Source organism: Paenibacillus sp. J22FR83, assembly GCF_059691955.1.
The window spans coordinates 1-57,671 of sequence record NZ_JCAUAM010000017.1; the positions used below are offsets into that span (position 1 = coordinate 1).

Sequence of the window (57,671 nt, forward strand, 5' to 3'; positions counted from 1 at the left end):
GCCATTGGATTTCGCCAATGTCTGTCTGCTAGCTACGGGGCGGCTTGGTCCTTACCCCGACCGAACTTTCATCGGTTAGATGTACCTAGCTTAGCTAGGCACGCAACTGTATAAATTCCATCTAACTCTCGGTCACTACATGAATTGTTTAAAAAAAGAGCTATCCTCACCCGTAGATTTCTCTACTTCCGAGGAAAGCTCTTCTCACAATGACTTCGTCGTGTCATTCGGCAATAAGCCTGTTAATTTGCTTCGCAGATAACTAAATAGGTGCATCGGACGCTGTTCCAAGAAGTACAGCACATCTTGATCCGGTGCCAACAGAATGCCTAGTTGATGATGATCTCCGGCGAAAATACCCCGCTTCAGGAAGCGTACCTCCCCTTGTTCATTCAACACCTCTAGTCGGCAGAATGCTGAGTTGAGTCCCATGGCCGCATGCAGATCGGTCTTCGTCTTTATTTTGTACCCATTGACCTTATGGATGATCTCACCAACGCCGATCCCTAGTTGCTCAGCTGGGCTGTTCGGAACAATGGAAAGTACCATAAGCCCCCGCTCCGAGTGGATGTAGAAAGGCGTCCGCTTCGCTTCCATCCATTGGTTGTAGAACAGCAGCCCTTCATGCAGGGCTATGCTAAGAATCGCAGCAAGCATCACCAGTGGCGTCCAGTAATGTGCGGCTACAGCTGCACCTAGCAGCACGAGCCCATAAACGTAGAGCAGCTTCGCGCTATAACGCGCTTGCCTCTTCGGCAGCTTCGAAACCGTCAGCTCCGTGAAGCCGATCATCGCTGGGAATGCGAGCATCGACCAGCCCCCACTCAAGTTCGAGGTGAACAACGTTTGCCACGGCAAGCCCAGTTCACTGCCCCCTGCCATTGGCACGAGAAGAAACAGCGGGACTGGCCAAAAGCCCTGCAGTTGCTGTGCCCCAATCATTTGCCCGCGTTTCCCTTCTAGGAAGAGCGGTGTCGCCATTCGCGCACCTTGGAAACCAACGAGCACGCCTTCCAACAGATGAAGCACACCTACAATGACCAACAGCGAAGGGATATCTGCACTTGCAATGGCAGCGAGAAGCGCATAGGACTCACGTAGACTGTCTGCATTAGGAAACCAAGAGAAGATAACTTGAACAATCCCTAGAATTCCTACTGCATATGCCAGACATAGGAATCGTATTCGACATATCATCAGTATGACGGTGATAATCCAGAGCACAAGCACGACATCCATTTGTATGTTGACTCCGACGAAAAGAAGCACAATAGACGCTCCCAGCCCACCTAACCAACCCCATAACACCACGCGCCATGTTTCGTTCAGCAAGGAGTGAAGACGCGTGTGAAACAGCTTGCGTTCTAGTTGGATTTGCTTTCTGTAATGCAACACTATAAAAACGATACCTATATAGTAGAAAGGATTCGTAAACAACTGCCCCACGGCGAGCAGCGCTCTGTCCAATAATTGAAACCACACATCCATACGAATCTAGGCTCCTTGAAAAAGAAATAGGAAGGCCGCCTAAGCAACCTTCCTACACTATTTCGACTGCCGAAGCTTATTTCCTGCCGCTCTGCACAATTTCCATTAACTAACGGTCATTATTTCCCAAGCTGCTTCTGAATTTGGAAGACGGCCGCTTTCAATTGCGAGTCATTCTTCGGATCACGAATTTGCTCTAAGATCGCTTTCTCGATCTTGGTTGCTGTATTCGTATCTACTTCACCCGTAACCGGTAAATCATTCGTCCGTTGGAACGCTTTAACTGCCAAAGCTGTCTTCTCGCTGAAATAGCCATCCGTCCGCTCCGGATTGAAGCCAATTCCAGCAAGCATCAACTGCAAATTCTTCACATCATCGCTGTTATTATCTTGTTTCAGCACATCTTTCTTCGTAAGAGGCGCTGCTTTGAAATACGCTGGTTGCTCGATCGGGATGTCTGGCGTAATGCCTTTCTTGTGAATCCAGTTGCCATTTGGCGTTAGCCATTTGTAGACCGTCATCTTAATGTTGCTGCCATCGCCCATTTCCTTCTCGAACGTCACTTGAACCGTTCCTTTACCGTAGGACGTTTCACCAACGATCTTACTGCCTACTGCTTCTTGGAATGCACCTGCAAGGATCTCCGATGCGCTGGCGCTTCCTTTATTAATCAACACCGTAACTGGATAATTCTTTCCTTTGCCCGTAGAAGGTGTTGGTTCACGCTTGCCGTCCCGATTCTCCACTTGAAGAATGGAAGCCCCACTCTTCACGAAGGGATTCACGATATCGACGACAACATTCAGTAAACCGCCCGGATCATTACGAACATCGATGACGAGTCCTTTCATCCCTTTGGCTTCTAAGTTTTTCAACTCTTCCGCAAAACGAACAGCCGTGTTCGAGGAGAACTGACGAATCTCAATTTTGCCGATCTGATCCTGCATCATTTCACCGTAGACGGTTTCAACATCAATATTGTCTCGAACCACGATGACTTGAACCGGATCCCCCGTTCCTTGGCGGAGTAAATCCAGCTTAGCTTGCGTGCCTTTAGGTCCGCGAATTTTCATGACAGCTTGATTCAAGGTAAGCCCGTCCAACTTGTCGCCATTCACAGACAGGACAACATCTTTGGATTGAATGCCTGCTTTCTCGGCAGGTGAACCTTTAATCGGTGATACAATGACGAATTTACCATCCTCTAGCGATACTTCGGCCCCGATGCCTTGGAAAGAAGACGTAATACTCTCATCGAATTGTTTCGCTTCCTTCTGATCCATATAAACGGAAAAAGGATCCTCTAATGATTCCAACATCCCATTAATAGCTCCGTTAACCAATTGATCATGATCAGGCTGTTTCAAATATTTGCTTTCAATGAGTTGAAACGTTGTTGCGATCTTGCTTAAATCCTTGCTCGAAAGACCTGACGAAGCAGATACTGAGGTAGCCGAACCTCCTGTTGATTGCTCCTTCTGCCCCCAAGTAAAGGAAGGATCTACGATCGTTAATGTGACAATACTACTTGCAAACATAGCTAACAAGACAAATACAATGACCGTACGACCTTTGAATTGCAAAACCGATTCACCGCCTTTTTCCTAAAACCGAATTTGAGTTGGCCTGATTGTAGTATATGACAAGCTCTACCCATTTTATGAAAAAACCTCTAAACGTAGGTATTCTAGGATAACCGACTGCGTCCAGAATGCCCCTTTTATCGCCAATAAGAAAGCCCGCTTCCGGGAGTACCCGAAAACTAAGCTTCCTTAGAGTAATCAAGCTTGTCCTATCGAAGATACGGTTTAGGATCGACAGGCACTTCATTTTTCCTTACTTCAAAATGCAAGTGATTGCCCGTTGATTGTCCCGTAGAGCCGACACCCGCTATTTTTTGGCCGCGCTTCACGACGTCCCCGACTTTCACATAAATACCGTCGTTCATAATGTGTCCATACAACGTCCAAAGGCCATTCCCATGGTCGACGATAACACAATTCCCGTACCCGTTCATCCACGAAGCATAAATAACAGATCCATTCTCCGCAGCAAGGATTGGTGTACCTTTGGCTGTCCCTAAATCGATACCTTTATGATTCTCTGCCCGCCCTGTAACAGGATTAATTCGAGCAATGAAATCAGAGGTCAATGGTGCCTGAACAGTCAACGGATAGCCAAGTTTACCACCCGCATAAGTAAATGGTGATTTTGCATTCTGTGCGGCCCGCTTCTTCGCTTGCAAATCCGCTTCTTGCTTCGCTAGCTGCGTAATCATTCTATCGCTTTCTTCCGAAATTTCCTCGAGCTCTCGCTCTTGCTTGGAAAGGGAAGCAATCTTCACTTCTTTCGCTTTTTCCTTCGCTTGCAGATCGTCACGCAGTGCATCCGCTTCCGCGTATAGCCCCTTCACGTTTTCTAGCTGCTTCTCTGTATCAGCCTTCTTCAGCCTGACGGTCTCTTTATCTTTCATATTCGACTCTAGTATTTCTTTGTCTTGATTCACAATAGATTTGAGCGCTTCGACCCGATTCAGGAAATCCGAGAAGCTCGTTGCGCTCAACACGACATCCATATAAGAAACGAAACCGTTCATATACATCAAGCGAACCCGTGATTTCAGCATATTATCGCGGCTCTCAACACGAGCCTCTGCTTCATCTAATTGCTTAGCGCTCTCTTCCAGCGCGTTCGTCACTTGATCGATTTGTTCATTGAGCTGTGTCAGCTTTTTGCTCGCCTCATTCACCTGGGTGACTAGCGCATTCATATCTTTCGTCGTCTGATCTTTCTCAGACTGAACTTTCGTGATTTGACTCTGTGCACTATTAGCCTTCTGCTGCGCTTCCGCCTTCTGCTTCTTAAGCTGCGTCAACTGCTGATCGATCTTGTCCGTTGCCGAAGCGGCATAACTGGCTGCATGAGGTATAGTCAGCGATATCGCCATACCTAATGTTAAAACGACAGGTAGAATCTTCTTCTTCAAGCACGTAGCCTCCCCATTATTAAGCGATTGATGCCCCATGTATGGTTTGAATCTCTTACGTTCTGCCTCTAGGAATCTAATCTATGAATCTTTGAAAATAAAAATATATAAATAAAAGCTAAAAAAGCCCGCTTTCAGAACCGAGAAGGTTGGATGAAAATGAGGGCAGGAGGAACGGAGTGTAGCGAGCTACATGAGTACCGGACTGCCCCATTTTCATTCAAGATTCGATGCCGAGTTTGCTTCATGAAATACTACGTTATCAAAGTGGACTTTATTAGCCTCCATTATACGCGGAGGAATTTGCGGACGGAGATGAGGGAACCCCATACCCCAATCACAATACCTAAGCCAATAAGAAGCAAAGTGAGCGTTGGTGCAATATTTTCAAATGGTGTTAATTGAATCATCAATAAGTTCAAATTCAAGGAGCTCAAGTTGAGCAACTTCCAATAACCAGCAAGAATAACGGCAGTTGGGAGAGCCGAACCAATCAGTCCAAGCAAGGCGCCTTCAATAAAAAACGGCCAACGAATAAAAGAGTTCGTCGCACCCACGAGCTTCATAATTGAAATCTCACGTTTTCTTGCCAGAATTGTAACTTTGATCGTATTCGCAATCAGGAATACGGCTGTAAAGGAAAGCAACACAACGATACCAATGCCAATCCAGCGGGCAATCTTCGTCACTTTAAATAACGCTTCCACGGTTCCTTTACCATAGTTAACTTTATAGATAGGTTTAGGATCCTTGCCAACGTTAAGCGCTGAGATCTGATCGGCTACAGCTGCCACATTCCGCGGGTCATCCACTTCGATCGTAAAGGCGTCGTTCAGCGGATTGTTATCCCCCTCGAAACCATCCAGGAGCGCTTTTCCGCTATCCCCTAACTTTTCGCGCAAGTAGACAAGTCCCTCTTCTTTCGAAACGAATTTTATCGTTTTCACTTCAGGAATGGCTTTGATTTGCGTTTCGAGCGCCGTGATTTGATCCTGAGCGGTATTTACCTCGAGGTACACGTTGATTTCAACTTGCTCCTCAATTTGCGTAGCAACATCATTCACATTCAAGGTGATAAGTACGAAAATGCCAAGAATAAACAGAGAAATCGCGATGGAGCTAATCGACGCGAACGTCATCCAACCATTTCGCACGACATTTTTCGTACCTTCTCGCAGATGTCGAGAAGCTGTACTAATCTTCATAGCCATATTCCCCCCGAAGTTGATCGCGAGCAATAAGGCCATTCTCAATCGCAATCACGCGCTTACGCATCGTATTTACGATTTCTTTGTTGTGTGTAGCCATAACAATGGTGGTACCGCGGAAATTAATTTCCTCCATCAATTTCATAATGCCCCATGATGTTTCAGGGTCCAAATTTCCTGTCGGTTCATCCGCGATAATGACGGAAGGGCTGTTTATTATTGCCCGGGCAATAGCAACGCGCTGCTGTTCGCCCCCGGATAACTGCGATGGAAGGGAGTTTGCCTTGTCCTTCAACTTCACGAGCTCAAGAACTTCCATGGTGCGTTTCTTGATTTGCTTCTTCGGCGCCTCAATAACCTCCATGGCAAAAGCTATATTTTCGAAAATCGATAATTTCGGAAGTAAACGATAGTCTTGGAAAATGACGCCGATATTTCGACGTACATAGGGGATTTTGCGTTGTTTGAGTTTCTCTAAGTTAAATCCATTAACGAAAATTTGACCTTTCGTTGGTCTTTCTTCTCTATACATCAACTTCATGAAAGTAGATTTACCTGCCCCTGATGGTCCAACCACATAGACGAACTCATTGCGGTCCACTTTTACATTAATACCTCTCAATGCATGGGTCCCGTTGGCATATGTTTTCCATACGTCCTGCATTTCGATCACAATATCACATCCTAATTATATAGATAGCCTATATCAATTCGACACAAAAGGTGAAAATCCTTCTAAATACACTTTGAAATTCTTGTGGAATACCGTCATTATACCATGCATTGTACAACTTTTAGCCGAATCAGGATTCTGTACTAAATTGGCACTGTTATCGATACATATAAAGAGACAGGCCGTATCACATTCGTATGTAAAGGAGTGGCTCTTCATGACACGCTCATTCAGAAACCCCATTCTCTATTTCTCGGTCGCTCTTGGTATGTTCGTGACGTGCGGCACCGCACTTTACTTATATGGATCTCAATCTACGTTTCCTGAAAATGTTACCATCGCTGGTTGGCGTGTGGGCGGGATGTCCTATGCGGCATTTCAGTCTGAATCTGAGCAGCGATTGAAACGATTAGCCGCTTTCCCTGTTCTTTTGCATACATCCTATCCAGAAATCGCAGCCAAAGAGTTACCGCTTGGGCAACTAGGCATAAGTTATGACAAGGGGCTCCTCTCACAAGCCCTCCATCAATTAACTAACGGCTCTCCCTTCTCACGTGCCAAAGCCCGCTGGACCCTGCGAAATGCGAATATTCCTCTGAATGTCTCGGTAGATCCAACTCAGCTAACGACCACTGTAAAGAATACGTGGAAAGAGTTATATTCGAAACAACCTGTTCCCGCCAAACGTGTCCTCCAATTTCAAGATCAAGTTGGATTCGAACCCGAGCGAAATGTACTGCGCATTGATACCGCACACTTGCAGGAGCAGCTACAAAGCATCGCCCCTAGCATGGGGACCCTAACACATACTGCACCGCTAGGGCTCTCGTTGCCTATTTATGAGTTAAGCCCTTCTGTCACTATGGCATCCTTAAAGGGGCAAGGTATTGATGGCAAAATCTCCGAATTCACGACCTCGTTCCCGCCATCGGGCGAAGGAAGGGTTCACAATATACGAGCAACCGCTACGTCCATTCAGGATTATGTGATGGCACCAGGTGACACCTTTGATTACAGTAAAATTATTGCAGAGACGGAAGCCAAATTCGGTTACAAAGAAGCGCCTGTTATTCTCAATGGCAGTCTAGTCCCAGGAATCGGTGGAGGCATATGTCAGGTATCCACGACACTCTATAATGCTGTCTTACGCAGCGGCCTTGAAATCATAGAACGGCGCAACCATTCTCTCCCAGTCAGTTACGTCCCTCTTGGACAGGATGCCACCTTCGCAAGTGGCTATATTAATTTCAAATTTCGTAACAATACGACTAGTTACGTCTGGATTCGTACGATAACGACAGATTCCAAGGTTACCGTCAAACTTTTTGGACATCAAACACCAACCGTTACTTATGACGTCGACTCCAACATCGTAGAAACGATTCAACCTCCCATCAAATATGTGAACAATCCGAGCTTGAAACCAGGATTAGAACGTCCTATCAGCGTAGGAAAGGTCGGCTACAAGGTTGAGACGTATCGAACCAAACGGGAAAACGGCACAATCGTGAGCAGAGAGTTAATCTCGAAAGATCAGTATTCACCTGTGCCAACAGTCATCGCGGCCAATCGTAAAGATGCCCCATCAGAGGACACCACGCCAAAGAAACCTATGGTGGAAGACGGCGTGAGTACGCTTGCTGTCCAATGATACACAAAAATTGTGATGAAATCATGAAGGTCATGTGACTGTAGTTACTACGTCATTATGACTTTTTTCTTTTATGATAAGACTATAGAAAGCGTATTGAAGGAGGCATAACGATGAGTAAAGTCGATTATTTCAAAGAATTAAACTATCGTCTGCGCGGACTTCCTGAGAAGGAGCGCCAAAATATACTAAAAGTGTACGAAGAACTATTTCAAAAAGCCGTTGAAAATGGCAAACATGAAGATGATGTTTCACAGTCTCTCGGATACCCGCGGGTACCAAACTGGGATGCACAGAAAGAAACGCCACCTGTTCAAGCGGAAGTTACTAAGCGTCCTATCGATGCTTTTGATCCTGAGGTGACACCAGCTGAGGATCTTCCTTATTCAAATGATGAGCTGGAAGAGGCAACTATCCCTTATGTGAAGCAGCCCGATCCGGCTATCGGACCGAAGATTCCCGTACAAGCCTCAGAGACCTGGGAGCCGCCTGCCTATACACAGCCGCCTCAACCGAATTACCCGCCTGTGTACCACGCACCTTATCCGCCTCCCTATCCGGCAACAAAGCCTGAAAGCGGGATTAAGGCGATTATTATCTCAATTATGCTCGGTTTCTTCAATTTAGTATTCGTTCTAGGTCCATGGGTTGGCGTCTGCTCGGCGTTGATTGGATTGTTTGTTTCCGGATTCGCACTCCTGATTACGCCTGTTATCGGTGTGCTTACTAGCCTAGCTGGAACGTCAGGGAGTGACTTCCAATTCATCTCCTTCACGCTTCTTGCCTGCTTTGGCCTAGGCATCATCATCACGACGCTTAGCACTTGGCTGCTCAAACAGTTTTTCAAGCTTAGCTGGAAGTACATCCAATTTAACGCCAAATTGATCAAGGGGGCTTAAGCCATGCAACGTAAAGTGAAATTTTTCTTAGTGACTGGCTTTATCTGCTTGGCAATAGGCCTTATTGGAGCAGCTGTGTCTTTCCAGTCCTTAGATTTAGAAACAGGTGCCGCGAACATAGATATCGAGAAGAAAATTGCCGCAGCGAATATTGACACTTTAATTATTGAAAATGATATCACAGGTGTAACCTTCATCCCTAGCAACACAGATGAAATTAGCGTTCATCTCGTAGGAGCAGCGCGATCGGAATCCACACAGAAATGCACCATCGAAGCCACAACGGAAGGCGCAAATACATGGCGTGTAGGTGTATGCACGAATATAAAAAACCACATTAACTTCGGCTTCGATCTTACTGAATTCAAAAGCTTGTTCAGCGGACAACGTCTACGTCTACGAACAGAGGTCAGTCTGCCCGATAAACTGTACAAAGCCATTACCGTTAGAACAGATACAGGCAGCATCAACTTCAAAGAAGTAAAAGCGGAGAAACTATCTGCTAGTACGGATACCGGATCGATTACGGTTGACCGCTACGAAGGAAAAGCAGTAAATCTACAAACCGACACAGGCAGCATTCATCTTAATGACGGGCAAGGCAATGTCAAACTCAAAACCGATACAGGTTCAATTACAGCCAAGCTGCGTGATCTTGGTGATACGGTTACTGCCGAGTCCGATACGGGATCCGTACGCATACAGCTAGATTCTGCACCTACAGATGCAACCTTCGATCTTAGCACAGATACAGGCAGCGCTACATTGGATGTGCCAGGTGTGAACCTTCAACAGCGGACCAGCCGTAATCAAGCCAAAGGCTCGATAGGCAACGGCAGCAAAATGGTAACGGTACGGACCGATACAGGTTATGTTGAGGTTAAGGGTAGATAGCACTAACCATCTCTATTTTTAAAAATCCACTTGCTTTTTCAGAGGCTGTCTCTTAGGTCGAAGTAGACCTGTAGAGATAGCTTCTTTTTGTGATTTGGGAGATATTTGTCGAAGAAGCAGGAATTAAGTCGCATATACCGAATATACAAAATTATACAGTTATCACCTATATTTATCCAAAGAAAAGAAAACTGTATAAGAAAAAAGAGAAGAGGGTCAATATTGAAAAAAAGTAGAGAAATTCGAGAAGAAGCAAGAAAAGCCTTAAAGGGGAATTGGTTTTCAGCCGTTGGGTTATATCTGATTACCATTCTCATCACAATCCCTTTTGGGATTGGCAGCAGTTTAACTGAAGACGGTGAGCATTTCGTATTATCTATCTTGTTTAGTTTGGGATCCATCCTTCTTTCCGTTGTTATCTCCACAATTGTATCAACGTACTTCCTTCATTTAGCTAGACAACAGAAACTTGGATACACCGACTCATTTTCATTTGCTTTTAGAAATTACTGGCCATTCTTTAAGTTAACTTTTCTAATGGGAATTAAAATACTGGCTTGGACACTGCTATTTATCATCCCGGGCATCATTGCTTCATTACGCTACTCGCAAGCGATATACATTAAGCTAGACCAGCCAGAACTATCTTCATCTAGCGCCATACGGCTTAGTTCGGAGATGATGAAAGGATACAAGTGGAAATATGTTTGCTTAGCCCTTAGTTTTATAGGCTGGGCATTACTCGTTCCATTTACTTTATTTATCGGAGCATTATGGCTTGGCACTTACTACAATACTGCGAGATCGGTATTCTACGACTTTCTGCAAGCAAACAGATCAACTAAAATAACGTTATAGAATAAACACAAACGACAAAGCTCCTCTCGAACATCCAATGGGTGACGGGAGGAGCTTTCTCACGATTTGCTATTCGATTTCAAGAAAATACTTCACCTAACGAAAAAGATAACATGGATTTATTTCACACAAATTGTAAAAATTTTGTCGAATTAAAGGAATTACAACAATCACCAAGAATACATACAAAATAATACAGAAAGTAGGTAAATTAACCATATGTTAAAAAATTTTCAGATGAACATTCAGATGAAGATTGTGACGACATCTCTGCTTCTACTACTCATCCCCATCCTCATCCTCGGCAGTATCTCCTATTATGTTTCTTACAATGTCACGAATTCCTTGATCGAAAAAGACTTGCGAAATGCCGTGCAAATGTCTATCCAACTGATTCAATCCCTCGATGATTCCGTTAAATCAGGGAACATCACCAAGGAAGAAGCACAAGAGAAAGTGAAAATATGGATGCTCGGCCCCAAAACGGATGGAAAGCGACCCATCAATCCAAAGATTGATTTAGGCAAGAATGGGTATTTCTTCGTTATGGATAACAAGGGAACCGAACTGGCACATCCCTCTTTGGAAGGCCAAAACATTTGGGATAAAAAATCGAATGATGGTAAATTTTTTATTCAAGAAATGATCCAAAAAGCAGAGAATAACGGTGGATTCACGACCTATAAGTGGCCATTGCCTGGCGGCTCCACGAAGGAAGCTATGAAGATTACTTACGCGGAGAAAGATCCTTTATGGGGATGGGTTGTGGCTGCTGGCTCCTATCTACAAGATTATAATGGCGGACAAACAGACATATTACGCACAATTCTCATCACGCTTATCTGTTGTTTGCTCGTCGGTCTATTGGTCCTTATCCTCTTCGCTAGACATATCGCTAAGCCTCTCGTCCGAGTAGAACGTCAAGCCAGTGAGATTGCGACAGGCAATTTATCGATATCCGATTTGAATGTGCTGAATCGTGATGAAATTGGCAAGCTGGCTGGCTCATTCAATCAGATGAAAGCCTATATCAAGCAGCTCGTTTCCCAAGCAAAATTAAGCTCTGGTGCCTTAAATGAGGAATCTAATCAAGTCTCACATTCCTTAGATCAGATGGCACAAGCTGCGAATCATATTTCATCTGTAATGCATGGTGTCGCAGCTAGTGCAAACACCCATGCACTTCGTGTCACAGAAAGCTCATCCGCCATGAAAGCATTAACCGATAGCATTCAGCAGGTCGCGTCCAGCTCTTCGATTGCCTTCGATTTATCAGAAAACACAGCGATGGAAGCGGAGAAAGGCAATGCTTATATCCAACAAACAAATGAGCAAATGCAGGTCGTTAGCTCCACCATGGACAACCTGTCCACTACGATCGACTTGCTGCGTGACCGCTCCCAGCAGATTGGTGAAATCGTTTCGATTATCTCCGATATCTCGTCACAAACCAACCTACTAGCTCTGAACGCTTCAATTGAAGCAGCACGAGCTGGGGAACATGGCAAAGGCTTTGCTGTCGTCGCAGGAGAGGTTAAGAAACTTGCCGAGCGTTCCAAAATGTCCTCCGAACAAGTCACCGAGCTGATCGTTGGCATCCAAGCAGACATCCTCGGCGCCGTAGATACCATGCATAAGGGCGACAAAGAGATCTCATCCAGCGTCGGGACGCTGAAGGAAACGGGGTTCGCTTTTGAACGTATTCACACCGCTGTTAATCAAGTGCTAGGTCAGGTACAGCAAGCATCCTCAGAAGCGGAGCGCATGTCAGCTACCTCTCAACAAATCATGTCATCCCTGTCCGAAATGGAGAATTCCGCCAATCAATCAGCAGGTACAGCTCAAACGATATCCGCTTTGACCGAAACACAGTTATCCAGTATCGATGGCATCTCGGCTTCTGTTAAGAACTTAAACGATATGTCTACTCAATTGCAGAGAGTTATCCAGCAGTTTAAGGTATAGGGTGATAGTAAATGCAGTAGCCGGCTACATTTCCTCAAAATTTCAGACGATATTGATGATTTGAAGAGATGCTATGGCGGATATTTGAATTAAATGGAAAATATACAGTTGTTTGGCCGGATTCACTTCGCAAAATCAATTTAACTGGAAATTATGTAGTTAAAATCGCCTATACCTGTTTATATTGGTTAAAAGGATATAATTAGCTGTAGATTTTCCATCTATTGCGCATGTAGTCGGAAAAACACGAAATATAACTGTATAAAATCCATCTATTTCTTGGAACACTGCAGAGGTACGATGCTTCCAGTCAATAAGGGTTCCTCTCGCTAGCTTAATCCCATAACATACAGCAAAAAAGCTCTTTTCCTTCATCCTATGGATGTTGGAAAGAGCTTTTTTAATCATCTATTTGCTTTTCTCTAAAAAGTCATGCAACCATGCCTGCGATTCCGCCAACACTTGCTCTGCGCGACCAATCGCTTCACTAACCTGATTACTCGCTGTGCCGCCGAACACGTTACGTGCGTTCACGACTTGTTCAGGTTGAAGAACGGCATAAATATCGGACTCGAACAACTCCGAGAACGTTTTGAACTCCTCGATGCTCATATCGAGCAAGTATTTTTTGTTTTGGATGCAATACAGAACTGTTTTGCCGATCACTTCGTGCGCTTGGCGGAAAGGAAGCCCCTTGTTCACTAGGTAATCCGCAATGTCCGTCGCGTTCGAGAAATCTTGATTCACAGCCTGGCGCATACGCTCCGTGTTCACTTTCATCGTGGACACCATCGGTGCAAACAATTGCAACGCACCTTGCAGGGTACGGACTGTATCGAACATGCCTTCTTTGTCTTCCTGCATGTCCTTGTTGTATGCCAGCGGCAGCGACTTGAGCACGGTCATCAGACCGAACAAGTTGCCATAGACGCGGCCTGTCTTACCACGGACGAGCTCCGCTACGTCCGGGTTCTTCTTCTGCGGCATGATCGAGCTGCCGGTGCAGAACGCATCATCGAGTTCGATGAACGCGAACTCGGTCGAAGACCAGAGCACCATTTCCTCGCTGAAGCGAGAAAGGTGCATCATGATCATGGACGCGTTGGAGAGGAACTCCAGGATGAAGTCGCGGTCGCTGACCGCGTCCAAGGAGTTCTCGTATACGCGTCCGAACCCGAGCTGCTCCGCCACGAAATGGCGGTCGATCGGGAAGGTCGTGCCCGCGAGCGCGCCAGCGCCGAGCGGCAGCATGTCTACGCGCTTGTAGCTGTCCTGCAAGCGCTCAAGGTCACGCTGGAACATGCTGACGTAGGCCATCAGATGGTGCGCGAACAAGATCGGCTGCGCACGCTGCAGATGCGTGTACCCCGGGATAATCGTATCCAGATTAGCCTTCGCTTTCTCAAGCAGAGCTTCCTGCAGCTTGATCAGCAGGCCAACGAACTCCACCACACGCTTGCGCAGGTAGAGATGCATGTCAGTCGCCACCTGATCGTTACGGCTGCGACCCGTGTGCAGCTTGCCGCCGACAGGACCGATCAGGTCGATCAAGGTTTTCTCGATATTCATATGAATATCTTCATTCTGAATCGTGTATTCCAGCTCGCCGCGGCGAATCATAGCTTGTACTTGCATCAAGCCGTCTTTGATTTTCTCCACGTCTTCCGCAGGCAGGATGCCGCATTTGCCCAGCATCGTCACGTGCGCCAAGCTGCCTTCGATATCTTCCTCAGCAAGCTCTTTGTCGAATGTAATCGAAGCTGTATATTCTTCAACCAATTGGTCGGTTTGTTTCGTGAAACGTCCACCCCAAAGCTTAGACACCGTGTATGACCCCTCTCAATGTTAAAAATTCCTTACAGCGCACTCCCGCGCCGCTCTGAATAGCCCAAAGGCTTTCCTCGAGGGAAAGCCAGTGGTTAAGCTCTTATTTCTTTGCGTTTTGTTCCACGCCAGAACCGACTTTCAAGCGTAGTGCATTCAGGCGGATAAAGCCTGTTGCATCGCCTTGATCGTAAGCCTTCGTTGGATCAGCTTCCATTGTCGCGATATCCGGGTTGTAAAGAGATACTGGGCTTTTCACGCCAGCGCCGATGACGTTACCTTTGTACAATTTCAAGCGAACCGTACCGGATACGTTCTTTTGGCTCTCTGACACAAGCGCTTGGATAGCCAAACGCTCCGGAGCAAACCAGAAACCGTTATATACAAGAGATGCATATTTGGAAATTAAGGAGTCACGAAGGTGCATAACGTCGCGGTCCATTGTTAGGGATTCCATTTTGCGGTGAGCTGTGAAAAGAATCGTACCACCCGGAGTCTCATACACGCCGCGGCTCTTCATGCCGACGAAACGGTTCTCAACCATGTCAACACGGCCAATTCCGTGTTTGCCGCCAAGTTCGTTCAACGTTTCCATCACTTCAAGTGGGGAAAGCTGTGTACCATTGATCGCTACGCAATCACCAGCTGCGAACTCAAGCTCGATGTATTCCGCTTGGTCTGGTGCATCTTCAGGGTCAACGCTCAGCACGAACATATCTTTGTTGGACGTTGCGGACGGATCAAACCATGGATCTTCCAACATGCCGCTCTCGAAGGAGATGTGCAGCAAGTTGCGGTCTGTGGAATAAGGCTTCGAAGCGGATGCCGTTACTGGAATGTTATGTTTCTCCGCATAAGCGATCATTTCTGCACGGCCTGGGAACTGCTCGCGGAACTCTTCCAAACGCCAAGGTGCGATTACGGAAATCTCAGGCGCTAACGCCGCTGCAGTAAGCTCGAAACGCACTTGGTCATTTCCTTTACCCGTTGCGCCGTGAGCAATCGCTGTTGCGCCTTCAGCGCGAGCGATCTCAACCATGCGCTTCGCGATCAAAGGACGCGCGATGCTCGTGCCAAGCAAGTATTGCCCTTCATACAAAGCAGCCGCTTGGAACATCGGGTTGATGAAATCCTTCGCGAATTCAGCGCGCAGGTCGTCGATGTAGATTTTGGATGCGCCGGTTGCAAGTGCTTTTTCTTCCAAACCGTCAAGCTCATCCTTTTGCCCAATATCCGCTGTGAATGCAATGATTTCTGCGTCGTACGTTTCTTTTAACCATTTGAGGATAACTGATGTATCCAACCCGCCTGAATAGGCGAGTACGATTTTTTCCTTAGCCATGTTTACGATTCGCTCCGTTTCTACTCTCTCATTTATAATCTATATCATTGTCGCGGCCATAATGGCCTTTTGCGCATGAAGACGATTCTCTGCTTGATCAAAAATAATGGAATGCGCGCCATCGATGACGCCTTCGCTCACTTCTTCCCCGCGGTGTGCAGGCAAGCAATGCATGAACAAGTAATCTTGCTTCGCATATTTCACCAAAGCTTCGTTCACTTGATAGTTTTTAAACGCGATTTCCCGCTGTTGCTGCTCCGCTTCTTGACCCATGCTCGCCCATACATCCGTATAAATGATGTCCGCATTCTCAACCGCTTCACGTGGATCACGAGTAACGAGCAGGCTTCCGCCTGTTTCTGCCGCATTTTCCTTGGATTGACGAATCACGTCTTTATCAGCATCATAGCCCTCTGGCGAAGCAATCGCGAAATTCATCCCTAACTTACTAGCGCCCATCATCAAAGAGTGCACCATGTTGTTGCCATCGCCGATATAGGCGACTTTGATACCTTTTAAGCGGCCTTTTTTCTCCAAAACCGTCTGATAATCCGCCATGACTTGGCAAGGATGTGCATGATCAGTTAAGCCATTGATAACAGGCACCGTCGCTCCGCGCGCCAAATCGATCACCTTGCGGTGCTCGTACGTACGAATCATGATCCCGTCCAAATAACGGGACAACGTTTGAGCGGTATCCCATACCGTCTCTCCGCGACCCAGTTGCAGGTCATTTTTGCTCAAGAAAAGCGCTTGACCGCCAAGTTGGTACATCCCTACTTCAAAGGAAACACGCGTACGCGTGGAGGATTTCTCAAAAATCATGCCCAGCGTTTTACCCGCTAGTACCGCATGAGGCTCTCCTGCCTTCTGCTTGCGTTTCAACTCGATTGCGTATTGAATCAGATACTCCAATTCTTCCGCTGTATAATCAATTAAAGCAAGAAAATCCTTGCCCTTCAACTGGGCAGCCAGTTCTTCCTTAACCGTGCTATTCATGTGATCCAACCTTTCTACGATAAACTTCGGTTAGACGCCGCTAATGGTAGATGCCTTCTGAGAGAGGACACCGCACACGACTTCTAATGCCTGATCCAAATCTTCTTGCGGTATCGTTAACGCCGGCACTAAACGAATCACGTTAGGCCCTGCTGGAATGACCAACACACCTTGCTTATGAATTTCGCTAATGATTTCGGCACTCGGCTGTGTACATTCGATTCCAATCAGAAGACCGATACCACGAATGCTTTTCACTAACGGATTGCCCGCGAGCTTGCTCTCTAACGTCTTCACCGTATACGCGCCTAACTCTGCTGCACGCGCTGGCAATTGATTGTCGATAATTGTGCTTAATGTTGCATGCGCCGCTGCTGTTGCAATCGGTGTACCACCGAACGTGGAACCGTGACTACCTGCGCTGAACGCTTCTGCCAAGTACCCTTTAGCCAGCATCGCCCCGATTGGGAACCCACCGCCAAGACCTTTAGCTAATGAGAAAATATCCGGCTCTACCCCATAATGCTCATAGGCAAAAAGCTTACCCGTACGCCCTACGCCCGTCTGGATCTCATCCGCGATCAGGAGTAGATTGTGCTCTTTGCAAAGCGCAGCCAATTGTTTCACAAACTCTGGATCAGCCGGCAATACGCCGCCTTCCCCTTGTACGAACTCAAGCATAACCGCACATGTACGGTCATTCACGAGGCTGCGAACAGACTCGATATCGTTATAATCCGCATAGACGAAACCTTCTGGAAGCGGAAGGAAGCCTTCCTTTACTTTGTCCTGACCCGTCGCTGTTAATGTAGCAATCGTGCGCCCATGGAAGGACATGTTGAACGTGATAATCTCGTAGCGGCCGTTGTTCAGTACCTTTTGCGAGTAGCGACGTGCGATTTTGATCGCAGCCTCGTTCGCTTCCGCTCCTGTGGAACAGAAAAACACAGCATCCGCACAGCTATTGTCCGTCAATAGACCAGCCAATTTTTCCTGATTTGGAATATGAAATAAATTACCCACGTGCCATAACTGATCTAGTTGCTCAATCAATTTCTCTTTAACACCTTGTGGTGCATGCCCAAGAGCCGCAACCGCGATCCCGCTCATCATATCGATGTATTCCTTACCTGCGTCATCCCACAGTCGGCTGCCTTCACCTTTCACTAGTGTAATCGGATATCTGGCGTAGGTTGGAAATAACGAGCTTTTCCCTTGTTCTGTCATGTACATTCCCTCCTTATGGGGTTATTAAAATTACCGTACAATGCGTGTGCCGATGCCTTCGCCTTTCAATACTTTACTTAACACGTTCGGCTCCGAACCGTTCACGATAACCACTTCTTGCACTTGCCCTTGTATACAAGCAATCGCCGCACGAACCTTGGGAATCATGCCGCCATAGATGTCGCCACTTGTAATCATCTCTTCAATCTGCGCTACGCTGACGACAGGAAGCACTTGCTTCTCGCCATCTACAACCTTCATGATGCCAGGAACATCAGTTACGACAACCATCTGCTCCACACCAAGATGAGAAGCCACTGCACCAGCCGCCGTATCGGCGTTGATGTTATACCGTTGTCCGCCATCTGCCCCTAAACCAACCGGCGCGATAACTGGGATGTAGCCCATGCCTACGATGCCCTGAATCAGCTCAGCATTCACCCTAGTCACATCGCCTACAAGACCAACTTCGTGGCTATTCGCCACAGCCTTCGCTTCGATCAAATGTCCATCCACACCGGACAAACCAAGCGCTTTCGCACCCGTCAACTGAATACGGCGTACGATTTCTTTGTTGATCTGGCCGGATAGCACCATTTCCACCACGTCCAGCACGGCTTCGTTCGTAACCCGCAAGCCGTTCACGAAGCCAGACTCAATGCCCAGCTTCCCAAGTGTGTCCGAAATCGCAGGCCCGCCGCCATGCACGATGACCGTAACAATGCCCTCTTCTTGAAGGTGACGCATATCCTCAAAAAAACTAGCAGGCAGCGCCGCAAGCGTGCTGCCTCCGCATTTCATCACAAAGCAATTGTTATTCACTGCAGTTCCCCCTTACGTCCGATATGCCGCATTAATGCGCACATAATCATAGGTCAAATCGCAGCCCCAGCCCGTTGCTTTGCCTTCGCCCATATGTAAATTCACATGAATTTGAATCGTGTCTGTTTTCAAATAAGCCAATGCGGCTTCCTCGTCGAACTTCACCGGACGCGACTGCTCCAAAACCGCGATATCGCCGAGGCGAATATCGACTGTGTTCACGTTCACCGGCTGCCCGGAGTAACCGACAGCTGCAATGATCCGGCCCCAGTTCGCGTCAGCGCCGTAAACAGCGGACTTCACTAAGCTCGATCCGATGATCGACTTCACGATCCTACGAGCCGCATCGTCGCTCTCCGCGCCGATGACTGTCGTCTCGATCAGCTTCGTCGCGCCTTCGCCGTCACGTGCAATCGCTTTGGCGAGGTATTCGCCAACGTATTGGAATCCTGCCGCGAAAGCTTCCCAATCCGGGTGCCCCGGATGCAGGGAGTCGCCGCCGGCAAGCCCGCTTGCCATCACCACGACCATGTCGTTGGTGCTTGTGTCTCCGTCAACAGTAATCATGTTGAACGTATTATCTGTAATCCTGCTAAGCAACAGCTGCAGGTGTTCGCTCTCAATTGCGACGTCGGTTGTCATGAAACCGAGCATCGTCGCCATGTTCGGGTGAATCATCCCCGAACCTTTAGCCGCTCCGGCAATGTGAACTTCTTTGCCGCCTACGGTAACACGAACGCACGTCATCTTCTGCACGAGATCCGTCGTCAGGATCGCTTGGCAGAAGTCTTCGCCGCCGTCCAGCTTGATCTTCGCCGGCAGCTGCTCGATGCCGCTCAGCACTTTGCCCATCGGCAATAACTCGCCGATAACGCCAGTGCTCGTTACACCGACGTGGTGCTCAGCTACGCCTAGTGCCTTCGCACTTGCCGCGCGCATCGCGTAAGCATCGTCTTCGCCTTGCTGCCCGGTACACGCGTTCGCGTTGCCGCTGTTCACGATCATCGCTTGCAGCTTGCCGCTGTGGGCGATGCTCTCTTGCGTCACGCGCAGCGGTGCCGCTTGGAACGCGTTCAGCGTGTACACGCCTGCCGCTGAGGCAGGTACATCACAGAGGATCGCGCCAAGATCATAGCGCTCCGTCTTCTTGAGTCCGCAGTGCAATCCGCCTGCGCGGAAGCCCTTCGGTGTTGTTACAGTGCCCTCAGGCACAATCGTGAAGCTAACTTGGTCCGACATAGTCGTCTATTCACCTATCCTCATCTTCTTGTTATGGATATACCGGTGCGAACAACAACCCTGTCGTTTCGTCCCAGCCTTGCATAATATTTAAATTCTGAATCGCTTGACCGGCAGCGCCCTTCACAACATTGTCGATAACCGACACGATGGTTACACGCCCTGTACGCTCATCCACCGCGAAGCCGATGTCACAGTAGTTCGAACCCATAACTTCCTTCGTTGAAGGATATTTGCCAAGGGGACGAATCCGTACGAACTTGCGGCCTTCATAGTAATGACGATACTTCTCGATAAACTCTTCAGCTGTATGTTCACCTGTTAGCGTGGCATACATCGTCGCCATAATTCCACGTGTCATTGGCACAAGGTGCGTCGTGAACGTTGTCACAACCGGTTTCCCTGCAATGCGGCTCAGCGCTTGCTCAATTTCTGGGATGTGTTGGTGCTTATTTATTTTGTAAGCCGATAAATTCTCATTCACTTCGGAGTAGTGTGCGCCTAGGCTCAGACCACGGCCCGCACCGGATACACCCGATTTGGCATCGATAATAATTGTGGATGGATCAATCCACCCTGCTTCAACTGCAGGAATAAGTCCTAATAGTGTCGCTGTTGGGTAACAGCCTGGATTCGCGATCAGATCACTGCCTTTTACTTCGTCTCCGAACACTTCGGATAGACCGTAAATCGAACGTGCCAAAGCTTCTTCAGAAGCGGCCGGCTTTTTGTACCATTTTTCATAGTCGCTAGCGGACTTCAGCCTCAAATCCCCCGAAATATCAATCACCTTCAGGCCCGCTTCGATCAACTTAGGCGACAACCCTGCGCTCACACCTGCTGGTGTAGCTAGAAACACAATGTCTGCTTTACCAGCGATCAAATCGACGTCAAGGACATCGAGGATATCCACGACTATTTCCTGTAAATGTGGAAAGTGCTCCGCAAGCGGTGCGCCTGCATTCGATGTAGAAATAACGGACGTAATTTGTACAAGTGGATGCGCCTGCAAAAGACGAATCAATTCCGCACCACCATACCCTGTTGCTCCAATAATAGCCGCTCTAATGTTCTGACTCATTCCCATGACCTCCCGATGTTCCGAAAATATATGTATTATTATACATTCGTATACATAATAATTCAATGAATTTTTTTGCGCTCCGGCTTTGACCAAAAATGCGCTTCAGCAAGGTATTTCAAGGCTTTCATCCGATAAAATCGAATTAATTCTAGTTAACTGAATAGTCTGACTTTATCGACCTATATGCACATTATGCATCAATTTTCGCAAGTTGTGCATAAAATTACTTGCGCGTGTCTCCCAAGCTTCTTCCGATACCCCACCGTATCACCCTATCCATTATCCCAAAGACAATAGCCGGAAGGCAAATTATGTTAGTTGGAGCTAAGTTATACACATTTGTACACAGGCGCTGTGTATAAGTTGGGGTATTACGCACATCTTGCCAACAAGTTATCCACAAAAAAACCATCAGGCATTTTTTCTCCTGACGGTCCCTCTCTACGCATGGCGCTTAAACCCTTCTCCGAGCACTTCATTCGTTTCGCTTAAAATGACAAAAGCCTGTGGATCCACGGATTGCACAAGTGTTTTTAACCGACTGACTTCATTCTGTTTGACGACGACCATCATAACGGTCCGTGATTCCCCCGTAAATCCGCCTGAGCCGCTAAGTTCGGTTAACCCGCGATCCAAATCATACAAAATCGCCTTCCGAATAGCATCCGTATGATCCGAAATAATAAAGGCCACTTTGGCATAGTTGAAGCCGAGCTGCACGATATCAATTGTTTTGGTGGTAACGAATAAACCGATCATCCCATACAGGGCATTCTCTGGCGTAAACACCAGAGCGGAGCTAATGATGACAAGTCCATCGAATATCGCAACCGAGAAGCCTAAGCTTAAGCCAGAGTATTTATGTAATAGTTGTGCTGCCAGCCCAAGCCCACCTGTGGAGCCGCGCCCTTTAAAAACAATGCCTAGCCCCAATCCCACCCCAATGCCTCCATACACAGCAGCAAGCAGTGGATTATGTGTAGGTACGCCTAAATGACTAGTGATCAGTACGCAGAATGGAAAAATAACCGATCCCACAATGGCTTTAATGCCGAATTTCTTCCCTAACAGCCACAACGCTAACAGTAAAATTGGAATATTGAGTGCCCACTGTGTGTACGCCGGATTGATCTGGGTCACTTTCTGCAAAATGGTGGAAATCCCCGATACCCCGCCTGTTGCGATTTGGTTCGGGTTCAGGAAGCTGTTAAAGCTTGCTGCCATGATCAGTGATCCGCTAATGAGTAGTATGTATTCGAATGCAGTATGACTCGGACTTCCGATCTGTATGCGTGGTTCTCTTCTGGCCACTAGCGGCCCTCCTTTACACATCAAAAATCCTACACCCATTAGGTGTAGGATCAACGTTTATGACATGAACCATGCACAGCCCAGCAAATCAGTTTGGACTTGTTTGGCTTGAGCCGTTGTGCAGGCCTTACTCCGGCTTCCGGATTTGGTGACGCAAATAGGCGTCAATGAAAGTATCGAGATCGCCGTCCATCACAGCTCCAACGTTCCCAGTCTCCGCAGAGGTTCTGTGATCCTTCACCATGCTGTACGGATGGAAAACGTAGGAGCGAATCTGGCTGCCCCACGCAATGTCCGACTGCTCGCCGCGGATCTCGGCTAGGTGCTTTAATTGCTCTTCGATCTTCCGCTCATAGAGCTTGGAACGAAGCATTTTCATCGCTTTCTCGCGGTTCTTAATCTGCGAGCGCTCTTGCTGACAGCTCACCACGACACCAGTCGGAATGTGCGTAATCCGCACAGCCGAATCCGTGGTGTTGATGTGCTGACCGCCGGCGCCGCTCGCGCGGTACGTATCGATCTTGAGATCCTCGGAGCGGATCTCGCCCACGTCGGTGTCGTCTTCGATCTCTGGCATCACGTCACACGATGCGAACGAGGTGTGACGACGGCCAGAGGCGTCGAACGGCGAGATGCGGACGAGTCGATGCACGCCCTTCTCGGCCTTCAAATAGCCGTAGGCGTTGAAGCCTGTGATCTGCAGCGTGACACTCTTCACGCCGGCTTCGTCGCCGGGCAAATAGTCGAGTACCTCGACTTTGTAGCCCCGCTTCTCCGCCCAGCGGCGGTACATCCGCAGCAGCATCTCTGCCCAGTCCTGCGACTCGGTGCCGCCGGCGCCTGGATGCAGCTCTAGAATCGCATTCAGCCGGTCGTACGGCTGATTAAGCAGCAAGCCAAGCTCGAAGGTTTCGAGCTTCTTGACGAGTGCCGCGATGCCGACTTCGATGTCTTTGACGAGACCCGCATCGCTCTCTTCTTCTTCGAGTTCGACCATGACCTGAATATCCTCGAACGCGTTCGTGAAGCCTTGGAACTCCTCGACAACACTCTTAATCACGTTGAGTTCAGCGATCGTCTTCTGGGCACGTTCATTATCGTCCCAGAAGTCAGGCGCTCCCATTTTTTCCTCGAAATCGCCAATCGCTTCTAGCTTATGATCTAAGTCAAAGAGACCCCCGTAATTCGGTTAGTCGCTTTGCTGTTTCTCTTAAGTCTTGTTTCACTTCTGGTTCTAGCATGTTGTACACCTCGTTTATTCTGCTTGCATGTACCGGGGCTAGGTTGTTGCGTTACTTACATGCCTTGCCCGTGGCACTGCTTGAACTTCTTGCCGCTGCCGCATGGGCATGGGTCGTTGCGTCCAATACGCTGTTCTTCGTCGCGTACTAGCGGTTTTTTGCCGCCAGCTTCATTCTTCGTGTCAACAGCTTGACCCTCTGCTACCGCTTGGCGCTCCAGATTGCTCTGTACGTGTGCTTTCATGATGTACATCGCGACTTCTTCACGAATGTTATCAATCATTTCTTGGAACATCTCGAAGCCTTCAAATTGGTACTCACGAAGTGGATCTGTACCGCCGTATGCACGTAAGTGAATACCTTGGCGCAGTTGATCCATCGCATCGATGTGATCCATCCATTTGCTGTCTACCGCACGAAGCGCTACGACTTTCTCGAACTCACGCATGAACTCTGCGCCAATTTCGGTTTCACGCTCATCGTACCGTTTGCTCACAAGATCTTTGATCAGTTCGATGATCTCATCTTGTTCTTTGCCCCAAATGGTTTGATCGGTAATTTGTGCATCGTCATGCAGCAAGTTGTTGTTCACAAAGTTCGCAACTTCTTGCAGTTCCCACTCTTCTGGGATTTGCTCCTCAGGACAGTGTGCTTTCACGATACGCTCGATCACGGAACTGATCATACCCTCAATAACTTCACGGATATTCTCGGACTCCAGCAGCTCGCGGCGTTGCTTATATATAATCTCACGTTGTTGATTCATAACATCGTCATACTGTAGGACGACTTTACGCACGTCGAAGTTGTTGCCCTCAACACGTTTTTGGGCAGATTCTACAGCACGAGAGATCAATTTGCTCTCAATCGGCTGATCTTCTTCCATCCCAAGACGGTCCATCATCGCCATAATATTTTCAGCGCCAAAACGTTTCATCAATTCGTCCTCTAAGGAGAGGTAGAACTGCGAAGAACCTGGGTCACCCTGACGTCCTGCACGTCCGCGCAGCTGATTATCAATCCGTCTGCTCTCATGACGTTCTGTACCTATGATATGCAAGCCACCAGCATCATGTACGCCTTGGCCAAGCATAATGTCCGTACCACGGCCTGCCATGTTCGTTGCAATTGTAACGGAACCTGGTTGACCTGCACGCGAAACGATTTCTGCTTCTTCCGCATGATACTTCGCATTCAATACTTTATGTGGAACGCCCTTCTTCTTCAGCATATCGGAAAGTCGCTCTGAGTTCTCAATCGATACCGTACCGACAAGCACTGGCTGATTCAGCTTATGACGCTCTAGGATTTGCTCTACGACGGCTCTGAATTTACCGTTCTCTGACTTATACACCACGTCCGGCAAATCCTTACGGATCATTGGACGGTTCGTCGGCACGATAATAACTTCAAGGCCGTAGATTTTCTTCAACTCTTCCTCTTCCGTCTTCGCCGTCCCCGTCATTCCCGCTAGCTTGCGGTACATACGGAAATAGTTCTGGAACGTAATCGTAGCGAGCGTCATGCTCTCATTCTGAACTTTCAGCTGCTCTTTCGCCTCAATGGCTTGGTGCAACCCATCACTATAACGACGGCCTGTCATAATACGGCCCGTAAATTCATCAACAATCATAACTTCTTCTTCTTGAACAACGTAATCCACGTCACGTTTCATAATGAAACGAGCTTTAAGCGCTTGTGTGATATGGTGGTTGATGTTTACGTTTTGATGATCAAATAAGTTCTCAATACCGAAAGCTCGCTCAGCCTTCGCCACGCCATCTTCCGTTAACGCGACAGCACGCACTTTGATATCGATCGTGTAGTCTTCTTCTTCTTTCAACGTCGAAACGAAACGGTCAGCCGTAAAATACATATCCGTCGACTTCGCAGCTTGTCCAGAAATAATCAATGGCGTTCTCGCTTCATCGACTAGAATGGAATCTACCTCATCGATTACCGCATAGTACAGCGGACGTTGAACCATCTGCTCTTTGTACAGCACCATGTTGTCACGCAGGTAGTCAAACCCGTATTCGTTATTCGTTCCATACGTAATATCACAAGCATAAGCAGCTTGCTTCTCTTCATGAGACAAGTCATGCAAGTTAACCCCTACGGTTAAGCCGAGGAACTCGTAAATTTGACCCATTTCGCCGCTATCCCGCTGGGCCAAATAGTCATTGACGGTAACGACGTGCACGCCTTTACCAAGCAAAGCATTCAAATAAACAGGAAGTGTTCCAACTAGCGTTTTCCCTTCCCCTGTTCTCATCTCTGCGATACGGCCTTCATGCAGCACCATACCCCCGATAAGTTGAACGTCATAATGACGTTTTCCTAGTACACGCCATGCGCCTTCTCTGACTACAGCAAAAGCCTCAGGCAATAAATCATCAAGTTCTTCGCCTTTCTCAAGACGTTCTCTGAACTCAACTGTTTTTCCTTTTAACTCTTCATCGGACAGCGGTTTAATGCTGGCTTCAAGCTCGTTGATGTAGTCAACGGCCTTAAGCATCCGTTTAATTTCCCGATCATTGGAATCACCAAAAATTTTCTTCACTAGTCCTAGCATCGGTGAACCCCTTTCCCTTACGTTCGTATCCTTAAATTGTACCACTTATGACAGTCTCGTCGCAACAAACGAGCAATCGCTTCCTTCTAAAACCTATAGAAATAGGACTTAAAAACCATGCTTTCCCTATTCTTAGTATGAAATGCAGGCGCCGCTAACATGCATAGCCGTTTCTATGACTTCATGAACTAAAGGAAAGAGCTTAATCCGATAATATCGAATTAAGCTCATTTGATCATTTTTATAGGAATCTTAATTACATGTATTAGGCAATTGTTTATGAATTACATCGCCGGTTCAATTAAACCGTACTTGCCATCGTCCCGTTTGTAAACCACATTGACTGTGTCAGTCTCCATGTTCGAGAAGACAAAGAAGTTATGACCCACCATATTCATTTGGAGAATCGCTTCTTCTACGTCCATCGGCTTCAAAGTGAAGCGTTTGTTACGCACGAGTTCGAAGTCCTCTTCTTCTTCCACATAGGAAGCTGCCGCGACTTCTGACTTGAATAAATCACGTTTGCCACCATCTTGGCGAATTTTACGGTTCGTCTTAGTCTTATGTTTACGAATTTGACGCTCTAGTTTGTCCACAACCAGATCAATGGATGCGTACATGTCCGTATTGCGTTCTTCTGCTCTAAGTAACACACCGCCTGTTAGGAGGATGCTTACTTCAATGCTTTGAAGTCCTTTAACCACGCTTAGCTTTACTTGTACATCAGATGTAAGGGGAGCTTCAAAATACCTCTCTAGTCTATTCAACTTCTTGTCAACATAGTCTCCGAGGGCTTCAGTAACTTCAAGGTGTTCTCCGCGAATGCTAATTTCCATAGTTAAACATCTCCCTTCCTACTTAACATTATACTACATTCCACTCCAACTTCATAATTCCTTTAAATTCCGAGCTAAGCTTCTAGGCAAAATATAAAAAACACCCCAGAGTATATTTCCCCAGGGTGATCTTGTTGATCGTTGTATGCGATGGCACAATATGTGCCAAAAAATTATAATCTGCTTACGTTGGCAGCTTGAGGTCCGCGTGCGCCTTCTACGATGTCAAACTCAACAGCTTGACCTTCGTCTAGCGTTTTGAATCCTTCGGATTGAATCGCTGAGAAATGCACGAATACATCCCCACCATCTTCACGCTCGATGAACCCATAACCTTTTTCTGCGTTAAACCATTTCACTTTACCTTGCATATCGTACACAATCCTTTCGTCTTAAAAAATATAAAAAGAGTCCAAATTAAAATGTAAGCCCTTTCTTTTTGACTATACCATCTATCTGCTTGACCTGTCAATTTATAACTTTTAATAAAATTGAATATTTAGAAAATTCACGTATTTACATCTCGTGGATAACTGCAGAATATGTAGAATCCTGTCACAGCGGGCTTCTTTACATGTTATTAACAAAGTTACTCACAGGTTTATGCACATTATCCACAGGAAAAATTGAGAGAACTATGGATAACTCGTACTTTAACAAGTCATTTGTTCACATGCTGGGGCTAGATTAGATTGCTTATCCACGGAAATCTGTAGGCACGCGAGGAAAACAGGGGATAAAAGAAAAAACCTTTTGCCGCGGCAAAAGGTTGGTGTGGATAATCTACTTCTTCTTGTCGAAGAAGTAACTATCTCCATCATATTGGTTGTCATACGCATTCTTTTGCGTCTTCCCGTTATCAATCTTAGTCAACTGGGATCTAGCCTGATCGCGGAATTTGGTGAGCTTTTGAAGGAAGATCGGATCAAGACTCACGATCGCTTGAATACGATCCTTGAACTTCTCCTTATCGTGGGGAGAAGCTCCTTCTGTAGCGTTAATTAACGCTTGCATCAGCACCCCTCGCTGCTCCATATAACTGGAGAGCTGTTCGATATCCATCGTAGTAAGCTCGGCTAGTGCTTGCTGTGTTCGTTGTTCTAGTTCAGAAACCAACTCATCCATGGGAAGCTCCAGCAGGTGCAGTACTTGCTGCGCCGCTTTTAACTTGTATGGCAGCTTGCATCCAAGTTTCTTTCAACTGAATCAGGAAGCCTAACACTTCTTCAGCCGGCTCCACCGATTTTTTCATATTAGCCTCAATCAAACGATGATTAAAGTACTCATATAGTCGCAACAACTCAACGGCAATTGAAGCATTACGATCAATCGTGATGGAGAATTCGCTAATAATGTCCTGTACCTTGACTAGGTTGGTGTTAGCGTCTTGGTAGTTGGTATTTTTCAAAGCCTCAATACCCGCACGGCAAAAACGAATAGCCCCATCACAAAGCATGATTAACAATTGCGCTGGGCTTGCAGTTTGAACAGTGTTCTCCAAGTATTTATTACGTTGGGCTTGAATCATGGATATTTCCCCCTAGTTTAAAGTAGGACTCTTACTAGCCCATTTGCTGTGTTAGTTGTGCACTTTGTGCCGTCATTTGATTCATATATTTTTCCATAGCTGTGAATTGATTGTAGTAGCGAGTTTCAAGCGCTTCAAGCTTGTCTGTGAAATTGTCGATGCGTTTGTTCATATCTTTTAATGTTTTACCCATAAGATAACTAGTGTCAACACTATTCGTAATACCCGCCTTAGCCGAGATATTCTTGAATAGGGCATCAGCCTGGTCAGAAAGGCGTCTAGCCAACCCGTCACCTTTATTCGAATCTTTGACCCCGTCATTTGCGGTAAACAAAGCCATCACTTCGTCCGGCTTCTCAGCAATAGCTTTTTTTAACTTGTCTTCATCAATATATATTTTACCATTCTCTAAATAGCTACCGGAAATACTCGTACCACTAATATTGGCCGTTGATATCCCGATTTGAGAAAGGGTTTTTGCATTTCCTACAGGAAGGCCGTCCACAGTACTTGAGAAGGCTTGTCTAAAATTACTTAATCCGCTTGTAAGTAATGAATCACTGCGGAGCATACCACTTTTTGCTTTAGATTCCCAAATGGTAATCTGATCTTCTTTCATGGCTTCTCGTTGATCGTCTGTAAGAGGCGTGAAGTCTTTATATTTCTTTTCGGAAATCTTCGTATTAACAGTGTCAATAAGCTCGTTATATTTATCTACAAATGATTTGATGGAGTTGAAAACTGTATCTACATCACGTGTGTTTGTAATATTAACCCCGGTTGCTGATGTTTTTTTGATGGTAATATTCATCCCGCTGATAGCAAAGGTGTTCGTATCGTACTCAGCTGAAGCTCCATTGAACTCGATTTGAGCTTTTTGCCCAGTTATTTTAAAAGATGAGTAATTATCTTTAACTGTTGGATTTGTATCAACCCCGGTGAGTCCTAGCGCATCAACTGAGTCATAACTAGTACCATTACTGAAAATTAACTTTTTCGATGAATCTACGTTTGGTTTAAGGTTAGTAAAGGCAAGATGGTTATTACTATCTAAATAGGCTGAAACACCAGATTTGCCGATTTCTGAGCTGTTGATTTGATCAATCAACTGACCAATTGTGGTATTTTTTGTAATATCAAAATCTACAGTTTTATCGTTAACTTTTATATTGAATTTTTCTGTACCTGTTAAATCTTTATTAATTAATTCTGTACTCTTGGAAGTAAAATCTCTAGTTCCAGAAATCCTTATTCCACCAGTTTCATCTATTGGAGAAACCATGCCAACTGTATTGGGATCCCCATCAGCATCAACAGGTATCAATTTAAATACTGTAGATAATAAATTGTGTTGAACTGTTTCTGTTGACTCCCGTCCGATTTTCAGATCAATAGCAGCCTTACTACCTGTGGAAGATGACGCAAAGAAAAACTTATCTATTGTTGAATCATAGCTCATGGTAACACCAGTAGTGCTAGTCTTACCATTTACACTTGCAACCAAGTTAGCTATTGTATCTGTTGGCTTAACAATAATTGTCGCAGTGCCTTTCTCTCCACCAATGGTCAATGTAGTGGGTACAGTGAATTTATCATCGATACTGCTCAAGATAGCAGTATCGGAAGATACACCGATTTTATCCGAAGTTACGGACGCTGAAGTTGCGATCTTATTCACTTTAAGAGAATATATTCCTTCAGGTGCTGTTGCACTAGAAGTCACAGAAAATATGCTCTCATCAGCTGAAGCGGACTTCTTGGATTGAAAAATACCTTGTCGAGTCATGTCAGAGGCAGCACTTCGGAAGCTCAAAATTTTTGTATTAATCGCACGATAATCGTCCCGTTGCCATTCAAGTAATTGCTTTTGTTGTTTAAGCTTATCTTGTGGTATTTTAGCCGCAGTCATCAGCTTCTTGACTGTTTCATCGATATCAATTCCTGAATTTGAAAATCCACTCAATCGTAGAACCATATTATCCTACCTTTCATCTTGGAATACTAACTTTATCTCTTCTCATCGACAAGAATGCCCGCCATTTTCCAAAGTTTAGCTACAAAATCCAAACTCTTCTCTGGTGGAATTTCACGAATTGTTTCACCTGTATCTTTATCTAACACTTTGACTGAAATTAACTTCGTTTTTTGATGAATTGAGAATTCAAGCGAAGTTGTTCTTCCTTGCATGGCTTTGATCGCGTGCTCAATTGCCTTAACGACCTGCGCATCACTAATAGTGACATTCTCGCCTTGTAATTCCGCTTGTTTGAGATCCGATGTATTCGTAAAATTAGATGCAATGATTGCTGCTGCATTACTAGTTCCGATCTCATCCACTTTATGAACTTTTACTGGTTCAGGAGAAGGTCTTGTATCTCCTGGACTTCCAAAACCACTTACAGGGTTATTAATACTCATAGAAACAACCTCCAGCCGAAGATATACATATATCTTATATATCGGATGGAGATTGTATAGTTGTGATAGTTAATTTTATAAAAACTAGATACTATCTTTTTCTAAAATACGCCTTATGTACTTTTTTGACTGCAGCAATTACATCCGTAATATCTTGATCTGACATTTTCGGAAATAAGGGGATGGTGATTGCACTTTCGTAATATGCCTCTGCTACTGGACAAAGCCCAGCACGATAACCGTGTTTCTGATAGTATGGCTGGGTATAGACAGGAATATAGTGTACATGAACACCTATGTTTTCTGCTCTAAGAGCCTCAAATATATCTTTTCGCTCTACATTAAATTGGCTTAAATTAAATTTTAATATATACAAATGCCAGCTTGAGTTCGTCTCTTCGAGTTGAAAAGGTAGAATGACGCCCTCCAAATTATTAAATGCTTGGTTGTATAACTTAGAAATAGACCGCCTTCTTTGGAGAAATTGAGGAAGTTTGTTCATTTGGGAAGTTCCAAGTGCAGCTTGGAGATCAGTTAACCGATAATTGTATCCCAATTCATGCATCTCATAATACCAAGGCCCATCATTTTTCCACATAACTTCAGTATCTTTAGTCATTCCATGGCTTCTAAACAAAAGAAGTTTTTCATAGTACACTTTGGAATCTGTCGTTACAATCCCGCCCTCACCAGAGGTGATATGCTTTACAGGGTGAAAACTAAACATTGTCATATCTGCTAGAGCGCCTACTTTTTTTCCTTTGTATTCAGCCCCTAGCGAATGAGCCGCATCTTGAATAACGATAAGGTTATTTTTCCGTGCAATCTCATTAATAGCATGAATGTCAACTGGTTGTCCCGAAAAGTCTACTGCAATGATTGCTTTTGTATTTGATGTGATCTTTTCTTCGAGCTTTGCCGGATCTAGATTGTATGTTTTTTCATCGATATCAGCGAATATAGGTATTCCACCCTGGTAAAGAACAGAGTTGCTACTAGCAAGAAATGTGATTGGAGTAGTAATCACTTCATCGCCTAATCCAATCCCAGCTGCGAAGCAAGCCCCATGAAGAGCTGCTGTTCCGTTACAAAAAGCAACGGCAAATTTAGCTCCAACATAAGTTGCTATCGCTTGTTCAAATTGTTCTATAGCTGGTCCTTGAGTAATAAAATTGCTTTCAAGCACATTCATAACTGCAGAAATATCGTTCCCGTCAATCCATTGCTGACCATAAGGCAATAAAGACTTTCTGACAGGCTGTCCCCCATTAATTGCTAATTGGTGCATAATCCACAACCTCCATATTATTAAAAGACTACCTTATTGCATAAGGTAGCTAGTTTTAATCCATTCTTCAGTTAGCTGAATTCCTTCCTCTAGTGAAACTTGAGGAGACCATCCAAGTAATTCTTTGGCTTTGGAATTGTCACATAGTAATTTTTGAATCTCACTCTGTGGGTGAATATGAGGTACATGTTTAATTCGGGATGGATCCCCCACGACGAGCTCGGCAAGATCATTTACAGAAATATCTCTACCTAATCCCGCGTTTACAATATGCCCATTCACCTTATCCGAATATCCAGCTTCGACAACAAACCGCGCACAGTCCTCAACGTATAGAAGATCTCGTGTTTGTGTTCCTTCCCCATATATATTCAAATCTTTACCAGAGAGCATATTCCTGATGAAAATTGCTACAACTCCACCTTCTCCTCCCGTTTTTTGAAAAGGACCGTACGTATTGAAAGGTCGAATTACTACAACTGGTAGATTGTACGCATAATAGTAGGATAACACCATATTTTCAGCGGCGATTTTAGCACCAGCATAGGGTGATGCTGGCTTAGTTGGATGTAACTCAGTTATACCTGTCTCGTCAACACAACGATCATAAACCATGCACGTACTCATAAATACAACTTTAACATTGTATTTGCGACATTGCTCCATTATATAAAAAGTGCCAACAGTATCGTTGTTAAACGTTGTTCGAGGATCATCGATAGAGTCTTGAACATTAATCGATGCTCCAAGATGGTAACAGATATCAAATTTGTCTGATTCGAAAATTTCTTTTAATAGTTCTTCGTCTTTTAAGTCGCCTTTAATAAATTTCTGCAACCCTGCATGATCTCGAAATTCAGAAATATTTTCTTCACTGCCATTAGAAAGATCATCTAATAACCATATGTGATGACCATTGTTCAATAATCTCATTGCGACCCATCGGCCGATAAAGCCTGCTCCGCCAGTTAGTAATATGTTCATTATGCGCACCTCATCATCCTAGTACATAGCTTATTTAAGTAGCTCCCAATTGACTGGAGTTCCTTTTTTAACTGCTTTTGTTACCCTCTTTCCAAGTAAAAGATCTAGGTATTTAGGTGGTAAACCAAGTCCTGGCCTAATCGCTCTCAGGTTTGCAGCGGAGAATATCTCTCCTTCTTCCATATCTTTTGCTACATATAAAGAACGTCTGAATTTCAACGATGCTTTCTCTTTTTCTGTCGGGCCATATGTAATTTGTCCAAGTGATTGCCACGCTCTCTCTGTTTCAATTACAAGCTGCCTCATTTCCTCAGGCTCCATTGAAAAAGCTGAATCTACTCCTCCGTCTGCTCTAAGAAGTGTAAAGTGCTTTTCAATAACAGTTGCCCCAAGAGCAACACTAGCCACAGATACACCAATACCCATTGTATGATCAGATAAACCAACCTGGCAATTAAATAAGTTTTGAAGATGCGGGATCGTTAATATATTCGTGTTATCCGGAGCAGCAGGGTATGTACTTGTACATTTCAACAAAACAATCTGTTCGCATCCAGCGGCTCTTGCCTCACGCACAGTTTCATCTAATTCAGCTACTGTAGCCATCCCAGTTGAAATAATCATTGGTTTTCCTGTAGAAGCGACCTTCCGAATTAGCGGAATATCTGTATTTTCGAAGGATGCTATTTTATAAAGTGGTACATTTAAAGTCTCTAAAAATTCAACAGCCGTTTCATCAAAAGGTGTACTAAAGCCAATAATCCCTAGCTCTTTGCAACGATCAAAGATAGGCTTATGCCACTCCCATGGTGTATAAGCTTCCTGATAAAGATTGTGTAAAGAACTTCCTTTCCATAAGCTATCATGGTCAGAAATAAAAAACTCATCTGTTGTAATATCTAATGTCATTGTATCCGCTGTATAGGTTTGAAGTTTTAATGCATTTACTCCTGAGCGCGCTGCTTCTTCAACAATTTGTAGCGCTCTGTCCAACGATTGATTATGATTTCCAGACATCTCTGCAATTATGAAAGGCTTATTTGTGGAACCAATGATCTGATCCGCTACAGAAAATTTCATATTGAAAACCACCCCTCTAATTATTTTGTTATTGTTATCAAAAAATCTGAATTATATTTTTCTGTACTTAGATGAGAATGATTCATAATTCCTAATTTCACATCATCAAATTGTGAAAATAAATATTCTATCTCGTTCACAGTATAGAAATGCATAGTGAGTCCTTTTTCGTTAGTTGAATCGTTATCTATTATGAAGGTACTTTCTTCAATCTTCTTGCCCATTCCATATCTCAAATCCATTGTATTTCGAACAACTATAAAGGCCTTACCGCCTCTTTTTAACACTCTATAAATTTCTGAAATAGCTTTTTCAATTTCTATTTTGTTTAAATATAGCAAAACACCGTAAGATATAATTCCATCAAATAATTCATTTTCAAAAGGTAACGACAAGACCGAACCGTGAATAAAATCCCCTTTTAAAGAATTTCTAAGAAAATATTGCTTAATGTAATCGATACTTGGCTTTGAATAGTCAATTCCTGCAACTTTAAACCCCTGCTTTTCCATATAAATTAGATGCCTGCCAGAACCACAACCTAGGTCTAATACCGTGTTTCCAAAAGGGGAAGGGAAGTTCGATATTAAAAATTTTATTACCGCTTCACTAGGATAAAGTAATCTACTATTATCGTCACTGTGCATGCGATCCCATTTCTCAACCTCATTAACACGCATTATATCTCACCACATTTTCATCCGATACTATTTTGTAACAGTAATTAAATAATCAGAATTTAAACTTGTAATTGAATCTAAACTTTCTTCAATAATGCCAACCTCTATTTTTTTGAAAGCACTAAACAATTCATTAATTTCATCGATGTCAAAAAAATGAATTAGTAAATCTTTTTCATTCGTAAAATCTGTTTGCATAATATAGGTATCTTTTTCAACTATTTGACCTTGCCCAAACCTCTTATCTTTTTTTGTCCTAACAACTATAAAAGCTTTACCTCCGAGTTTGAGCGTACGATACATTTCATTAATAATCAATTTAATATCTGTTTGCATAAAATAATAAATAACTGCATAGGAAACAATTCCATCGAAAGATCCATTATCAAATGGTAACGTAGTGATAGATTTATTAAACAAAGTAGCATTTAGTGATTTTTTGTTGAGAGTTTCTTGTAAAGTTCTAATTGCGGATTCAGAGAAATCAATTGCAGTAGTTTGATAACCTTCCTCAGCCAAAAAGAGTGTGTGCCTTCCACCACCACAACCTAAATCTAAAATGTGTTGATTGGAAGGATCCTTGAAGTTACCTTTTATAAATCTTATAACAGATTCATTAGGAAATTTTAATCTTGATGAAGAATCATTATGCAAAGTTTCCCATTTTTTGGCATGCTGTTGGATATACACGCAAAGTCCTTCTTTCATACGCAATTTTAAAAGAATTCTGCTACTCTATTTATAATTCGCACTGTTCCCTCGACATCTATTTGATACTTTGCAGTATCAGATAAATTTATTCTTCTTTCTTTATTTGCTAATAGTTCAATTGCTGAGAAGAATCTAGAACTTGTAATTTGATTGTACATTCCCAGATTGTAAATCGCTTTTAGTTCACCAAATATCTCTGCTTCTGAATTCTGTTCGATAGTTTGATTTATGGTAATAATCGGAGATCCGATGCTGCAAGCTTCGTATAAGGTCATGCCTCCGGATATAATTGCAATATCTGTATCCCAAAGTTTTTTTGGCATATCAACAATATTTTTAAAAAAAGAAATATTATGATTTTCATTATTATATGTAAATGTAGTAGATATATCTTTTGAAAACTGACCTAAAATAACATTAATGCTTAGACTTTCTGCGGACAATTGGGAGTTATTTAGATAACTCAAAACTTGCGTGGTAATATTATTTGGATCTGATCCACCAAATGATAGTAAAATTTTTTGGATTTTATTGGATATGGGTCTATATAAATTTTTATATTCAGAAAAAGCGGGATTAATAATCATATATTTTGGACCATAATAAATTTTATCGTTGGAAGGTATATTGTAAAATCGCATACTACATGCAAACATTAAATCATATATATTTTCATCTTTACATTCTTTATCATCATCAATTAGAACAACTTTTATTAGATTTTCACGGATCTTTCTAGAAAATTGATAATTATAATATCTAATTGGCATGTCTACAATAAGAACATCAGGCCGATTTATTAGTAAATGATTAATTAGTTCATTGTAATCAAAGAACACTTCTCCCTCTATTACTTGAGATTGTATTTCTCTTTCAAGGTCTAAGATATATAGCGACGTATCATTGTTTGTTTTACGAAAGTTATTTTCCAAAACACAAGAACGTTTGTAATGACCTATCCCTATTTCCTTTCCGACCATTACTAAAAAAACAATTGAGGCCATCTACTTCCACCCTTAAACGAATTTAGTAATAGAATTTTGAATTATCAAATCCAACATTGGCAATTAAATCAACAATTGATATATATGGCACGAATGATGATGTGTTTTTTTGCGGATATTCTTTCACTTGAAAAGAATGATATTCAACTAATAAATTACTTGATTCAAATATTTTTTCTTCTTCTATATATTCTTTAGAGCCTAGAGCACTTAAGTAAATATCAGCCCCAACATATCTGCAAATATTAAATAAATACTCTGATTTTTTTCCAGTTACCGGAATGTTACTGCTCTTTATCAGTTTCGTAGGAATTCCTAATTTATTAGAAATAGATGATATTATTTCTATATTTGTTTCTGAAAGAGAAGAATGAGGCATATTTAAGGCATGGTAGATTAAGTTTACCATATCTGGTCCATATTCATGTTTTTTATAAGCGTGATTTAACGTATTCAGATGGTCTTTTTTCCAGTCTTGTTTGGTGTCTAATGAAACTTCTTGAATTGTTTGTTCACGCTTACCTTTAGTTTGCACAGGAATAGTAAGATATTTCTCAGTGCCATTCAAAATAATTCTGTTTCGTTGTTGCCATGATCTCTTAGAAAATTGAACATCATCAAGGAATACAAATAAATCTACTGAAGAAATAAGATTGAAATATCCTATCCACGGCAAGTATGTCGGTTGCATAATTGCACATTTCATGGTTTCTGTTCCTCCGCCTTCAAAAAAGAATCTTCATTACTTCCAGATAGCATAAATGCAACTTCTTCCTTACTCACTGAAGGAACATCAGATGACTTGTAACTTTGATGTTTTGCAGGAGTTGCATTGGGATATTCATTTCGACTATCAAGAAATGAGTTTTGAATGACATACATATCTGGCAATTCTAATGCATATTTGGATTCATCAATTGTCATTAGTTCTTCAAACATTTTTTCTCCAGGCCTTAAACCTATAATATCAATCCCAATTTCTGATGGTGATATATTCAATGTTGCGGCTTTTTGTTCAATTATACTTTCAGCTAGGTCCTTAATGTTGATTACTGGCATTTTAAGCACAAAAATTTCTCCACCTTGTGCTTGTTTCATTGCTTTAATTGTTAACGAAGTAGCCTGTTTTTTTGTCATCATGAAGCGGGACATTTGAAGATCAGTAACCGTAATTTTCTTTTCTTTCTCTATTTGAGAGTTAAATAAAGGTATTACTGAACCTCTTGAAAACATTACATTGCCAAAGCGAACTGCCGCAAATATCGTTTTTTTCCATCCGCTATTATATTGCGCGGAAGCAATTAATCGCTCTGCCATTAGTTTACTAGCACCGTAAGTATTGGCAGGCGCTATAGCCTTATCTGTACTCGTAAAAATTGTTTTTTTAACTTCATTCCGAAAAGATGCTTGAATGACATTTTGTGTTCCAATGATATTTGTTTGTACTGCCTCATATGGATTGTACTCACATGAAGGAACATGCTTCATAGCTGCAACATGAAAGACATAATCTATATCTTCCATAGCTCTTTCAACTCGACTCAAATCCCTTATATCACCAATTAAATATCGGATATTTGTGTGATTCTTCATTTTCTGATGCAATTCAAATTGTTTATGCTCATCTCGACTAAAAACTCTCACTACTAAAGGATTTTCTTTTATTACATCCTCTAGTATACTTTGACCGATAGTACCTGTCCCGCCAATAATTAATATTTTCTTTCCTTCAAAAAATCCGGACATATAAAAAATCCTCCATCTAGGGTCTTGCTTTTTTTTGCTGAATTGTACTATTTAATAAAAGAAATTCTTTATTATTTTCAAGATATTTTACAATGTCATAAAGGTTAAAATCCTGTTTTACTGGGTATAGTGCTTCATACAAATGACTAATAAGTTTGTAATCTTCTGGAGTATCTAAAGTTAATCTATACTCTGGATGTCTTAAAAAAGAAGGCGCTTCTACATTTGATAAATGATATTGTATTGGTCTTTCATACATAAATAATGATACATGTTCCCGATCAGATGGATCTTGAGTTAATTTCTCAACTTCCCTCAATGTTGCAGTATTAAAAACCTCTACACTATAACCAAGTGGATAGGTTTGAAATATGTCATTTGCTACAAAGTCTAAATATGGGCGCTCTAATTTCCTTTCGATCACACGATCAATTGTTTCTGTATCAAGTAATGGGCAATCACTAGTAATATGAACAATAAGATCAGTATCCGTAGACGCTGCTGCCTCAACATGTCTGAGTAGGACATCTTCTTCACTTCCTCTATAAAAGAGGACTCCATTATTTAATGCAGTATCTACAACAACATCATCTTGGCTATTTATTGTCGTTGCAATAACAATCTGATGTAAATATTTAGAACGTTTTAACCGTTCTATAAGGCGAACTAGAGCTGGTTCTCCACATAAATCCATAAGGATTTTCCCAGGTAATCTAGTTGATGTCATTCTAGATGCAACAATTGCACTTATTCTCACAATTAAAGAACTCCTTTTATAAAATCGAAAATTCTATTTGTAGAATTTCCATCTAACCAAATATAATTTTCTTTAAGTAAAGATAACCGGTTTCTTTCCTGAGGCAAGTAACTCATAAGTTCATCAAAGGAAGTTAATTTTCGGGTAAGTCCTAGTTTGTTCGTTATACAATCATCAGGCACGCAGATATTAGGCTGGTAACTAATTGCTGTAGTACCTAATAACACCGCTTGAAGAAGTCCCATAGTATTCATTCCAATTACAGTTTCGAATTGGGGTAATAGCACTTGAAGGGAACCATCAATTGAGAATCTATTGTATTTATTTTTAACGAATACACTTTCCTTTGGATGGAACTTTATTGAAAGAGAATAATTTGGCTTGTTTCTAATTAATTCACATATATCTTCAAGCACGTCCCGCTCGTTGAAGCCCAAGGAGTTACCATACAAATCAAAAAGAGGTTGGGATAAGAACAAGATATTATTATTCTTGTCACTGGCATATTTTTTAGATTGACTTAACTGAACCCAGCTGTCTAAACCTGGATGCCCAAGAACATGTAAAATATGTTCGGGTACTCCTTCTAACAACGCTTCCTGCAGAGCGAGATGGTCCATAATTATATAATAATCTGGATATATATATCCTCCACCGGATAATTTAAACCGATTAGAATAATTAGCCCAATAGTCCAAAATTGAAAATGTAGGCTTCCTCGAGTTTTTAAATATAGATAATGCTTTTAGCTCAATCTCACTTCCCCAACTTGTACCAGTAATTAAACAGCGAACTTCACTATTGCTTGCTGATTTACTGATAAAAAGAAGTGCATCTTCAGCTGTAGAAGCATATTCTGGAGATAAACTAGCTGATGGTCCTATACAAAAAAACTCAAATGATAGTCCCTCTTCTTTACATTTACAAACTAAAGGAAAAAGGGCATCATATCCGCCAGGATCATGAACTAGAAATATCATTTTTTTCATAACTATATAGGTTACCTCTGTTCGTCCACACCTTCTCAATTGCATGTAGAAAGTCAGCGATATCATTTAAAGTAAACGGTAATCTGCATACATCTGCTAAAATTAGATTTCTATTATACATTAGCTCTGTTACTGGACAAATGCCTTTTACGTAATCTTGAACTGGATTCTCAATTAATGAAAATGGAAAGGTTGATTGATTATATACTTTTTTATGTTGATACATAGGTAGCAAATAAATTGGTTTTTGATATCCAGTTCCTAAAGGAAACCCTTCCGCATTCATAGCTTTTGCAAAAGTTTCTCGTTCAATCCCCCATTCATCTTGATGATATTGAATTGGATACGTATAATATGAATGCTCAAAACCATTTGGAATTTTCACACCCGAGAGTCCGGAAAAAGATAACAAACCCGTAGTTACCTTTGATGCGAGTTCTCTTCTACCCTTTAAAAATCCATCAAGCCTTTTCAGTTGTTCAATGGCAATAGCCGCGTGAAGTTCTGACATTCGATAATTGTTGCCTAAAACTACAGTTTCATAATCACCTTCATCATTTACAACCATTTCCCCATGGTTTCTGATTAATTGACATCTTCTAGCTAATTCATGATCTTCAGTCAAAATGACTCCGCCTTCACCACTATGAATTATTTTGTGGTAGTTAAGACTAAATATACTTAGATGGCCAAACGTTCCAGCATATCTTTCATTAATAGTTGCACCAGGTGACTGTGCGTTATCCTCAATAACAAATAAATTGTGTTTTTCTGCAATGCTACGGATTTGAATAAGATCTGCTGGCAGGCCAAAAATATTAGCAACTATGATAGCTTTCGTTCGAGGCGTTATCCATTTTTCTATTTCATTTGGGTTTAGATTATAAGTATTTTCATCGATATCAACAAAAACCGGTACAGCATTATTCATTAATATTGCACTTGCTGTAGCTACCATAGTAAATGGAGTTACTAAAACTTCATCGCCTGGACCAATTTCACAAGCGGCTATGGCTGTATGTAATGCTGTAGTCGCTGAGTTTACGGATATCGCATATTTGGATTTAAATTTCCCACAAAAATCTTGCTCGAGCTTTTTTACCTTCTCACCGCCTAGAAATCCTTCCCCTGCCCTACCAATAAAGGATGATAAGTTGCCTGTTTTCATGACTTCTAATACTGCATTGGTCTCTTCATTACCGAGAATATTTACCCACGGGATTGAAGTTTCCCTTATTGGCCTTCCACCAAGTAGTGCTAATTCATTCATTTTATCACCTTACTTTCATTATTTAACCTAACTGAACTTAATTATTGATTCTCCATTCTTCTCTCAGAATGCCATATTCATAAATATCCACGTACTCATTATTCTTAAAAACTGCTGAACGACGTATACCTTCTTTTGTAAACCCTATAGATTCAGCTAATTTTTGCATTCCAGTATTGGTATGAAAAGTGCCGCAACTAATTCGATTTAGATTAAGCTCAGTAAACCCATGATTAATTATTATCTTTGCGGCTTCTTTAGCATACCCATTGTTCCATTTTTGTTTTTCACCTAACACAATTGCGAAATCTGCACATCTGGAAATATAATTGATATCTTGCAAACTAATATTTCCGATGTGATTGTCTTTTTCTTTCTCTACAATAGCTAAAATTAGCCCGTCTTTTGCTTGCCTTGAATAGTCTATATATTTAAGTGCATCTTCGTATAAATAGGGATACCTATAATGATTGTTATACCTACAGACTTCTTCATCATTAAACCAATTCGTATAATTGGAGTAGGCATCATTCTCTTCCAAAGGTCGTAAATAAATACGTTCTCCATTTAAAAAAGGCTTTGGCTTCACGGAAATCACCCCTCAGTCATGAACTATAGTCTATACTTTCCCATACTTTTGATTCATTAGAACTCTCTAATGCGTTTGCAATGAATATGGGGGCCAAACCTTCCTTTATCGTGCACAAGGGTGACTCTTCATTGTTTAAAACCTTTTCTATATGGCATACCGCATTCAAAAGAGTGGAATCTTCTAATAAATGATCTTCAAATTTTTCTAAGCTTAAACTGCTAAACCCAGAAAAAAGAGGATGTATTTCTTTCTGGTAATAACGAATCTTATTCCCACTTTCAGAGATTTCAATTTTCCCATTTTCCAAATACAAATCAATTTCAAACATATAATAGAATTCATCGTTAAAAGCTTCTGCAAAGCCACTTATACCCTGTTCGGTTTTAAATTGAAACGAATAAGAAGCTTCTCCTTCTGAGTCAGCTGTTGTTTGGACTTGATCTACAACAAGCACGCTTTGAATCCTACCTGCAAACCAACTCGCTAAATCAAACATATGTGAACCAGTATTCTTAATACCTCGTGTATATCTTAAGTTTATTTTAACTAGTGAACCAAATACTCTATTCTGAATTAGTTCGTAAACTCTTTGCATTCCTTTATTCCATCGGCGTGATAGATTTGGAATTAATATTCTCCCAGAGGCTTCTATTAAATCTGATAACAAGCGCGCCTCGATCATGCTATGCACTACAGGCTTCTCACAAAATATTACCCTTGTATTAGTTGTTGAAATAATTTCGTTTATTAATTGGAAATGACTTGCAGGTGGTGTGCAAATACTGATAACATCAACTTCATGGTTTCTCAACATAGCTATAGTATCATTATAGAATTTCGTTTTGGGAGTATATTGATGTAGAATTGATTCTCTTTCTGTAAATGGATCAGAGGCTGCTACTACGTTGAATTTCTCGCTCATCATATATGCATTTGTATGACTTGAAGGTTTGTGCCTCTTTTCATCCATATCATACAAGAGCCCAATTTGACCCAACCCAATTATGAGTGATCGAAACATATAGGCTATCGCTCCTAAAACCAAGAGGTCAATTTATTTTTTCAAGGAGGTACATTTGATCTACATTGTTACTATTTTTTATATAAGGATATCTTACTTCCTTCACTAGCTTCAAATCACTAAACCGATTCAAAAATAACTCTGCAAAATTAGTTTTCCACATCTTATCTCCGTTACCATGGTAATCAATCTCAGTGTACTGATCTGCAAAATATTCAAAACCCCAAATGTACTTGTTACTGACTCGGTAGATTTCATCCATTGCCTTATCAACATCATCAGGAGAAATATGAATAAGTACTCCACTAGTAAACACTAAATCAAAGTATACATCCTTAAAAGGAATATCGAACGCAGAACCTTGAATTATATTAATGCCCTTTGTTCTTTCTTTCGCCTTTTCAACAGCATATTGCTGTAGTTCAATAGCATATAAATGTTTTTGACCAATGGATTGAAGATTCAATAACACATTCCCATTATTACATCCAACTTCAAGAATCCGTTCGATCTTAAGCTGATGGAGAAATTCATTACTCATTTCTGTCCGCGTTACCCCATATTGTTCTTTATAAATTGAATCTAGTTCAGTGACAGAGAAAGTATTTCGGTCAGTGTATTCTTTGCCAAAGTTACCTTGCCAAAAATCGATTTGAGTTGTTATCATTTTGATTCACTACCTTCCAATGCTTTGTCTTTTGCGATATCAATATGCTTCATCATTAATTGAAAAAATTGCTCATTATCTCGAATCACACGTTGACATTCTAGGATAAATAAACCAAATGACTTTACTATTGTTCTGGCCTTTTGTATAACATTTTTCATCTGATTTATTTCTAAAAGGGATTTTTGGAATATATCGTATTGCACTTTGACCATTGGCTCCAAATAAATTTTGTAATATAAATTAGCGTACAGCTCTCCATTCTGTTTTGCTAATTGATCTATGAGTTCTGTTGTTTTATTTAAATTGAAAGTCGAAGCAATTTTTTCAAGCCTTTTTAAATTTTTTACAATGTTTATAACCATCTGATCTAAAGCACCATGCTCAGATATCATAGTACTCTGCTGAGCATTCATGTAACTCAAATCGTAATTATTACTTTCCCCTAGATACCAGTTATTAATCACTACTTTGGTTTTCAACTGTTTTTGGATAACATCAGATAGTTGTTCAAACACAGCTCCTTGAATCTTTGCGCCACCATTAGTCGTGTTAATAACTTGGATATCCGGCAATTGGGCAATTGCTAGTTCCATTTGCTTTCTAGCAACATTATGAACCTCTTGTGTTAGTACTTCACCACCATCAACTGCCTCTACTTTAACAAGTTCCGAGACCTCTTCTTCTGTTAAATGCGTTGGTCGAAGATGATATGAGACCCCATTTGCATAATACTGTTGGTTTCTAAATGAAAAATTTTGTCCAACAAGTACAATCAGGCTAGCGCCTAATTTTTTAACTAATTGTACTGCAACAACTGCAACAGAAGCTGAATCTGCAATAACTTCTTCTGGATCGAAAACTGAAAGATAATGGGGAGATATATGGTCCTGACTCATGAACATGTGAAACATCGGGCCAGGATAAAGCTCTAATGTTTGAAAGCCAATCGTGCTTCCGTAAATCAAAGGAATATCTTTTATTTTCCCCTCAATAATCTCTGTAAATACTTCGTGATTAACTACATTAGGATCATAAGAAACTACTGCATCAGGATATATATTTGCTGTCAATAGCGCCTTATTGGCTGACCCAACAGCAAAGATATAGGCCAACTCCTGTTCTTTTATTAAACGCAAATTATCATACTCATCCTCAAGAGAAGGGCCTGCAGCGACTATGATAATTGGTTTGTCATTGAAATATCTTTTCTTCTCGCGAATCAGATTTTGTGTTTTTAAGATCTTACCAAAATTACATTCAGCATTATACGTCCATACTCTTTCGTAAATTAAATGTGTTTGAATGCTCATTAATTTATGTTTAATATTCTTTTTAAAAATTTCCGAAAAGTTCTTAGTCAATTCCGGGAAAATACGTTCATAAGTAGGATTAATAATTATAAGAACATCACTCGTATAGCAATCTAGAAAATGTCTCGTGAAATAATCAGCCGCGTCCCCTAAAAATATATTTTTCAAATACTTTATTGATAAATCCTTTATCATTTTAGTTTGCATGAATCTCAAAAACACAGCTGGAACTGGTTCGTAGATTGTAAAAGAAGTATGTTTCAATTTATTCATTAATAATTCAACATGATAACCCATTCCAAAGCCATAAAAAAAAATGTGTTTTGCTTTTTGTGCTGATTCCCAGTATGGTTCTATCCACTTTTCAGCTTCATTGTTAGGATTATATTGACTATGTAAATGATAAGTTTTCTCACCTAAAGCAACTGATATGTTTGACTGACCATTCTTCGCCTGAATAATCTCAACAGGCTCATTTTTAAGCTGTTCACCAGATGCATTAAAATACTCCCAAACATTTCTATAGCGTTCTTTGCATAACGCCATATTATCATTGAAGATCATTCCGCCTAACCTCGCAGTCTATAGTGTGATTAAGCAATTCTTGAAGGTGTTCTAATTGTGGTTTTATTTCGTAGTTAAGCAAATCGGCCATTAATGAATTATCTTTCTCCTGAGCCGCCTCCATTAGCTGCTGTAGATTCGTGTTCAATAGTTGTAAAAACTCAGAAGGATTATCAAAGCTAACATACGGTATAGATGAACTTCTAATTGAACTTACTGTATAAATCACATACTCCAGGCCTTCTGTAAAGCTGGTAAATATATTCCACACTTCATCATCCAAGCCCTTGTATAGAACATTCGTAAATTCCACTAGCTCTGGAAGCGCTCTTTCTAAATAATCAGTAGATGTAGTGATTAACTGGCTAATATATTCGCGTTCACTTACTGTGTGTATGTTGATCTCACGAATATTTTGAATATTTTTAGATACATACTCTAGAAAATCATCACCTAACTCAAAACCATCCACATAAATACTCTGGATAATTGAATTTTCATTTTTAAGGTTGTTGTTTATTTTAGTGGTTAGGTTTTCTAATTCTTCGACCCTGTTAGTAATCTCCCATGATTGGTTCAGTAAATGAATTTTCATAATCAATATCCCCACTTTAATTATTCTAGTTTATATATCGGTTTCTTCATGATAATTGTTTATTTTTTTACGGAATATATAATCAAATCTTGTTAAAGATTGAATTTGCTTACCCGAAATATCCTTAGTTCTAGTTTTTTCATACTTTACGCATGTAAATCCAATTTCTTCACACAGACCGATGAATTCTTCAGGCTGTATACACAATAAATATTTTGGACTAATAATAAAGTACTCTTTAGTAAAGATCGCTTTCGCAATGCTACTTAAACCCCTAAAAAACGATGCAAACCCTCTTTTAACCAATAAATACATTAGCCACTTTACAATTGAGTTACCATAACTTGTTCCGTAGAATTGATTTTCATCAACATATGGCATTTCTCCAATCCAGATTACTGCATCCTTATTTGAAACTCGGTATATTTCCTTTAAACTTTTCTTTATCTCTAGAACGGAACTAAGTAACAACAGAACTCCGTTACTTATAACCTTACTCGCCACTCCGTTGTCAATTGGTAGTTGTGTGGATAATCCTCTTTTAAACTCAATATTTGTCACATTTTTATATTCTTCTTTTAGCCTTACAACCTCTTCACTTGTAGGGACAATGCCAATACCCTCGATTACTTTATCAGAAAGGCTCTCTAAAAGAGATCCATCGCCACATCCAATATCTATGATCGTATCGTTTATATCCAAATTTAGACTCGATATGATTTTATTATTTATATATGTCGTTATTTCTTTACTGCTTCGACCGCTCATTTCATGAACATCGTTCGCTTTTGCCTTTACTTTATAAACCTCTACATTGTTTTTTGCTCTAAAAATAGGCACTTTGATGCCTCCCTTAGTATTACTATCTAAAGTAAAATATTATAAAAGAAACCTCGGTTTCCCGAGGTTTCTTTTATAATAATATTATCTCAACAATTGCAGAACGCCTTGAGGCTGTTGGTTTGCTTGAGCAAGCATCGCTTGTGCTGCTTGGGAAAGAATGTTGTTCTTCGTGAAGTCCATCATTTCTTTTGCCATATCCACATCGCGAATACGGGACTCAGCAGAAGTTAAGTTCTCAGAAGCTGTTTGCAAGTTGTTGATTGTATGCTCCAAACGGTTTTGAACAGCCCCCATTTTGGAACGTTGAGAGGAAACGTTTTTGATTGCGCTATCCAAAGATGTCAAAGCTTGAGAAGAGCTTGTTGCTGTAGTAACATCAACACTGGATAAACCAAGTGCAGCAGTACGCATGTCACCGATACCAAAGCTAATAGTTTGACCTCTGTTAGCACCAATTTGGAAAGTCATTCCACCATTAGACATTCCTTCTGTTTGCGCGCTGTCCAATCCAAGATTGGTTATGTCAGAACCACCTGTACGGTCTTTCAGTTCAACAGGCCCAGATTCGCTAATAATTTGAAGTCTTCCATCTTCAGTAGCATTCACTTTAACTTGGGAAATGTATCCAGTGTCGCCAGATACTTTACCTGCTGCTAGGTTTGCAGCATCAATTGCAGCATTAATATCAGTTTGCAAGCCCGTAGCAAGACCAGAGAGAGGAGAATTATTAGCACCAGCGGCAGCGGATGCAGTAAGTGTAACCTGAAGCGGATGCGGAGAGCCATTAATGGTTAGGTCAACCTTACTAGCTGTGATAGCTGTACCATTGTAGTTAGTTGTACCAGACGCACCAAGCGCTGCTCCACCAGTCAATACTCCTGTAACTCCAGTTGCCGTGATGCTGATACTGGATCCAGTACCTTTAGAGGTTGTTTGCAGTACAAGCATACCACTAGCATTAACGAATCCAGTGATATGATCAACATTTTTACCCGAAGCATCAATAGCTTCATTGATTGTTTTAATAATAAGGTCTTTAGCATTAGTTTGAGTTTGAACACTACCAGATGTCGCACCCATAATGGTATTTTTATCTGCCGTTGTAAGGTTCTGCCAGTTAACATCAATATCAACACCATCAATAGTAACTGTTTCCTTTGTAAAACTAGCATTTGTCAATGTAGCAGCTTGAGTGTAAATTGCAGCAGTACCGGAAGCCTGAGCAGCTGTCAATTTCGAAATTTGTGCACCTGTTGTCGAATCTTGCGCTACATTCGCACCACCAGCAGATTTCAAAGCACCATTCAACAATTTTTGTGTGTTGAACTCAGTGGTGTTACCAATACGGTCGATCTCTGATTTAAGTTGGGAAACCTCTTCTTGCAAAGCAGCACGGTCTTCTGCTGTGTTTGTTCCGTTTGCGGATTGGTCAGCCAATTCGCGCATACGTTGAAGGATGGAGTGAGTTTCGTTCAATGCACCCTCAGCTGTTTGAATCAAAGAGATACCATCTTGAGCATTTTTGGAAGCCATATCCAAACCGCGGATTTGAGCTCTCATTTTCTCGGAGATTGCTAGACCAGCTGCATCATCACCAGCGCGGTTGATGCGAAGACCGGAAGACAATTTCTCAAGGGATTTGCTTGCTGCTGCTGTGTTACCCGTCAATTGACGGTGAGTGTTCGCTGCTGCGATATTATGATTAATTCTCATGTGTTTCTTCCTCCTGAAGGTTCGTTTGATCCACATCCATGTGGATTTATTTTGGGCTCACAAGCGGGTCGGCCGCCCAGCTTGAGGCCCGTTGTTATATATATCGTCCTAGCGATTCGGAAAGTTTATAGGTAAATATAAAAAAATGTCGACCTTGGTCGACATTTCAGCTTTATTTGGACTTATTCATTAATTTACTTAGGTTTAAAGGACTAATGGGATTAGAAATCGCTTCTTTATTCGATTCTTGTATGTTCTGATAGATCTCTTTGCGGAAAACTTCGACATGTTTTGGAGCGCGAATGCCCACACGAATTGTGTCTCCTTCACTACCCAGAACGACGATCTCGATCTGATCACCGATCATAATCGATTCTCCTTTTTTCCTGGCCAATACGAGCATTCTCCTCACCCCTCCACTTGAGTTGGTTCGCCTACTTCACTTAACACGATTTCATGTTTGACGTTGTACTCCGAGTCGTGCAAAATAATCTGCTTGGCTAACTGCTCTTGTACATTCCATATGATAGGCGCCAGGAGATTAAGTGTAATTTTCGTAAAATCATCATTTACCGTAACGACGGACCAGACTTGCACATCCTCAGGCTTCTCAATGTTTAATTCAGTCTGCACAGCGTCGGGAATACTTAACTCATAATCTTTAAAGAAAAGAAAAGGGTCTGTTACCAAAAAAGTAAGACCACCTTCTTGCACGGATTGGAAATATGAGAAAGGAGCACTATCAGCTGGCTGAACTAATGTAAACTGAGTTAGTTCTTCAAATCCTGGCACTCCTTGTGTAAACGTAACTATATCCGAGTCCTGCACTTCGATCTCTCCGAAAAATAAAGTCGTAATTTTCATCTGCCTAGCTCCTTCATTTGAACGAATAAAAAAGCTATAGAAATCATCTATAGCTTGATTATACCCCATTATGTTTTGAAATCAATTTGTGACACCGAGATATCTACCTTAGGATATTGTCTCATGTAAATATCAAGCTTACCTCGATTGTACTCAATCTCAGGCTTGTTTACTTGCGCATTAACATTTATTTTACCGTCCGTAACATTGATTTCCGCTTTGCGTGCTGTATAGGTTATATCAACGTTGTCATAACTCGCTTCACCGTAGTAGTCGAATTGTGGACGGCTTATACTAAGGTCTTTTGCAATCTCAGCAATTGCATTCCCGCCATGGTGAATAGCAGCCATCCTATTGCCATCCTCTACGCGCCTAGCGATCCCTTGCATAGCAATTTGTGTGCACTGAGAGTAGATCCGGCTCAACGCTGTTAGAATCGGTCCTTGACCAAGCGCGTCCCAAGCTCGGCTTTGATCTATCTCTAGTTCTCCTCTAGGCTGTTGTATGTCCTGTTTAGGGCGCTCAACTTGCATTTCATAAGTTGCTCTAGGCTGTCGAATATCTTGCGTTCCGAGATCGGCATCTATTCCAATTAGAGCCGGTTGCTGGCTTATTTGTATTTGTGGAATACTTGGCAATTCAACCGCCTCCTAATTGAAATTATTACCGCAGGAAATCAACTAATGTAGGAACAATCACTTTGGATCCGGCAGAAAGCGAAGCCTGATAGACATTCTCTTCCATTTTCAAATTGGTGATGACCAATGACATATCTGCATCTTCCGTCTTCGATTGCAGACTTTGCAAGTTAATACCAATGTCTTGCAAGCGCTCCTCTGCAAGTTGAACGCGATTCGTTTTGGCACCAATATCTGCGCGTGCACCCAGGACTCCACTCATCCGTTGATCCATAAGTTCAATAGACTTCTGTATACCTGGTGTTGCACCTGATGCTAACGCCGCAGATAAATCCTTTAAAATTTGAAAAGCGTTATTAACATCACCAGATTTACCAAAAATCTCTTCCGCTGTTTTATTCATAGCGATTTGAACCCCGGCACCAATTTCAAACTTAATTTCACCACTATCCGTTACAGCATTAGCTGCATTATCCGGATCAGGAAATGGCGCCTTATCTGTGATTTGCCCATTAAAGACAAATTTACCATTGAATTGACTGTTTCCGATGTTCGTTAACTGATTATATAACTGATCAATCTCCGTTTTCATCGCATTCAACGACTCTTCCGAATTAGTACCATTCGCAGCTGTTACAGCAAGTTCACGAGCTCTTTGTAATACGCTGCCGGTTTGATCCAACATCGTATCCGTATAATCTAGAAAAGAAACCGTCGCATCGACGTTTCTCTGATATTGATCGTTCGTTTCTAACTCACTGCGATATCGCATAGAGAAACTAATTCCTACTGGATCATCGGAAGGCTTGTTGATCTTACGACCAGTCGACAATTGATCTTGAAGCTTATCCATCCGTGACAAATTCCCATTCAAATTACGCAACAATTGTGTATTCAACATGCCTTGTGTGACGCGAAGAGCCATACCAATTCCACCCCATACCTCTAGTTTTGTTACTTACTTCTATCTGCCTACCATACCCATTGAATTGATGACTTTATCCAGCATCTCATCAAATGTAGTCAAGGAACGCGCTGCCGCGTTGTATGCGTGCTGGTATTTAATCATATCGGCCATTTCTTCATCTAACGAAACACCGCTTACAGATTGACGTCTTGCATCCACTTGATCAACAAGTATTTTTTGGTTAGAAACCTGACGTTGAGCTTCTTGCGTTTGTACCCCGATCTCGGAGACTACTGCACGAAGGAACTCGTCAAATGTCCCACCATTCAAAATGATTTTGGTAACACCCGATCCGTCGAAATTATATTTCTGATTTTTGATTCCCGCCATTTTCAGCGCTAGCTCATTGTTACCTTTTACAACATGCTCCACGCCATTGGCATCAAAATACGTCTTCGAAGAAGCTGCAATATTTTCAACATTATCTGTAATATTCGTACTAACTTTGAATGTGGCTGCAGCTGTACTGAAATCAGTAATCGGAGCGAAGAAATCGCCACCTTTTGTAGGAGGATCTTGCAACGTGTACCCTTCTTTATGTGCTGCATTTACCGAAGTTACAATGGTGGAAACCATCGAATTCAGTTGATTCTTATACTCTGTAACGTAACGTTGATTAGATAGCACAAGTCCATAAAGCTCACCGCTGTTCAAATCAGTTGGATACGCTGAGGCCACCGTATTCTCATCGAACTCCGTTGCAGTGCTTGCCACCACCAAATCCTGATTGCCCATCTTCACGCGGTAACCGCCGGATTCTTCTTGAACGGAAACATTGATAACCTTAGACAGTTCATCGACTAACAAGTCCCGTTGATCGCGAAGATCATTTGCGTTATTGCCAAGACCCTCAACCCGGAAAATCTCATTATTCAAGCCGGCAATTTGCTTTAGTGTTGTATTCACTTGTGTGACTTTAACCGTAATATTGTCGTTTAAATCAGATGCAAGGTCGTTCAATTGCTTCGCTGCATGATTAAATGCGTCGGTTACCGCCAATGCGCTCTCTTTAACAACGGCTCTCGTCTCCAAATTATCCGGCTGCTTACTTAACTCTTGCCAAGAGTTCCAGAAGTTATCAAGAACTTGACGAAGACCCGTATCAGAAGGCTCATTAATAATCGCTTCTAGTTTCTCAAGCGTATCTTGACGAACAGTCCACTCGCCCAAACTCTTATTCTCATTCGCAAATTGCTTATCAAGAAAAGCTTCACGAATACGTTTCACTTCTGTAAACTGAACGCCTTGTCCCATTTGCCCAGGAATGGTTGAACGGTTAAAACTTAATGCCTCAATAGGCTCAGAAGCAACCATTTTGACAACCTGGCGTGAAAAGCCCGGCGTATTCGCATTCGCGACGTTATGTCCGGCTGTAGTAAGTGCTGCTTGCTGCGTTAGGATCCCACGCTTGGATATTTCAATTCCGCCAAAAGTTGATCTCATGGTTTTCTCTCTCCTATGCCCTACTGGGTATTCTGATTAAGTTCTAACTCTATCCTCTTCGATCGAAAAGGCCTTGCCGATTTCCGCTCTTTACTTGGTTCGGATTCTTGTACACCATATCGTCATCTGGCGGTCCAATGATAAGATCCAGCGAATAGTCTACAAAAGCCAATGATTGCTCAATCAATTGTTGATTGATGACATTACTTAATTTCAGTTCTTCTATGGTAGCAAGCAGTGCTTGTTGAGCTTTCATAAGCGCTTGCTTCTCTTCAGCTTTAAAAATAACTTTAATTAAATCACTTACCGTGATATTGGGGTTAGGATTGTAACCTCTCGATATCAAGTAAGAACCGATGAATAGAATACGTTGTTGATTGGCCTCTGCAATCGCTCTAACCCACTTATTCTCTCGATTAACAATCATATTGAGATCATCTATATTGTTGTTGACAAGAACCTGCTTCTTCACCTTGGCTAGTTCAAGAAGTGCCTCATGTGCTTCCTGCAGTGTGCTCATCGTTTCCAATAAAGGCTGTATGGACATGGTCGTCACCCACTTTTATCTAATGTATAAACGAGTTGTTTATTTCAAGTATGGTAACAGCTTCTCTGCGATTTTACCTGCGTCCACATGGTAAGTTCCCGATACAACAGAAGATTTCAATTGATCAATACGAAGGGACCGCTCTTCTGTTCGGTTTCCTTGAGCACCAAGCAGCTCTTTCGCTTCAGCAGATATCTCAACCTGATCCTTCGCTTTCCCCTTCTTCCCTGCAGCCTGCGCGAATGCGGATTCTCCCGATTTCTTATATGGATTCACATTACCAATGCGCCCATTATCATTAATTTTCATAACCGATACACTCCTATGTTCTTTGACCTAAAAAATAAAATGCCGATAATCGTTAGAACTATTATCGGCATCTTCTATATGAAACTTTATATCTCTACTGACCTATTTCTAAATTAGTGGCGGTCCCGTAAGCGTTCTTGAATTTTAAAGCTAACTTTACTTTCCTGAGAAGCATGATCCTGTTTACGCCGCTCATCCTCCGAATTATTCCTTACATCCTTCACGAGCTTCATCCGGCAAGATTCACAAATCGTATTTTCACGGATCATAGTTCCACATACTTCACATGGATACGACATATTAGGCGCATGCAGAATGGAAATGCGGCCTTCACGAATGAACTTGGTAATTTGTTTAAGAGAGACACCTGTCGCTTCGCTTAAATCGTTAATATTGACGCCTTTATTTTCACGAAGATGCTTCACACATTTCTCATATTGTAACTCTAAGTCCTTCATGCAATTCGGACAATATTCTGCGAAGCCTTTTACAAATATTTTCCCACAACGCGAACAATTCTGCACATTCATACTCATTGTATATCCCCCTCTCAGTATTCCCATTTCCCACTTTTTAATTCCAGTTTACCGCAATTCGACAGCTTTTGCCTAATACTATTTTTGTGAAAAGAAGACGATGCCCCTTTTACCTCGCCCAAGTTAAACCGCATATTTCGACAGGTATCGACACCCTCTCTTTAATCACCATCGCGCACTGATTCATCGTACTCCCCGTTGTGTATACATCGTCTACGATATAGATAAGAATAACATCCCCTTGACCAACAATTTCTCCCAACTCTTTGGTATCACACTCAAAAACATGCGCAAGATCGTCGATCCGCTCGCTTCGCTTTTTGAAACTCTGTTTTGCCGTATGCTTAGAACGATTGAGTAGACGCACGACCGGGAAGCCAGCTAGCCGGCCTAACTCTCTAGCCATTTGCTCCGCTTGATTAAATCCACGCTCTTGCATGCGCTGCTCACTTACGGGAACGTAGGTGATAATCTCTCGAACCTGCTCCGTTGACGAAGATGGCCTATCTACCCGGAGTTGCTGCAAAGCATGTACCAACATTTGACCGAAAACAGCCTTTAATCGCTCATCCCCTCGGTACTTATATCTGGCTAGCAGCTCTTTCATCGTCTCATCATAGCGGACGGCACTTCGGCTTTTGGTGAAATAAGCGGAAGACCTTCGACGACAATCCGGACAATACTCCCCCCGCCCACAAGATAAACAAATGACCTTACGAATCCACGGAATTCGTGTGTAACATGCATGACATAGCCCCAACTGACCTCTCTCCAGACTCGTTACCTGTTTGCATAATAAGCATTCTTCACGTTTAGAACTTAGTAGCTCAAATAACGCGTCCCCCATCCGCCTCCACCACCTGCTCATACCTTGCCTCCTTGTAGAAAACCTTGCTTCCGTGCAATACGATTCATCGTGCGGATCTGTCGAAGGGCTTCTTTCTGTGATTTCGTTATTTCAGCTGCTGCCAAATAAACCTTCCCATGTGGGTCATCCTTCGATCTTCCAGCCCGACCTGCCATCTGGACAAGCGCTGCTTCATCAAACAACTTCGAGTCTGCATCCAAAATAAAAACATCAGACTGGGGTACAGTTACCCCACGTTCGAGGATCGTTGTCGTGACGAGTACACGAATCTCCCGACTTCGGAAAAGCTGTACCTTCTCCGTACGCGAAGTATCCTTAGAGGAGGTTCCTTCTATGCGAACTGCTGCGATTTTGGATGCCCTGCTCAACTTATTTCTCAGCAGCATGACCATTGGTTCCACTAGCTGAATATTCGGAACGAACACGAAAACTTGAGCTCCACGCTCAATAGATACTTCTAATTTGGTTTGAATTGACTGTGGGATGGTCTCAGCTGCGATTGATTGTCTTAAAGGAGGCGTAGTGATTAATTGAGGTACGGGTAGGGGATGTTTATGGAATCGTACAGGGACACGGACATGTGGCAGCCGCCCACGTTCTGCAGCAAGTCTAACGCGCGTAGGCGGAGTCGCTGACAGCAGGATATTCGTTCCGCTAGGTTTACACACTTTCTCTGCTGCATAGCTAAGCATGGGGTTGTTATGGTACGGGAAGGCATCGATTTCATCGATGATGACGAGGTCAAAAGCTTGATGAAACCGCAACAACTGATGCGTTGTTGCGATGGTGATTTGCCCTTGCTCCCAGCGCTGTTCGCTCCCTCCGTACAGCGTAACCACGCTGTACGTTGCGAACGCCCGCTGGATGCGCGGCTCTAGCTCTAACACCACGTCCTTGCGTGGTGTAGCAATGAGCACCCGCCCGCCACGGGCGGCGGTGTAGTGAATGAACGGGAAGATCATCTCCGTCTTCCCGGCACCCGTAACGGCCCAGATGAGGAACCTCCCTGGGCCGCCAGGTTGCTTCCCTTGGATGTAGCGCAGCCCCTCAAGGGAAGCATGGGTCTGAGCATCGCTGAGCCCCCAGGGCTCGATGTATGCTTGCAGTTCGTCCGCAGCCTCTGCTCCACCAGCGGACAGCGCATTTCCCGAGCCACCGAGCACCAGCAAGGAGCAGGAGCGCACCCTGCCCATGGTGAGGCACTCCTCGCAATAGGGGCAGTCTTGTCCGCAATGCAAGCAGGGTGACCAGAACATTCGTGCTTCTCCGCTCCCGCAGCGTTTGCAAGCGTAATGCGAGGCCTTCCTAAGAAATCGCCGCCATTCACGTTTCACCTGCAAGAGCAGGCCGCTCGTGAGCGACACATCGCCATTCAGGTAGGCCAGTTGCAAATAAGATGGCCACGAAGCCTCCAGCCCCGTCGTCTCGACACCAGGAGATTCGATTAGCTGCTGAAGCTCATCTACCAATAGGGAGCGCCCTCTGCAGGCTTCCACGAGATTAATATACGTGGATGCGTGTAGTTGAACCCTGCGAGTATTTTTATCACACCAAGTCACGTAATCAATCACTTCCGAGCACATTTCATCCGCATGCGGCATTCCAAGCAACGCAACTTCCCGCTTAACCATCACGAGTAACTGACTCTCGCTGTAATCTTTAGAAGCCATATCTATTTTTCTCAACCCCTCGAGCAGTCGAATCGCCTGCCCTAATGAAACAAAAGGTTCGAACAATACGAGGCCGGCGTCGGCTGCGTAATGCTCGAACCAATATTGGATATCTGTCTGGGCATGTATCGTAAAATTCCACTCCCACACATGTCTCTTGCGAACAGCATAGATCTGAACCTTCATTCCTCACCGTTCTCTCTTCATCAAATAATGTAGCATGCATGTTGGTTGAAGGTTTATGTTAGTCAGTGTTGAAAGCGGTTGCCATCAAACAACAGGAATCTTCACGAGTTCCTCTCTATTACTGAGGTGAACAAGTACAACAGGATCTTCATCATGCTGACTTAGAAATCGATCAACGGCATCGTAGTCAGACTGTAAACGCAGCTCAAGAGCATACGTATGGGATAAACGCTCAATGATTTCTCTTGTATCGTCAGACGAACCCTCGTCAATAATCGTTGCCTTGACCTGGTTGCCTCTTACACGCGAAAAGAAAAATAATGAGCGAATTACCCACTCAATTTGATTTTGATTATTTTTGGTAACAAGTAAAACAGTAGCTGGTTTCTTCGTCGTTCCCTTACGTAATAAGAGATGCAGCACAATAATGCTCACGCCATAACAACCGAAGATACAAAGCAATCCAATCCACATAGCGGGTCCCTCCCTTACCTGCAGTGTATGCGGCAGTGCAAAGGGGGGTTCCTATAGGCACGGAAATGCAGTATCGCGAATTACAGCGTTACCCAACCATTTTTAATTGCAATAATTACCGCTTGTGTACGGTCATCAACTTCCATTTTCTGAAGAATACTACTCACGTGGTTTTTCACTGTTTTCTCACTGATGTACAAGAACTCGCCAATCAGCTTATTGCTTTTGCCTTCTGCCATAAGTCGAAGCACTTCTGCTTCCCTTTTGGTTAATGGACTGTTCGC

The 57,671-nt window shown here is 42.6% G+C and carries 56 protein-coding genes (1 of these 56 running past the window's edge); 5 read left to right on the plus strand and 51 right to left on the minus strand.

Annotated features, from left to right (window positions below; genetic code table 11):
- Positions 1 to 204: 204 nt before the first annotated feature.
- The 5 genes from AC58PV_RS26795 to ftsE form a co-directional block, all read right to left on the minus strand.
- Positions 205 to 1,488 (minus strand): PDZ domain-containing protein, encoded by a 1,284-nt coding sequence (locus AC58PV_RS26795; RefSeq protein ID WP_497435721.1) that lies wholly within the window; start codon positions 1,486 to 1,488, stop codon positions 205 to 207.
- A gap of 119 nt (positions 1,489 to 1,607) precedes the next feature.
- Positions 1,608 to 3,071, minus strand: coding sequence for a S41 family peptidase (locus AC58PV_RS26800; protein ID WP_497435722.1), 1,464 nt, complete (start codon positions 3,069 to 3,071; stop codon positions 1,608 to 1,610).
- A 209-nt stretch (positions 3,072 to 3,280) separates the two neighbouring features.
- On the minus strand, positions 3,281 to 4,474 hold the full coding sequence (locus tag AC58PV_RS26805) for a murein hydrolase activator EnvC family protein (RefSeq protein ID WP_497435723.1): 1,194 nt from the start codon (positions 4,472 to 4,474) through the stop codon (positions 3,281 to 3,283).
- 287 nt (positions 4,475 to 4,761) lie between these two features.
- Positions 4,762 to 5,679: a permease-like cell division protein FtsX gene (ftsX, locus tag AC58PV_RS26810; protein ID WP_497435724.1), complete on the minus strand. Its 918-nt coding sequence runs from the start codon at positions 5,677 to 5,679 to the stop codon at positions 4,762 to 4,764.
- The gene (ftsE, locus tag AC58PV_RS26815; protein ID WP_310501025.1) at positions 5,669 to 6,355 is read right to left on the minus strand and encodes a cell division ATP-binding protein FtsE; all 687 of its coding nucleotides are present in this window, start codon (positions 6,353 to 6,355) and stop codon (positions 5,669 to 5,671) included. The genes ftsX and ftsE overlap by 11 nt, the downstream gene beginning before the upstream one ends.
- 217 nt (positions 6,356 to 6,572) lie before the next feature.
- Here ftsE and AC58PV_RS26820 point away from each other — a divergent pair, with 217 nt between their 5' ends.
- The 5 genes from AC58PV_RS26820 (at position 6,573) to AC58PV_RS26840 (ending at position 12,622) form a co-directional block, all read left to right on the plus strand.
- The gene (locus tag AC58PV_RS26820; RefSeq protein ID WP_497435726.1) at positions 6,573 to 8,006 is read left to right on the plus strand and encodes a VanW family protein; all 1,434 of its coding nucleotides are present in this window, start codon (positions 6,573 to 6,575) and stop codon (positions 8,004 to 8,006) included.
- A gap of 113 nt (positions 8,007 to 8,119) precedes the next feature.
- Positions 8,120 to 8,905: a DUF1700 domain-containing protein gene (locus AC58PV_RS26825; RefSeq protein WP_497435727.1), complete on the plus strand. Its 786-nt coding sequence runs from the start codon at positions 8,120 to 8,122 to the stop codon at positions 8,903 to 8,905.
- A 3-nt stretch (positions 8,906 to 8,908) separates the two neighbouring features.
- Positions 8,909 to 9,799 carry a DUF4097 family beta strand repeat-containing protein gene (locus tag AC58PV_RS26830; RefSeq protein ID WP_497435728.1) on the plus strand — a complete coding sequence of 297 codons (891 nt, stop codon included), beginning with the start codon at positions 8,909 to 8,911 and terminating at the stop codon, positions 9,797 to 9,799.
- A gap of 222 nt (positions 9,800 to 10,021) precedes the next feature.
- A complete protein-coding gene (locus AC58PV_RS26835; protein WP_497435729.1) occupies positions 10,022 to 10,657 on the plus strand; it encodes a DUF975 family protein in 636 nt (211 codons plus the stop codon).
- Between the two features lie 219 nt (positions 10,658 to 10,876).
- On the plus strand, positions 10,877 to 12,622 hold the full coding sequence (locus tag AC58PV_RS26840; RefSeq protein WP_497435730.1) for a methyl-accepting chemotaxis protein: 1,746 nt from the start codon (positions 10,877 to 10,879) through the stop codon (positions 12,620 to 12,622).
- A 408-nt stretch (positions 12,623 to 13,030) separates the two neighbouring features.
- On the opposite strand, the gene argH is transcribed toward AC58PV_RS26840, so the two are convergent.
- The 46 genes from argH to AC58PV_RS27070 all read right to left on the minus strand — a co-directional run.
- Positions 13,031 to 14,446, minus strand: coding sequence for an argininosuccinate lyase (argH, locus tag AC58PV_RS26845; protein ID WP_497435732.1), 1,416 nt, complete (start codon positions 14,444 to 14,446; stop codon positions 13,031 to 13,033).
- Between the two features lie 103 nt (positions 14,447 to 14,549).
- Positions 14,550 to 15,788, minus strand: coding sequence for an argininosuccinate synthase (locus AC58PV_RS26850; protein WP_068669425.1), 1,239 nt, complete (start codon positions 15,786 to 15,788; stop codon positions 14,550 to 14,552).
- 39 nt (positions 15,789 to 15,827) lie between these two features.
- Positions 15,828 to 16,787, minus strand: coding sequence for an ornithine carbamoyltransferase (gene argF / locus AC58PV_RS26855; protein ID WP_497435733.1), 960 nt, complete (start codon positions 16,785 to 16,787; stop codon positions 15,828 to 15,830).
- Between the two features lie 30 nt (positions 16,788 to 16,817).
- Positions 16,818 to 18,014: an acetylornithine transaminase gene (argD, locus tag AC58PV_RS26860; protein WP_497435734.1), complete on the minus strand. Its 1,197-nt coding sequence runs from the start codon at positions 18,012 to 18,014 to the stop codon at positions 16,818 to 16,820.
- A gap of 30 nt (positions 18,015 to 18,044) precedes the next feature.
- The gene (gene argB / locus AC58PV_RS26865; protein WP_497435884.1) at positions 18,045 to 18,815 is read right to left on the minus strand and encodes an acetylglutamate kinase; all 771 of its coding nucleotides are present in this window, start codon (positions 18,813 to 18,815) and stop codon (positions 18,045 to 18,047) included.
- 33 nt (positions 18,816 to 18,848) lie between these two features.
- Positions 18,849 to 20,075, minus strand: a complete 1,227-nt coding sequence (gene argJ / locus AC58PV_RS26870) for a bifunctional glutamate N-acetyltransferase/amino-acid acetyltransferase ArgJ (protein ID WP_497435735.1) — start codon at positions 20,073 to 20,075, stop codon at positions 18,849 to 18,851.
- 31 nt (positions 20,076 to 20,106) lie between these two features.
- A complete protein-coding gene (gene argC, locus AC58PV_RS26875) occupies positions 20,107 to 21,156 on the minus strand; it encodes an N-acetyl-gamma-glutamyl-phosphate reductase (RefSeq protein ID WP_497435737.1) in 1,050 nt (349 codons plus the stop codon).
- Between the two features lie 444 nt (positions 21,157 to 21,600).
- Positions 21,601 to 22,491, minus strand: coding sequence for a YitT family protein (locus AC58PV_RS26880; protein ID WP_497435738.1), 891 nt, complete (start codon positions 22,489 to 22,491; stop codon positions 21,601 to 21,603).
- A 106-nt stretch (positions 22,492 to 22,597) separates the two neighbouring features.
- Positions 22,598 to 23,711, minus strand: a protein-coding gene (gene prfB, locus AC58PV_RS26885) for a peptide chain release factor 2 (RefSeq protein WP_157265099.1) whose coding sequence is annotated in 2 segments (ribosomal slippage) — positions 22,598 to 23,638 and positions 23,640 to 23,711 — 1,113 coding nt in all. Because the reading frame shifts where the segments join, the coding sequence is not laid out codon by codon here.
- Positions 23,712 to 23,766: 55 nt separating this feature from the next.
- On the minus strand, positions 23,767 to 26,286 hold the full coding sequence (gene secA, locus AC58PV_RS26890; RefSeq protein ID WP_497435740.1) for a preprotein translocase subunit SecA: 2,520 nt from the start codon (positions 26,284 to 26,286) through the stop codon (positions 23,767 to 23,769).
- 284 nt (positions 26,287 to 26,570) lie between these two features.
- Positions 26,571 to 27,122 (minus strand): ribosome hibernation-promoting factor, HPF/YfiA family, encoded by a 552-nt coding sequence (gene hpf / locus AC58PV_RS26895; RefSeq protein WP_497435741.1) that lies wholly within the window; start codon positions 27,120 to 27,122, stop codon positions 26,571 to 26,573.
- A 173-nt stretch (positions 27,123 to 27,295) separates the two neighbouring features.
- Complete coding sequence (locus tag AC58PV_RS26900) at positions 27,296 to 27,493, minus strand: cold shock domain-containing protein (RefSeq protein ID WP_028556842.1); 198 nt, start codon at positions 27,491 to 27,493, stop codon at positions 27,296 to 27,298.
- Positions 27,494 to 27,905: 412 nt separating this feature from the next.
- Positions 27,906 to 28,247, minus strand: a complete 342-nt coding sequence (gene fliT, locus AC58PV_RS26905; RefSeq protein WP_497435743.1) for a flagellar protein FliT — start codon at positions 28,245 to 28,247, stop codon at positions 27,906 to 27,908.
- Positions 28,240 to 28,650 carry a flagellar export chaperone FliS gene (fliS, locus tag AC58PV_RS26910; protein WP_497435744.1) on the minus strand — a complete coding sequence of 137 codons (411 nt, stop codon included), beginning with the start codon at positions 28,648 to 28,650 and terminating at the stop codon, positions 28,240 to 28,242. Before fliS ends, fliT begins: the two co-directional genes overlap by 8 nt.
- A gap of 34 nt (positions 28,651 to 28,684) precedes the next feature.
- On the minus strand, positions 28,685 to 30,625 hold the full coding sequence (gene fliD, locus AC58PV_RS26915; RefSeq protein WP_497435745.1) for a flagellar filament capping protein FliD: 1,941 nt from the start codon (positions 30,623 to 30,625) through the stop codon (positions 28,685 to 28,687).
- A 32-nt stretch (positions 30,626 to 30,657) separates the two neighbouring features.
- Positions 30,658 to 31,068, minus strand: a complete 411-nt coding sequence (locus AC58PV_RS26920; RefSeq protein WP_497435747.1) for a flagellar protein FlaG — start codon at positions 31,066 to 31,068, stop codon at positions 30,658 to 30,660.
- 91 nt (positions 31,069 to 31,159) lie between these two features.
- On the minus strand, positions 31,160 to 32,356 hold the full coding sequence (gene pseC, locus AC58PV_RS26925; RefSeq protein ID WP_497435748.1) for a UDP-4-amino-4,6-dideoxy-N-acetyl-beta-L-altrosamine transaminase: 1,197 nt from the start codon (positions 32,354 to 32,356) through the stop codon (positions 31,160 to 31,162).
- Between the two features lie 33 nt (positions 32,357 to 32,389).
- Positions 32,390 to 33,340: an NAD-dependent epimerase/dehydratase family protein gene (locus tag AC58PV_RS26930; RefSeq protein WP_497435749.1), complete on the minus strand. Its 951-nt coding sequence runs from the start codon at positions 33,338 to 33,340 to the stop codon at positions 32,390 to 32,392.
- 30 nt (positions 33,341 to 33,370) lie between these two features.
- The gene (gene pseI / locus AC58PV_RS26935; RefSeq protein ID WP_497435751.1) at positions 33,371 to 34,420 is read right to left on the minus strand and encodes a pseudaminic acid synthase; all 1,050 of its coding nucleotides are present in this window, start codon (positions 34,418 to 34,420) and stop codon (positions 33,371 to 33,373) included.
- 20 nt (positions 34,421 to 34,440) lie between these two features.
- On the minus strand, positions 34,441 to 35,100 hold the full coding sequence (locus AC58PV_RS26940) for a class I SAM-dependent methyltransferase (protein ID WP_497435753.1): 660 nt from the start codon (positions 35,098 to 35,100) through the stop codon (positions 34,441 to 34,443).
- Positions 35,101 to 35,127: 27 nt separating this feature from the next.
- A complete protein-coding gene (locus AC58PV_RS26945; protein ID WP_497435754.1) occupies positions 35,128 to 35,790 on the minus strand; it encodes a class I SAM-dependent methyltransferase in 663 nt (220 codons plus the stop codon).
- Between the two features lie 26 nt (positions 35,791 to 35,816).
- Positions 35,817 to 36,815 carry a glycosyltransferase gene (locus AC58PV_RS26950; RefSeq protein WP_497435756.1) on the minus strand — a complete coding sequence of 333 codons (999 nt, stop codon included), beginning with the start codon at positions 36,813 to 36,815 and terminating at the stop codon, positions 35,817 to 35,819.
- A 22-nt stretch (positions 36,816 to 36,837) separates the two neighbouring features.
- A complete protein-coding gene (locus AC58PV_RS26955; RefSeq protein ID WP_497435757.1) occupies positions 36,838 to 37,521 on the minus strand; it encodes a WbqC family protein in 684 nt (227 codons plus the stop codon).
- Positions 37,518 to 38,561 (minus strand): SDR family NAD(P)-dependent oxidoreductase, encoded by a 1,044-nt coding sequence (locus AC58PV_RS26960; RefSeq protein ID WP_497435758.1) that lies wholly within the window; start codon positions 38,559 to 38,561, stop codon positions 37,518 to 37,520. The genes AC58PV_RS26955 and AC58PV_RS26960 overlap by 4 nt, the downstream gene beginning before the upstream one ends.
- Before the next feature lie 16 nt (positions 38,562 to 38,577).
- Entirely contained in the window at positions 38,578 to 39,318 is a 741-nt protein-coding gene (locus tag AC58PV_RS26965) for a cytidylyltransferase domain-containing protein (protein WP_497435759.1), read from the minus strand.
- Positions 39,319 to 39,320: 2 nt separating this feature from the next.
- Positions 39,321 to 40,307 carry a hypothetical protein gene (locus tag AC58PV_RS26970; protein ID WP_497435760.1) on the minus strand — a complete coding sequence of 329 codons (987 nt, stop codon included), beginning with the start codon at positions 40,305 to 40,307 and terminating at the stop codon, positions 39,321 to 39,323.
- Entirely contained in the window at positions 40,279 to 41,577 is a 1,299-nt protein-coding gene (locus AC58PV_RS26975) for a DegT/DnrJ/EryC1/StrS family aminotransferase (protein WP_497435762.1), read from the minus strand. Before AC58PV_RS26975 ends, AC58PV_RS26970 begins: the two co-directional genes overlap by 29 nt.
- Positions 41,578 to 41,614: 37 nt before the next feature.
- Entirely contained in the window at positions 41,615 to 42,166 is a 552-nt protein-coding gene (locus AC58PV_RS26980; RefSeq protein WP_497435763.1) for a GNAT family N-acetyltransferase, read from the minus strand.
- Between the two features lie 16 nt (positions 42,167 to 42,182).
- Positions 42,183 to 43,190 carry a Gfo/Idh/MocA family protein gene (locus tag AC58PV_RS26985; RefSeq protein ID WP_497435764.1) on the minus strand — a complete coding sequence of 336 codons (1,008 nt, stop codon included), beginning with the start codon at positions 43,188 to 43,190 and terminating at the stop codon, positions 42,183 to 42,185.
- Positions 43,191 to 43,218: 28 nt separating this feature from the next.
- A complete protein-coding gene (locus AC58PV_RS26990) occupies positions 43,219 to 43,857 on the minus strand; it encodes a pseudaminic acid biosynthesis-associated methylase (protein WP_497435766.1) in 639 nt (212 codons plus the stop codon).
- Positions 43,854 to 45,734, minus strand: a complete 1,881-nt coding sequence (locus AC58PV_RS26995; RefSeq protein ID WP_497435767.1) for a motility associated factor glycosyltransferase family protein — start codon at positions 45,732 to 45,734, stop codon at positions 43,854 to 43,856. Before AC58PV_RS26995 ends, AC58PV_RS26990 begins: the two co-directional genes overlap by 4 nt.
- Positions 45,721 to 46,329: a DUF8042 domain-containing protein gene (locus AC58PV_RS27000; RefSeq protein ID WP_497435768.1), complete on the minus strand. Its 609-nt coding sequence runs from the start codon at positions 46,327 to 46,329 to the stop codon at positions 45,721 to 45,723. The genes AC58PV_RS26995 and AC58PV_RS27000 overlap by 14 nt, the downstream gene beginning before the upstream one ends.
- 30 nt (positions 46,330 to 46,359) lie before the next feature.
- Complete coding sequence (locus AC58PV_RS27005; protein ID WP_497435770.1) at positions 46,360 to 47,169, minus strand: class I SAM-dependent methyltransferase; 810 nt, start codon at positions 47,167 to 47,169, stop codon at positions 46,360 to 46,362.
- An 84-nt stretch (positions 47,170 to 47,253) separates the two neighbouring features.
- Positions 47,254 to 48,885, minus strand: a complete 1,632-nt coding sequence (locus AC58PV_RS27010) for a flagellin N-terminal helical domain-containing protein (RefSeq protein WP_497435771.1) — start codon at positions 48,883 to 48,885, stop codon at positions 47,254 to 47,256.
- Positions 48,886 to 49,057: 172 nt separating this feature from the next.
- Positions 49,058 to 49,288 carry a carbon storage regulator CsrA gene (gene csrA / locus AC58PV_RS27015; protein ID WP_068669513.1) on the minus strand — a complete coding sequence of 77 codons (231 nt, stop codon included), beginning with the start codon at positions 49,286 to 49,288 and terminating at the stop codon, positions 49,058 to 49,060.
- A gap of 5 nt (positions 49,289 to 49,293) precedes the next feature.
- Positions 49,294 to 49,749: a flagellar assembly protein FliW gene (gene fliW / locus AC58PV_RS27020; protein WP_497435772.1), complete on the minus strand. Its 456-nt coding sequence runs from the start codon at positions 49,747 to 49,749 to the stop codon at positions 49,294 to 49,296.
- A 68-nt stretch (positions 49,750 to 49,817) separates the two neighbouring features.
- Positions 49,818 to 50,387: a DUF6470 family protein gene (locus tag AC58PV_RS27025; protein WP_497435773.1), complete on the minus strand. Its 570-nt coding sequence runs from the start codon at positions 50,385 to 50,387 to the stop codon at positions 49,818 to 49,820.
- 25 nt (positions 50,388 to 50,412) lie between these two features.
- On the minus strand, positions 50,413 to 51,312 hold the full coding sequence (gene flgL, locus AC58PV_RS27030) for a flagellar hook-associated protein FlgL (RefSeq protein WP_497435775.1): 900 nt from the start codon (positions 51,310 to 51,312) through the stop codon (positions 50,413 to 50,415).
- 39 nt (positions 51,313 to 51,351) lie between these two features.
- Complete coding sequence (gene flgK, locus AC58PV_RS27035) at positions 51,352 to 52,797, minus strand: flagellar hook-associated protein FlgK (protein WP_497435776.1); 1,446 nt, start codon at positions 52,795 to 52,797, stop codon at positions 51,352 to 51,354.
- A 49-nt stretch (positions 52,798 to 52,846) separates the two neighbouring features.
- Complete coding sequence (locus AC58PV_RS27040; RefSeq protein ID WP_497435778.1) at positions 52,847 to 53,344, minus strand: flagellar protein FlgN; 498 nt, start codon at positions 53,342 to 53,344, stop codon at positions 52,847 to 52,849.
- Between the two features lie 39 nt (positions 53,345 to 53,383).
- Entirely contained in the window at positions 53,384 to 53,653 is a 270-nt protein-coding gene (gene flgM, locus AC58PV_RS27045) for a flagellar biosynthesis anti-sigma factor FlgM (protein WP_497435779.1), read from the minus strand.
- Between the two features lie 113 nt (positions 53,654 to 53,766).
- The gene (locus tag AC58PV_RS27050) at positions 53,767 to 54,183 is read right to left on the minus strand and encodes a flagellar protein (protein WP_497435885.1); all 417 of its coding nucleotides are present in this window, start codon (positions 54,181 to 54,183) and stop codon (positions 53,767 to 53,769) included.
- A 115-nt stretch (positions 54,184 to 54,298) separates the two neighbouring features.
- The gene (locus tag AC58PV_RS27055; protein ID WP_497435780.1) at positions 54,299 to 55,057 is read right to left on the minus strand and encodes a ComFC family protein; all 759 of its coding nucleotides are present in this window, start codon (positions 55,055 to 55,057) and stop codon (positions 54,299 to 54,301) included.
- Positions 55,054 to 56,913 (minus strand): ATP-dependent helicase ComFA, encoded by a 1,860-nt coding sequence (locus tag AC58PV_RS27060; protein ID WP_497435781.1) that lies wholly within the window; start codon positions 56,911 to 56,913, stop codon positions 55,054 to 55,056. Before AC58PV_RS27060 ends, AC58PV_RS27055 begins: the two co-directional genes overlap by 4 nt.
- Before the next feature lie 84 nt (positions 56,914 to 56,997).
- The gene (locus AC58PV_RS27065; RefSeq protein ID WP_497435783.1) at positions 56,998 to 57,387 is read right to left on the minus strand and encodes a hypothetical protein; all 390 of its coding nucleotides are present in this window, start codon (positions 57,385 to 57,387) and stop codon (positions 56,998 to 57,000) included.
- A gap of 80 nt (positions 57,388 to 57,467) precedes the next feature.
- A protein-coding gene (locus tag AC58PV_RS27070; RefSeq protein WP_056611570.1) for a response regulator crosses the window boundary here: on the minus strand, positions 57,468 to 57,671 show its final stretch. 522 nt of this gene lie beyond the right edge of the window; 204 of the gene's 726 nt are visible here — the last part of the coding sequence; its start codon lies off the right edge, out of view; the stop codon is at positions 57,468 to 57,470.

Coding starts and splice junctions, on each gene's coding strand:
- AC58PV_RS26995 (WP_497435767.1), bottom strand. CDS start 45,734: ATGATCTTCAATGATAATATGGCGTTATGCAAAGAACGCTATAGAAAT.
- secA (WP_497435740.1), bottom strand. CDS start 26,286: ATGCTAGGACTAGTGAAGAAAATTTTTGGTGATTCCAATGATCGGGAA.
- AC58PV_RS26820 (WP_497435726.1), top strand. CDS start 6,573: ATGACACGCTCATTCAGAAACCCCATTCTCTATTTCTCGGTCGCTCTT.
- AC58PV_RS26955 (WP_497435757.1), bottom strand. CDS start 37,521: ATGAAATGTGCAATTATGCAACCGACATACTTGCCGTGGATAGGATAT.
- AC58PV_RS26825 (WP_497435727.1), top strand. CDS start 8,120: ATGAGTAAAGTCGATTATTTCAAAGAATTAAACTATCGTCTGCGCGGA.
- argF (WP_497435733.1), bottom strand. CDS start 16,787: ATGAATAGCACGGTTAAGGAAGAACTGGCTGCCCAGTTGAAGGGCAAG.
- csrA (WP_068669513.1), bottom strand. CDS start 49,288: ATGCTCGTATTGGCCAGGAAAAAAGGAGAATCGATTATGATCGGTGAT.
- fliD (WP_497435745.1), bottom strand. CDS start 30,625: ATGGTTCTACGATTGAGTGGATTTTCAAATTCAGGAATTGATATCGAT.
- AC58PV_RS26950 (WP_497435756.1), bottom strand. CDS start 36,815: ATGGCCTCAATTGTTTTTTTAGTAATGGTCGGAAAGGAAATAGGGATA.
- flgL (WP_497435775.1), bottom strand. CDS start 51,312: ATGGCTCTTCGCGTCACACAAGGCATGTTGAATACACAATTGTTGCGT.
- AC58PV_RS26840 (WP_497435730.1), top strand. CDS start 10,877: ATGTTAAAAAATTTTCAGATGAACATTCAGATGAAGATTGTGACGACA.
- argJ (WP_497435735.1), bottom strand. CDS start 20,075: ATGTCGGACCAAGTTAGCTTCACGATTGTGCCTGAGGGCACTGTAACA.
- AC58PV_RS26850 (WP_068669425.1), bottom strand. CDS start 15,788: ATGGCTAAGGAAAAAATCGTACTCGCCTATTCAGGCGGGTTGGATACA.
- flgM (WP_497435779.1), bottom strand. CDS start 53,653: ATGAAAATTAATGATAATGGGCGCATTGGTAATGTGAATCCATATAAG.
- AC58PV_RS26830 (WP_497435728.1), top strand. CDS start 8,909: ATGCAACGTAAAGTGAAATTTTTCTTAGTGACTGGCTTTATCTGCTTG.
- fliT (WP_497435743.1), bottom strand. CDS start 28,247: ATGGATGAGTTGGTTTCTGAACTAGAACAACGAACACAGCAAGCACTA.
- pseI (WP_497435751.1), bottom strand. CDS start 34,420: ATGAAATTTTCTGTAGCGGATCAGATCATTGGTTCCACAAATAAGCCT.
- hpf (WP_497435741.1), bottom strand. CDS start 27,122: ATGGAAATTAGCATTCGCGGAGAACACCTTGAAGTTACTGAAGCCCTC.
- AC58PV_RS26985 (WP_497435764.1), bottom strand. CDS start 43,190: ATGTTTCGATCACTCATAATTGGGTTGGGTCAAATTGGGCTCTTGTAT.
- AC58PV_RS26880 (WP_497435738.1), bottom strand. CDS start 22,491: ATGTGTAAAGGAGGGCCGCTAGTGGCCAGAAGAGAACCACGCATACAG.
- AC58PV_RS27000 (WP_497435768.1), bottom strand. CDS start 46,329: ATGAAAATTCATTTACTGAACCAATCATGGGAGATTACTAACAGGGTC.
- AC58PV_RS26960 (WP_497435758.1), bottom strand. CDS start 38,561: ATGTCCGGATTTTTTGAAGGAAAGAAAATATTAATTATTGGCGGGACA.
- argC (WP_497435737.1), bottom strand. CDS start 21,156: ATGAGTCAGAACATTAGAGCGGCTATTATTGGAGCAACAGGGTATGGT.
- AC58PV_RS26970 (WP_497435760.1), bottom strand. CDS start 40,307: ATGAAAAAAATGATATTTCTAGTTCATGATCCTGGCGGATATGATGCC.
- AC58PV_RS26795 (WP_497435721.1), bottom strand. CDS start 1,488: ATGGATGTGTGGTTTCAATTATTGGACAGAGCGCTGCTCGCCGTGGGG.
- AC58PV_RS27055 (WP_497435780.1), bottom strand. CDS start 55,057: ATGAGCAGGTGGTGGAGGCGGATGGGGGACGCGTTATTTGAGCTACTA.
- argD (WP_497435734.1), bottom strand. CDS start 18,014: ATGACAGAACAAGGGAAAAGCTCGTTATTTCCAACCTACGCCAGATAT.
- AC58PV_RS27040 (WP_497435778.1), bottom strand. CDS start 53,344: ATGTCCATACAGCCTTTATTGGAAACGATGAGCACACTGCAGGAAGCA.
- AC58PV_RS26930 (WP_497435749.1), bottom strand. CDS start 33,340: ATGAACATATTACTAACTGGCGGAGCAGGCTTTATCGGCCGATGGGTC.
- flgK (WP_497435776.1), bottom strand. CDS start 52,797: ATGAGATCAACTTTTGGCGGAATTGAAATATCCAAGCGTGGGATCCTA.
- AC58PV_RS26920 (WP_497435747.1), bottom strand. CDS start 31,068: ATGAGTATTAATAACCCTGTAAGTGGTTTTGGAAGTCCAGGAGATACA.
- AC58PV_RS26940 (WP_497435753.1), bottom strand. CDS start 35,100: ATGCGTGTTAATGAGGTTGAGAAATGGGATCGCATGCACAGTGACGAT.
- AC58PV_RS26990 (WP_497435766.1), bottom strand. CDS start 43,857: ATGATAACAACTCAAATCGATTTTTGGCAAGGTAACTTTGGCAAAGAA.
- AC58PV_RS27065 (WP_497435783.1), bottom strand. CDS start 57,387: ATGTGGATTGGATTGCTTTGTATCTTCGGTTGTTATGGCGTGAGCATT.
- AC58PV_RS26975 (WP_497435762.1), bottom strand. CDS start 41,577: ATGAATGAATTAGCACTACTTGGTGGAAGGCCAATAAGGGAAACTTCA.
- pseC (WP_497435748.1), bottom strand. CDS start 32,356: ATGCACCAATTAGCAATTAATGGGGGACAGCCTGTCAGAAAGTCTTTA.
- ftsX (WP_497435724.1), bottom strand. CDS start 5,679: ATGAAGATTAGTACAGCTTCTCGACATCTGCGAGAAGGTACGAAAAAT.
- argB (WP_497435884.1), bottom strand. CDS start 18,815: ATGAAATGCGGAGGCAGCACGCTTGCGGCGCTGCCTGCTAGTTTTTTT.
- AC58PV_RS27060 (WP_497435781.1), bottom strand. CDS start 56,913: ATGAAGGTTCAGATCTATGCTGTTCGCAAGAGACATGTGTGGGAGTGG.
- fliW (WP_497435772.1), bottom strand. CDS start 49,749: ATGAAAATTACGACTTTATTTTTCGGAGAGATCGAAGTGCAGGACTCG.
- AC58PV_RS27050 (WP_497435885.1), bottom strand. CDS start 54,183: ATGAATGTGCAGAATTGTTCGCGTTGTGGGAAAATATTTGTAAAAGGC.
- AC58PV_RS26900 (WP_028556842.1), bottom strand. CDS start 27,493: ATGCAAGGTAAAGTGAAATGGTTTAACGCAGAAAAAGGTTATGGGTTC.
- fliS (WP_497435744.1), bottom strand. CDS start 28,650: ATGATTCAAGCCCAACGTAATAAATACTTGGAGAACACTGTTCAAACT.
- AC58PV_RS27010 (WP_497435771.1), bottom strand. CDS start 48,885: ATGAGAATTAATCATAATATCGCAGCAGCGAACACTCACCGTCAATTG.